Annotated in this window: 54 protein-coding genes and 1 pseudogene (2 of these 55 cut by a window edge); 20 read left to right on the top strand and 35 right to left on the bottom strand. The window is 66.5% G+C overall.

Features of this window, described 5'->3' with window-relative positions; genetic code table 11:
• Nucleotides 1–548, bottom strand: the beginning of a protein-coding gene (locus tag VKV57_01890) for a DegT/DnrJ/EryC1/StrS family aminotransferase (protein HLW58656.1). The gene continues 598 nt to the left of window position 1, outside the view; the window shows 548 of its 1146 coding nt (coding positions 1–548); it begins with the start codon at nt 546–548; the stop codon falls past the left edge of the window.
• A gap of 81 nt (nt 549–629) precedes the next feature.
• The gene (locus VKV57_01885; protein ID HLW58655.1) at nt 630–1799 is read right to left on the bottom strand and encodes a DegT/DnrJ/EryC1/StrS family aminotransferase; all 1170 of its coding nucleotides are present in this window, start codon (nt 1797–1799) and stop codon (nt 630–632) included.
• Between the two features lie 310 nt (nt 1800–2109).
• On the opposite strand from VKV57_01885, the gene VKV57_01880 reads away from it, so the two are divergent.
• Together VKV57_01880 and VKV57_01875 are read left to right on the top strand one after the other, a co-directional pair.
• The gene (locus VKV57_01880) at nt 2110–2877 is read left to right on the top strand and encodes an IclR family transcriptional regulator (GenBank protein HLW58654.1); all 768 of its coding nucleotides are present in this window, start codon (nt 2110–2112) and stop codon (nt 2875–2877) included.
• A gap of 3 nt (nt 2878–2880) precedes the next feature.
• Entirely contained in the window at nt 2881–3861 is a 981-nt protein-coding gene (locus VKV57_01875; GenBank protein HLW58653.1) for an asparaginase, read from the top strand.
• Nucleotides 3862–3885: 24 nt separating this feature from the next.
• On the opposite strand, the gene VKV57_01870 is transcribed toward VKV57_01875, so the two are convergent.
• From VKV57_01870 to VKV57_01860, 3 genes are read right to left on the bottom strand one after another with little or no spacing between them, the layout of a single operon-like run.
• On the bottom strand, nt 3886–4851 hold the full coding sequence (locus VKV57_01870; GenBank protein ID HLW58652.1) for an NAD(P)-dependent oxidoreductase: 966 nt from the start codon (nt 4849–4851) through the stop codon (nt 3886–3888).
• On the bottom strand, nt 4848–5828 hold the full coding sequence (locus tag VKV57_01865) for an NAD(P)-dependent oxidoreductase (protein ID HLW58651.1): 981 nt from the start codon (nt 5826–5828) through the stop codon (nt 4848–4850). Before VKV57_01865 ends, VKV57_01870 begins: the two co-directional genes overlap by 4 nt.
• Nucleotides 5829–5836: 8 nt before the next feature.
• A complete protein-coding gene (locus tag VKV57_01860) occupies nt 5837–7018 on the bottom strand; it encodes a DegT/DnrJ/EryC1/StrS family aminotransferase (GenBank protein ID HLW58650.1) in 1182 nt (393 codons plus the stop codon).
• Nucleotides 7019–7218: 200 nt separating this feature from the next.
• On the opposite strand from VKV57_01860, the gene VKV57_01855 reads away from it, so the two are divergent.
• The 6 genes from VKV57_01855 to VKV57_01830 all read left to right on the top strand — a co-directional run bounded on the left by VKV57_01855 (nt 7219) and on the right by VKV57_01830 (nt 15088).
• Complete coding sequence (locus VKV57_01855) at nt 7219–8226, top strand: C-terminal binding protein (protein ID HLW58649.1); 1008 nt, start codon at nt 7219–7221, stop codon at nt 8224–8226.
• A gap of 58 nt (nt 8227–8284) precedes the next feature.
• The gene (locus tag VKV57_01850) at nt 8285–10318 is read left to right on the top strand and encodes a hydantoinase/oxoprolinase family protein (protein HLW58648.1); all 2034 of its coding nucleotides are present in this window, start codon (nt 8285–8287) and stop codon (nt 10316–10318) included.
• Nucleotides 10315–12066 (top strand): hydantoinase B/oxoprolinase family protein, encoded by a 1752-nt coding sequence (locus VKV57_01845; GenBank protein HLW58647.1) that lies wholly within the window; start codon nt 10315–10317, stop codon nt 12064–12066. Before VKV57_01850 ends, VKV57_01845 begins: the two co-directional genes overlap by 4 nt.
• Nucleotides 12053–12787: a PIG-L deacetylase family protein gene (locus VKV57_01840; GenBank protein HLW58646.1), complete on the top strand. Its 735-nt coding sequence runs from the start codon at nt 12053–12055 to the stop codon at nt 12785–12787. Before VKV57_01845 ends, VKV57_01840 begins: the two co-directional genes overlap by 14 nt.
• A gap of 77 nt (nt 12788–12864) precedes the next feature.
• Nucleotides 12865–14073 (top strand): pyridoxal phosphate-dependent aminotransferase, encoded by a 1209-nt coding sequence (locus VKV57_01835; protein HLW58645.1) that lies wholly within the window; start codon nt 12865–12867, stop codon nt 14071–14073.
• Nucleotides 14074–14086: 13 nt separating this feature from the next.
• Nucleotides 14087–15088, top strand: a complete 1002-nt coding sequence (locus VKV57_01830) for an NAD(P)-dependent oxidoreductase (GenBank protein HLW58644.1) — start codon at nt 14087–14089, stop codon at nt 15086–15088.
• 27 nt (nt 15089–15115) lie between these two features.
• On the opposite strand, the gene VKV57_01825 is transcribed toward VKV57_01830, so the two are convergent.
• Complete coding sequence (locus tag VKV57_01825; GenBank protein ID HLW58643.1) at nt 15116–16297, bottom strand: pyridoxal phosphate-dependent aminotransferase; 1182 nt, start codon at nt 16295–16297, stop codon at nt 15116–15118.
• 555 nt (nt 16298–16852) lie between these two features.
• Here VKV57_01825 and VKV57_01820 point away from each other — a divergent pair.
• Together VKV57_01820 and VKV57_01815 are read left to right on the top strand one after the other, a co-directional pair.
• Complete coding sequence (locus VKV57_01820) at nt 16853–17176, top strand: hypothetical protein (GenBank protein HLW58642.1); 324 nt, start codon at nt 16853–16855, stop codon at nt 17174–17176.
• Between the two features lie 38 nt (nt 17177–17214).
• Nucleotides 17215–17739, top strand: a complete 525-nt coding sequence (locus tag VKV57_01815) for a hypothetical protein (protein HLW58641.1) — start codon at nt 17215–17217, stop codon at nt 17737–17739.
• A gap of 288 nt (nt 17740–18027) precedes the next feature.
• Here the strand turns inward: VKV57_01815 and tcuB are convergent, their stop codons facing one another.
• The 6 genes from tcuB to VKV57_01785 form a co-directional block, all read right to left on the bottom strand.
• The gene (tcuB, locus tag VKV57_01810; protein HLW58640.1) at nt 18028–19125 is read right to left on the bottom strand and encodes a tricarballylate utilization 4Fe-4S protein TcuB; all 1098 of its coding nucleotides are present in this window, start codon (nt 19123–19125) and stop codon (nt 18028–18030) included.
• A complete protein-coding gene (gene tcuA, locus VKV57_01805; GenBank protein HLW58639.1) occupies nt 19112–20500 on the bottom strand; it encodes an FAD-dependent tricarballylate dehydrogenase TcuA in 1389 nt (462 codons plus the stop codon). The genes tcuB and tcuA overlap by 14 nt, the downstream gene beginning before the upstream one ends.
• A gap of 5 nt (nt 20501–20505) precedes the next feature.
• Complete coding sequence (locus tag VKV57_01800) at nt 20506–21390, bottom strand: ABC transporter permease (protein HLW58638.1); 885 nt, start codon at nt 21388–21390, stop codon at nt 20506–20508.
• The gene (locus tag VKV57_01795) at nt 21383–22327 is read right to left on the bottom strand and encodes an ABC transporter permease (GenBank protein HLW58637.1); all 945 of its coding nucleotides are present in this window, start codon (nt 22325–22327) and stop codon (nt 21383–21385) included. Before VKV57_01795 ends, VKV57_01800 begins: the two co-directional genes overlap by 8 nt.
• A 6-nt stretch (nt 22328–22333) precedes the next feature.
• Entirely contained in the window at nt 22334–23860 is a 1527-nt protein-coding gene (locus VKV57_01790) for an ABC transporter substrate-binding protein (protein ID HLW58636.1), read from the bottom strand.
• A 207-nt stretch (nt 23861–24067) separates the two neighbouring features.
• On the bottom strand, nt 24068–24487 hold the full coding sequence (locus VKV57_01785; protein HLW58635.1) for a DUF3830 family protein: 420 nt from the start codon (nt 24485–24487) through the stop codon (nt 24068–24070).
• Between the two features lie 649 nt (nt 24488–25136).
• Here VKV57_01785 and VKV57_01780 point away from each other — a divergent pair.
• The 4 genes from VKV57_01780 (at nt 25137) to VKV57_01765 (ending at nt 29435) form a co-directional block, all read left to right on the top strand.
• The gene (locus VKV57_01780) at nt 25137–25796 is read left to right on the top strand and encodes an isochorismatase family protein (protein ID HLW58634.1); all 660 of its coding nucleotides are present in this window, start codon (nt 25137–25139) and stop codon (nt 25794–25796) included.
• A gap of 103 nt (nt 25797–25899) precedes the next feature.
• Nucleotides 25900–27450 carry an ABC transporter substrate-binding protein gene (locus VKV57_01775; protein HLW58633.1) on the top strand — a complete coding sequence of 517 codons (1551 nt, stop codon included), beginning with the start codon at nt 25900–25902 and terminating at the stop codon, nt 27448–27450.
• Nucleotides 27451–27604: 154 nt separating this feature from the next.
• Entirely contained in the window at nt 27605–28552 is a 948-nt protein-coding gene (locus VKV57_01770; GenBank protein HLW58632.1) for an ABC transporter permease, read from the top strand.
• A 127-nt stretch (nt 28553–28679) separates the two neighbouring features.
• Nucleotides 28680–29435 carry an ABC transporter permease gene (locus VKV57_01765; GenBank protein HLW58631.1) on the top strand — a complete coding sequence of 252 codons (756 nt, stop codon included), beginning with the start codon at nt 28680–28682 and terminating at the stop codon, nt 29433–29435.
• 561 nt (nt 29436–29996) lie between these two features.
• Here VKV57_01765 and VKV57_01760 read toward each other — a convergent pair.
• The 8 genes from VKV57_01760 to VKV57_01725 form a co-directional block, all read right to left on the bottom strand.
• Entirely contained in the window at nt 29997–30407 is a 411-nt protein-coding gene (locus VKV57_01760) for a DUF3830 family protein (GenBank protein ID HLW58630.1), read from the bottom strand.
• A 3-nt stretch (nt 30408–30410) separates the two neighbouring features.
• Entirely contained in the window at nt 30411–31298 is an 888-nt protein-coding gene (locus VKV57_01755) for a DUF3830 family protein (protein ID HLW58629.1), read from the bottom strand.
• A gap of 476 nt (nt 31299–31774) precedes the next feature.
• On the bottom strand, nt 31775–32707 hold the full coding sequence (locus VKV57_01750) for an ABC transporter permease (GenBank protein HLW58628.1): 933 nt from the start codon (nt 32705–32707) through the stop codon (nt 31775–31777).
• Between the two features lie 10 nt (nt 32708–32717).
• Complete coding sequence (locus VKV57_01745; protein ID HLW58627.1) at nt 32718–33665, bottom strand: ABC transporter permease; 948 nt, start codon at nt 33663–33665, stop codon at nt 32718–32720.
• Nucleotides 33666–33707: 42 nt separating this feature from the next.
• Nucleotides 33708–35261 (bottom strand): ABC transporter substrate-binding protein, encoded by a 1554-nt coding sequence (locus VKV57_01740; protein HLW58626.1) that lies wholly within the window; start codon nt 35259–35261, stop codon nt 33708–33710.
• Entirely contained in the window at nt 35254–36303 is a 1050-nt protein-coding gene (locus VKV57_01735) for an NAD(P)-binding domain-containing protein (GenBank protein ID HLW58625.1), read from the bottom strand. Before VKV57_01735 ends, VKV57_01740 begins: the two co-directional genes overlap by 8 nt.
• Before the next feature lie 25 nt (nt 36304–36328).
• Complete coding sequence (locus tag VKV57_01730) at nt 36329–36730, bottom strand: DUF3830 family protein (GenBank protein HLW58624.1); 402 nt, start codon at nt 36728–36730, stop codon at nt 36329–36331.
• A gap of 34 nt (nt 36731–36764) precedes the next feature.
• Nucleotides 36765–37187 (bottom strand): DUF3830 family protein, encoded by a 423-nt coding sequence (locus tag VKV57_01725; protein ID HLW58623.1) that lies wholly within the window; start codon nt 37185–37187, stop codon nt 36765–36767.
• A 531-nt stretch (nt 37188–37718) separates the two neighbouring features.
• Between VKV57_01725 and VKV57_01720 the strand changes: the two genes are divergently transcribed.
• Nucleotides 37719–38732 (top strand): TIGR03619 family F420-dependent LLM class oxidoreductase, encoded by a 1014-nt coding sequence (locus tag VKV57_01720; protein ID HLW58622.1) that lies wholly within the window; start codon nt 37719–37721, stop codon nt 38730–38732.
• A 198-nt stretch (nt 38733–38930) separates the two neighbouring features.
• On the opposite strand, the gene VKV57_01715 is transcribed toward VKV57_01720, so the two are convergent.
• The 10 genes from VKV57_01715 to VKV57_01670 all read right to left on the bottom strand — a co-directional run bounded on the left by VKV57_01715 (nt 38931) and on the right by VKV57_01670 (nt 48111).
• Entirely contained in the window at nt 38931–39890 is a 960-nt protein-coding gene (locus VKV57_01715; GenBank protein ID HLW58621.1) for an MBL fold metallo-hydrolase, read from the bottom strand.
• 138 nt (nt 39891–40028) lie between these two features.
• Nucleotides 40029–40784 carry a glucose 1-dehydrogenase gene (locus VKV57_01710; protein HLW58620.1) on the bottom strand — a complete coding sequence of 252 codons (756 nt, stop codon included), beginning with the start codon at nt 40782–40784 and terminating at the stop codon, nt 40029–40031.
• Between the two features lie 13 nt (nt 40785–40797).
• A complete protein-coding gene (locus VKV57_01705) occupies nt 40798–41781 on the bottom strand; it encodes an enoyl-CoA hydratase/isomerase family protein (protein HLW58619.1) in 984 nt (327 codons plus the stop codon).
• Between the two features lie 38 nt (nt 41782–41819).
• Complete coding sequence (locus VKV57_01700; GenBank protein HLW58618.1) at nt 41820–42629, bottom strand: acyl-CoA dehydratase activase; 810 nt, start codon at nt 42627–42629, stop codon at nt 41820–41822.
• Nucleotides 42626–43435, bottom strand: a complete 810-nt coding sequence (locus VKV57_01695; protein ID HLW58617.1) for an acyl-CoA dehydratase activase — start codon at nt 43433–43435, stop codon at nt 42626–42628. The genes VKV57_01700 and VKV57_01695 overlap by 4 nt, the downstream gene beginning before the upstream one ends.
• A gap of 5 nt (nt 43436–43440) precedes the next feature.
• Nucleotides 43441–44778: a 2-hydroxyacyl-CoA dehydratase family protein gene (locus tag VKV57_01690; GenBank protein ID HLW58616.1), complete on the bottom strand. Its 1338-nt coding sequence runs from the start codon at nt 44776–44778 to the stop codon at nt 43441–43443.
• Nucleotides 44779–44790: 12 nt separating this feature from the next.
• Nucleotides 44791–45960 carry a 2-hydroxyacyl-CoA dehydratase family protein gene (locus VKV57_01685; GenBank protein HLW58615.1) on the bottom strand — a complete coding sequence of 390 codons (1170 nt, stop codon included), beginning with the start codon at nt 45958–45960 and terminating at the stop codon, nt 44791–44793.
• 11 nt (nt 45961–45971) lie between these two features.
• Nucleotides 45972–46748 carry an enoyl-CoA hydratase/isomerase family protein gene (locus VKV57_01680; protein HLW58614.1) on the bottom strand — a complete coding sequence of 259 codons (777 nt, stop codon included), beginning with the start codon at nt 46746–46748 and terminating at the stop codon, nt 45972–45974.
• Nucleotides 46718–47326 carry a TetR/AcrR family transcriptional regulator gene (locus VKV57_01675; GenBank protein HLW58613.1) on the bottom strand — a complete coding sequence of 203 codons (609 nt, stop codon included), beginning with the start codon at nt 47324–47326 and terminating at the stop codon, nt 46718–46720. Before VKV57_01675 ends, VKV57_01680 begins: the two co-directional genes overlap by 31 nt.
• Nucleotides 47327–47481: 155 nt before the next feature.
• Nucleotides 47482–48111: a LuxR C-terminal-related transcriptional regulator gene (locus tag VKV57_01670; protein ID HLW58612.1), complete on the bottom strand. Its 630-nt coding sequence runs from the start codon at nt 48109–48111 to the stop codon at nt 47482–47484.
• 204 nt (nt 48112–48315) lie between these two features.
• Here VKV57_01670 and VKV57_01665 point away from each other — a divergent pair, with 204 nt between their 5' ends.
• Nucleotides 48316–48816 carry a hemerythrin domain-containing protein gene (locus tag VKV57_01665; GenBank protein HLW58611.1) on the top strand — a complete coding sequence of 167 codons (501 nt, stop codon included), beginning with the start codon at nt 48316–48318 and terminating at the stop codon, nt 48814–48816.
• A 405-nt stretch (nt 48817–49221) separates the two neighbouring features.
• Here the strand turns inward: VKV57_01665 and VKV57_01660 are convergent, their stop codons facing one another.
• Both VKV57_01660 and VKV57_01655 read right to left on the bottom strand, forming a co-directional pair.
• Nucleotides 49222–49467: a cupredoxin domain-containing protein gene (locus tag VKV57_01660; protein ID HLW58610.1), complete on the bottom strand. Its 246-nt coding sequence runs from the start codon at nt 49465–49467 to the stop codon at nt 49222–49224.
• Between the two features lie 157 nt (nt 49468–49624).
• Nucleotides 49625–50353: a HAMP domain-containing protein gene (locus tag VKV57_01655; protein ID HLW58609.1), complete on the bottom strand. Its 729-nt coding sequence runs from the start codon at nt 50351–50353 to the stop codon at nt 49625–49627.
• A 747-nt stretch (nt 50354–51100) separates the two neighbouring features.
• Between VKV57_01655 and VKV57_01650 the strand changes: the two genes are divergently transcribed.
• From VKV57_01650 to VKV57_01635, 4 genes and pseudogenes are all read left to right on the top strand, one after another.
• Nucleotides 51101–52288, top strand: a complete 1188-nt coding sequence (locus tag VKV57_01650) for an FAD-binding oxidoreductase (protein ID HLW58608.1) — start codon at nt 51101–51103, stop codon at nt 52286–52288.
• 217 nt (nt 52289–52505) lie between these two features.
• The gene (locus tag VKV57_01645) at nt 52506–52733 is read left to right on the top strand and encodes a hypothetical protein (GenBank protein HLW58607.1); all 228 of its coding nucleotides are present in this window, start codon (nt 52506–52508) and stop codon (nt 52731–52733) included.
• Nucleotides 52734–52813: 80 nt separating this feature from the next.
• A complete protein-coding gene (locus VKV57_01640; protein HLW58606.1) occupies nt 52814–54190 on the top strand; it encodes a cytochrome D1 domain-containing protein in 1377 nt (458 codons plus the stop codon).
• A gap of 107 nt (nt 54191–54297) precedes the next feature.
• Nucleotides 54298–54461 (top strand): annotated as a pseudogene (locus tag VKV57_01635) (CocE/NonD family hydrolase C-terminal non-catalytic domain-containing protein).
• A 214-nt stretch (nt 54462–54675) separates the two neighbouring features.
• On the opposite strand, the gene VKV57_01630 reads toward VKV57_01635, so the two are convergent.
• From VKV57_01630 to VKV57_01620, 3 genes are all read right to left on the bottom strand, one after another.
• A complete protein-coding gene (locus tag VKV57_01630; protein ID HLW58605.1) occupies nt 54676–55458 on the bottom strand; it encodes an ABC transporter permease in 783 nt (260 codons plus the stop codon).
• Nucleotides 55459–55580: 122 nt separating this feature from the next.
• Nucleotides 55581–56510, bottom strand: coding sequence for an ABC transporter permease (locus VKV57_01625; protein HLW58604.1), 930 nt, complete (start codon nt 56508–56510; stop codon nt 55581–55583).
• Between the two features lie 38 nt (nt 56511–56548).
• Nucleotides 56549–57671, bottom strand: partial view of an ABC transporter substrate-binding protein gene (locus VKV57_01620; GenBank protein ID HLW58603.1) — the 3' portion only. 476 nt of this gene lie beyond the right edge of the window; 1123 of the gene's 1599 nt are visible here — the last part of the coding sequence; its start codon lies beyond the right edge, outside the window — the gene reads right to left on this strand; the stop codon is at nt 56549–56551.

Genomic DNA, 57671 nt, shown 5'->3' with positions numbered 1-57671 from the left:
ATCCCCTTGTTGCTGAACGCAAAGACGGACACGTCTCCGAGCGCCCCCACCCGCCGGCCGCGATACACGGCGCCCAGCGCGTGCGCGCCGTCCTCGATCACCCGGATCCCACGGGCCGAGGCCAGGGCCAGCAGGGGATCCATATCCACGGGCTGCCCGTACGTGTGCTGCACGACCAGCGCCCGGGTCCGCGGGGTCATCGCCTGCGCGGCCTGCTCCGCGCTGAGGTTCCACGTCGCCGCATCGATGTCGGCGAGCACGGGCGTCGCGCCGACGAGCAGGACGGCCTCGGGCACCGCCGCGTAGACGTTGGCCGGCATGATCACCTCATCGCCGGGGCCGACGCCGCAGCCGTGGAGCGCCAACAGCAGCGCGCCGCTCCCCGATCCCACCGACAGCGCGTGGGGCGTCCCACAGACCTCGGCAAGTTTCGCCTCGAGCCGGCGCGTGTGCGGGCCGAAGTAGTGGATCCGGCCCTCCAGAACCTCCTCGACAGCCTGGCGCATCTGGGGAGTAATCGGATACGCAAATCGGTACGGAATCTGCACCGCCCCTACACCGCGTCCACGGGGGCGACGATGGGGACGATCGGCGCACCCGCCGTCATGGCGCGCGCCCGCTGGAGGGTGCTACGCGTTGTAGAAATCCCGAATGGCATCCACCACGTAATCGATGTCGCCCGCGTCCAGGGTCTGGTAGCAGGGCAGCGTCAGGATCGTCTGGGCGAGCCGCTCGGTCACGGGGAACGTGCCCTCGGGGGCCCCGCAGTACGCCTGATAGGCGTGATCGAGATGGATCGGGGTCCCGTATTCCACCATGACGTGGACGCCCCGGGCCTCCAAATGGGCCTTGAGCGCGTCCCGCTGCGGGGTCTGGGCGACGAACCGGAGCATGCTGTGGATGGCAAAGGGCTTTGGCTGCGGCACGACGAGGTCGTTCGGAAACTCGGCCAGCCGCCGGCGATAGCGATCGGCGTTCTGGCGGCGCCGCTCGTTCCACTCGTCGAGATAGCGGAGCTGGATCCGCCCGATCGCGGAGAGCAGTTCGTTTTGCCGGTAGTTGAACCCCACCATCTCGATCTGCTGGGCACGATACACCGTGCGGGCCTTGTGCCCTTCGAACCACCGCCGCCCCCGGCCGTGGTTCGCGAGCATCATCGCCGTTTCCGAGATCTGTGGGTCGTTCGTCGCCAGCAGTCCGCCTTCTCCCCCCACCGAGATGCACTTGTTTTGGACGAAGGAGAAGGCGCCCGCATCCCCGATCGTGCCGAGGAACGTGTCCCTGTACTTCCCTCCGGCGGCGTGGCACACGTCCTCGACCACCCTGAGCCCGTGCCGTTTCGCGATCCGCATCAACGGGTCCATATCGACCGCCTGACCGTTCATGTGCACGGGCATGATGGCCTTCGTCCGGTTGGTGATCGCCGCCTCGACGAGGTTGACGTTCATGTTGTAGGTATCCGCCTCCACATCGACGAGCACGGGGCGGGCGCCGCAGAGGATGATCACATCTGCAACCGACGAGAACGTGTTGGGGACGGTGATGACCTCATCGCCGGGCCCCACCCCCACGGCCAGCAGGCCGAGGTGGAGCGCCGCCGTGCCGCTTGCGACGTTGATCCCGTGCCGCGCCCCGACGTAGGCGCAGAACTCGTCCTCGAAGCGCTTCCCTTCCGAGTCCTCGAGCGGGAAGCTGCGGATGTACTTCCCCCCCTTGAGGACGCGCACGGCGGCGGCGATCATCTCATCCGTCATCACCGGCTTATAGGTGATCTGGCGCACAGGACTCTTCGTCGACATCGTGAGCCTCCTCGTTGGGAATACGGCGACGTCATCTCAACACTCCGGCCTTTATGGGCCCGAGCGCTACGGCGGGTTACTCCCGAACTCTTCCATCTTCTCCACCGAAACGGCACACCCTTCCCAGGAAAGTCGCCTTCTGCTATCGTATCAGAAGTCTATTGCAGTTTCTTTTGAGGATTTGCACGATCTTTCATCAGGCCGAGATCCCTTCTTTCTGAGCGAGGCCGATGGGGCCGAGGCGGCCACCGCCCCGTCTCCCCGCCGGAACCGACGACCGGCAGGCGAGCGCAACGTCATGGAGGCGGCGATGCCGAAGTCCGACGCGGTCAAAACGGTCAAACGCGCAATCGACATCCTCAACATCCTCGCCGAAGCCCACGGTGAGGTGGGCGTCATCGAACTGAGCAAGCGGCTGAAAACGAGCCAGAGCACGATCTACCGAATCCTTTCCACGCTCGTCGGCGAAGGCTACGCCGTCCAGAACCCTCGCACCGAGAAGTACGGCGTTGGGCTTCAAGGCATTATCTTGGCCGGCGCCGCGCTGAACCAACTCGAAATCCGCAAACAGGCCATCTCTCTACTCGAACGGCTCGCCAACGCCACGGGGTGCAACGCGAACCTCGCCATTCTCGACGCCGGGGAGGCCATGTACGTCGGACGGGTCGACGGGCCGAAGAGCGCCCGCATGTACACACCGGTGGGTCGGCGCGCGCCCGCGCACGCGACGGCGCTCGGCAAAGCGATGTTGGCCTTCCTGCCCGACGCCGCGGTGGAGGAGATCGTGCAACGGCGCGGGCTCGCCGGGTGCACGCCGCGGACGATCACGGACCCGGCCGTGCTGGTGCGGGAACTGGAACGGACCCGCGCCCGAGGCTACGCCGTGGACGAGGAAGAGTTCATTCAAGGTACTCGGTGCGTCGCCGTGCCGGTGCGCGGCGAGTCCGGCGCGGTCGAGGGCGCGCTCAGCGTGTCGGGCTCGATCTTCCAAGTCCAGGCCGAAGCGGTCGAGCGTCTGGCGGGGCTTCTCCAGGACGCGGCCTACGAACTCTCGGGACGCCTCGGCTGCATCGCGTGACGCATGCCGCTGCCGCATGTTCACCTGATCACGACCGGCGGCACGATCGCGGGCAGGCCGGACGCCTCGGGAACGGTTGCCCCCGGATTGACCCCGGGTGATCTGCTGGCCCGGATCCCGGACGCCGCCGCCGCGGCCTATCTCACCGTAGAACCGCTTCTCGAGATCCCAAGCAGCCTGATGCAGTTCAACGACATGCTGGCCCTCGCCCAGCGCGCCAAACAGGCGTTGGGCGCCGCCGACGTCGCGGGGGTCGTGGTGACGCACGGGACGGGAACCTTGGAACAGACGGCGTATTTCCTGGACGTCGCGCTGGGGGAGGATCGGCCCGTGGTCGTCACGGGGGCGATGCGCAACCCGACGCTGCCGAGCGACGACGGCCCGATGAACCTTCTGAACGCCATTCAGGTGGCGGCGTGCCCGCGGTCACAGGGACTGGGCGTGCTCGTCGTGATGAACGGCGTGGTGCACGCCGCCAGCGATGCCACGAAGTGCCACTCGGCCAGCACCGCCGCTTTCCGGTCCCCCGAATTTGGCCCGCTCGGCACGGTGGACGAGGACTACGTCTTCTACGCCCGCCGCCCCTACCGGCGCCTGCCCTCCGTCATGCCCGCGGAGATGTCGGCGCGCGTCGAGCGGATCCCTTTCGTCGCCGATTCCAGCGATCTGTTCCTCCGCGCGGCGGTGGAGGCCGGGGTCGAGGGGCTCGTCGTCGAATCGGGCCGGCTGACCCCGAGTCAGGTGGACGTACTCATGGACGCCCGGCGCCGCGGGACGGTGGTCGTGATCGCCAACCCCTACCACACGGGACGGCTGCATCGGAATACCTACCGGCACGAGGGTGCGGAAGCGCATCTCCTCAGCCTCGGGATGGTGTTCGCCGGGACGTCCGGATTGAAAGCCAGGGTAAAGCTCGCGATTCTGTTGAGCGCCGGCTTGGACGTGGGGCAGATCCGCGAGCGATTCCACGCGGAGTGGCAGTAACCCCGCGCCCGAGTAAACTCTTCCTTACCCGGCCGCCGCACGCCGAAGATCGGCGAGGCAGTCGCGGAGACCCTCCTCCAGCGAAAAGCGGGGCGCGTATCCGAGTTCCGCTCTCGCCCGGCTGATATCGAGGCGGCAGTAGTGCTTTATCCCGAGGAGGCCGGGACCGACCGCGAGATCGCACCCCGGCACCAACCGCCGCAGCACGGACGCCGCCTCGTCCAGAGTCGTGACCTCCCCGGTCCCGATATTGTACACCCGGGACGGCGTCTCCCGGGCAAGGACGGCGCGAACGCACCCATGCGCACAGTCCTTGACGTGGACCGCGTCGAAGCCCTGATCCCCGCCGGCCTCGAGCCGGAACGCCCGACCCGCCGCGGCCGCGGCCACCATGTCGCTCAACGCCCCCCCGCCGCGCGGTTCGATCTGGAACCGCCGCTCGGCGGCGTAGTATCCGCCGAACCGGAGGGCTGCGAACTCAAGGTCGTAGAGTTGTCCGTACCATGCCGCGAGCCGCTCGCAGGCGTACTTGACGATTTCATACGGCCTGACCGGCATCGGAGACGTCGACTCCGGCACCGGCTCGTAGCGGGGGTGGCCGTGCGGCGTGCCGCGAAAGTCGGGGTACATCGACCAGGTGGACGCAAATACGATGCGCGGCACCGCGGAGAGACGGCAGGCCTCGAACATGTTGAGCGTTCCACCGAGGTTCACCTCGTGGTTCGCCCGCGGGTAGCGATTGTACCAGTCCCCGACCACGGCCGCGAGGTGCACGACCCGCTCCGGCCGCACGTTCGTGAACGTCTCGAGGACTTGAGCGAGATCCGTGACATCGAGTCGACGATACTCGTACCCCTCGACCGCCGCGAGCATAGGCCCGGGCGTCGGCAGCAGGTCGGCCGCGACGACCCCCACACCGCGTTCCGACAACAACTGGCGGACGACGTGAGAACCGACCACGCCCGCCGCACCGGTCACGAGCACTTTCATGGCAGATCTTCGGGGCGCTCCGCCGGCTCGGCCAAGAGCGCCCGCGCCCTTCGGACGCAGTCGGCGACGGCGGTTTCGAGCGGCCATTCCGGATCGTAGCCGAAATCCCGCCGGGCGCGGCCGATGTCGAGTACGCAGTAGTGACCGGGGGCGAAATCGACCCCCGGCCCCACCTCGATCCGTGCCCCGGGAACGGCGGCGGCGACCGCCGCCGCGAACTGCGCGGGGGTTACCGCCTCGCCCCGGCCGATGTTGTAGGCGGCGTGGGGCAGCGCCGGTGCCGTGCCCGCCAGCACGAAGGCATGAGCAAGATCGCGCACGTAGATGCAGTCCATCGCGCGATCCGCGCCCGCCGGAAACACGGTGGGGACGCCGCGCACCGCGTTGCCGATCATCGCGTGCAGCATGCCCATCGCCCGCGTCGCCGGGGTCAGCGTGCGCTCCGCCGCGAAGTAGATCGCGAACCGGAAGGCCGCGAACTCGACCCCGAATTGCTCGCGGTAAAATTCTCCCATCCGCTCCGCGGCATGCTTCCACACTTCATAGGGACGGGTGGGGGCCAACCAGTGGTCCTCGGGGACCGGGTCATAGCGGGGGTGGCCGTACGGCGTGCCGTCAAAGTCGGGGTAGACCGTGCGGGTACTCGCCATCACGACCCGGCGCACCCCGCACAGCCGGGCGGCTTCCAAGACCTGCATCGTCCCCAGCATGTTTGTCCGGAACATGACCATCGGCTCGTCGTTGGACGCGGCCCCGGTGAGGGCGGCGAGGTGCAGGATCGTCCTCACTCGGTGGCGCGCGCAGAGGGCCCTCAGGGTATCGAGGTCTGTGATGTCGGCCTGCTGAAAATCCACGTGCTCGCCGCATTCGCGGAGCAGCCGGTGCCCCGGTGCGGCATCGACGACGACGGGTCGCTCGCCCCGGCCGATCAACTCCCGGACGACGTACGAGCCCACCACGCCTGCGCCGCCAGTCACGAGCGTCTTCATGCTCGGGCAGAGATGCGCTGCCGGTAGAAGGCCCTCAGGTGGTCCACCACGTACGCGACGTCGTCCTCGGTCATCTGCGGATACAGCGGCAGGGTCAGCACCTCGCGTGCCAGCCGTTCCGTGACCGGAAGCGCACCCGCCGCGATCCGCAGCTGCTCGCGGTAGGGGTCGTCCAGATGGATCGGCGTCGGGTAGTGCACCGAGGTCTTGATCCCCTGCTCCCCCAGGTACTGTCGGAGCGCGCTCCGCTCGGGGACGCAGACTTCGAATCGCACATACGAGTGTTCCGCGTAGGATCGCTCCGCCGGCAGCGCCACCGGGAGACCGGTCGCCCCGAGCAGCGCGCGGTACAGCGCCGCCCACCGGCGCCGGAGCGCGATCCAGCCCGGCAGCAGCCGCAGTTGGACGCGCGCGATGGCCGACAGGACCTCCGACTGCCGGTAGTTGAACCCGATTCCGTCGTGGACGGTCGTCTCGGCCTCGCCGTGCCCCCGATGGTAGGCGTCGCCGCGCGCGTGGTTGGCGAGGTTGAAGATCCGCCGGACGCGCGGCCCGTCGAAGGAGCCGACCGCGCCGCCCTCGCCGCCGCACGTCATCGCCTTGTTTTGCACGAAGCTGTAACACCCCAGATCCCCCACCGTGCCCACGCTCCGCCCCTTGTAACGCGCGCCGATGGCTTGGCACGCGTCTTCGACGAGCAGCAGGCCGTGCGTGCGCGCAAGCGCGAGGAGCGGATCAAGGTCGGCCGGGTGGCCCGCCGTGTGCACGGGCATGATCGCCCGCGTCCTTGGCGTGATCGCCGCGGCGGCCGCACGCGGATCGATGTTGTACGTATCGGGCTCCACATCGACGGGGACCGGCGTCGCCCCCACGAGCGAGACGCAGTGGGCGACGCTGACGAACGTGTTGCCGGGAATGAGCACCTCGTCTCCGCGCTGGAGGTCATGCGCGACCCAGGCGAGGTGCATCGCCGCGGAGCCGTTGGCGAGGTTGGCGACGTGCGGTCGGCGTCCGTCCCCCGCGGCCAGGTACGCGCTGAATTCTTCCTCGAGCGCCTTGCCCTCCGACGCCTCCGTCGGCGACGTCCGGATGTAGTGGCCCGAATCGATGACCCGTGAGGCCGCGTCCTTCATCTCCTGCGTCACGAACGGCGTGAACGCCACGATCCGTTTGCTCATACGCTCCCTCCTATCGGGGCTGCTGACAAGAACTTTGGGGTGCCCCGCCCCGCTTCCTCCAAATTCGGAGGAGGGTTCCTTCGCGCGCCGTCGAAATGCCGGAAATCTGAAATATGATTCCAGAATAGGTGCGCCGTGACAATCTCCCGTTGCTTCGAGGCCGTTCTCGAACGATCCCCTGCACACGCCCCCTCCCGGAGATGAGTCGACCGGGTCGGTACTGTGTTCGCACCGAATCCGCGGGGCTTCCAGCCTACGATATCGCGGTGGAGCGCGCGGTCCTGGAGCCCCGCAGGATTCACGTCGAGGCGGTGGATATCGATGACGAGAACGCCTTCGCGCAGGCGGCCGTCCGCGCGGACGCCGTCCTGCATATGCGGGGCCGGCTGGACGCACCCCGCATCGCCCGGCTCGGACGGTGCCGGATCATCGCCCATTACGGCACGGGCGTCGATCGCGTGGATGTGTCTGCCGCGACCATCCATGGAATCTGGGTGACGAACGGGCCCCGCTACGCCGTCGATGAAGTCTCATCTCATGCGATCGCCCTCCTCTTGGCGGCCGCGCGGAAGATCACGGCCGCGGACCGGGCGGTCCGAAGCGGCGCGTGGCACATTAAGCCCATCGTTCCGCTGCACCGCATCGCGGGGAAGACCCTGGGCCTCCTCGGCTTCGGAAACATCGCCAGGGCGACGGGGCGAAAAGGCCACGGCATCGGACTCGAGGTGATCGCGTACGATCCGTATGTGGATGGGGAGGTCTTCCGGGCGGAAGGCGTGCGCCGAGTCGACTTTGACACGTGCCTCAGCACGGCGGATTTCCTGTCGGTACACCTCCCCCTGACGTCGGAGACCCGGGGCGTGGTGGGGCGGGAGGCGTTCGCCCGCCTCAAGCCTGGCGCGATCCTGGTCAACACGTCCCGTGGCGCGGTGCTCGACGAAACGGCCCTCCTGGAGACGCTGCAGTCCGGACGGCTGCGCGCAGCCGGTCTCGATGTGTTCGCCCAGGAACCGCTGCCGCCGAATCATCCCCTGCTCACGCTCCCGAACGTGACGGTGACCGGTCATATCGGGTTCTACTCGGAAGAATCGATTGAGCAGATGCAGCGGGACGCCGCCGAACAGGTCGCGCAGGCGCTCGACGGCTCGGTCCCCGAATTCCTCGTGAACAGGGAAGTGCTCAAGCGGCGTCAGGAAGAAAGTACGTAGCGCCCGACGCGGCGGTGCGCCCGCTCGGCTGGCGCCGCCTGGTCCCGGAGGACTAACGATGGCTGAGGTACGGGTGGGCGTGGAGGTTGGAGGGACCTTCACGGACTGGGTCGTGGCGGAGGGCGACCGGGTCGTTCGGATTGGCAAAGTGCTCTCCACACCGCCCCGTCCCGAGAGTGGGGTTCTGCGGGCCCTTCAGGAAACCGGGATCCCAACGTCCGACGTCACCGTGCTCGTGCATGGGTCCACGATCGCCACGAACGTCGTGTTGGAACGGAAGGGCGCGCCCACGATCCTCGTCACGACTCAGGGGTTTCGCGACGTGCTCGGCATCCAGCGCCAGGCGAAACAGCGGCTGTTCGATCTCTTCTACCGCCAACCCGAGCCGCTGGTGTCTCGGGACCGCATCCTGGAGGTCGAAGAGAAGGTCGGGCCCGACGGCTCGGTGCGCCGGCCCCTGCGGATGGACGGGCTCCTCGACGCCCTCGACGCGCTGATCCGCCGCCACGGCGTCACGTCGCTCGCGGTCTGCCTCCTCCACGCCTACGCCAACCCGGCGCACGAACGCAGTGTCGAGGCGGCGATCGCCGCGCGCTTTCCGGACGTCCACATCTCGCTGTCCTCGGACGTCCTGCCGCAGTTGCGCGAATACGAGCGAACCTCCACCGTCGTCATGTCCGCCTATACGCGCCCCGCGGTAGACCGCTACTTAGGAGAGCTTGAACGTCAGCTCGAAGCCTCGGGGTTCAGCGGGCACTTCAACGTCATCCAGGCCAACGGGGGGACGGTCCCGGCGCACGGCATCCGTCGCCATGCGGTGAAGATGATCCTGTCCGGGCCGGCCGCGGGGGTGATCGGGGCGACAGCGGTAGCATCGGATGCCGGAATCGGGAACATCATCACCTACGACATGGGCGGAACGAGTTCGGATGTCTGCCTCGTGAACGACGGAGAGCCCAAGATCACCACGGACTACAAGATCGGCGGACTGCCGCTGGCCCTGCCCATGATCGACATTGCGACCGTCGGCGCGGGCGGAGGCTCGATCGCCTCGGTCGACGCGGGCGGGATCATGAAGGTCGGGCCCGCCTCGGCCGGGGCGGACCCGGGACCCGCCTGCTACGGGCGCGGCGGCACCGAGTTCACGGTGACGGACGCGAACGCCCTCCTCGGCCTCATCCGGCCGCACATGTTTTTCGGCGGGAAGCTGCGGCTCGACCTCGACGCCGCGCGGACGGCGGCCGAGCGCGTAGGCGCCCGGCTGGGCATGTCCGCGCTCCAAACCGCGGAGGGCGTGCGCCAACTCGTGAATTTCACGATGGCGCAGGCGATGCGCCTCGTCTCCGTGGAACGGGGGCACGATCCGCGCGACTACACCATCATCACCTACGGAGGCGGCGGTCCGCTGCACGGCGCGCAACTAGCGGAGGAACTGGGCTGCGATCAGGTGTTGGTCCCCCGCAACCCCGGCGTGATGTCGGCGCTGGGGCTGCTCATCGCCGGCACGCAACAGGACTTCGCGACCACGCGGATCCTGCCCGCCGCCGAGGCGACCCGGCCGCTCCTGCTCGAGATGTTCGCCGCGCTGGAGGGGCGCGCGCGCACCGAGTTCGAGGGCTACGGCATCGCCTGGCCGGCGGTGGCGTGCGACCACTTCCTGGACATCCGGTATGTTGGACAGGCCTACGAGCTGACGATGCCGGTAGGGGAATTCGTCAGCGGGCGGAGCCCGGCCGATCGCCTCGTGCCCAAGTTCCATGAGTTCCACCGGCGCCGGTACGGCCACGCGTCGAGCCGCGAGGGCGTGGAGATCGTCAATTTCCGGCTGACGGCCGTGCACCGTTCGTCGCTGCAACGATTGGCCCATGCCCCCGCGCCGGAGGCAGGAGGACGCGTGGAGACGGCCGACGTGTATCTCGCCGGGGGGTCGCGCCGCTGCAGTTTCCACGACCGCGGCGTCCTGATGACAGGATCATCCGTGGAAGGCCCGGCGGTGATCGAAGAAGCGACCGCCACCACCTTCATCCCGGATGGGTGGGCCGGAACGGTCGACGGCGCCGGCAACCTCATTCTCCGGAGGCGGCAGGCATGAACCCCGTTTCCCTCTCCATCATTGGGCACGCGTTCGTCGCGATTGCCGAGGAGATGGGCGTCAATCTCTACCGCTCGGCCCACTCCACCATCGTCCGCGAAGTGCGGGACATGGCCACCGCGCTCCTCGACGCGGACGGCAATACGGTCGCGATGGCCAACTGGATCCCGATGCTGCTCAACGCGATGGAGCCCGCGGCCAAAGCGATCGGACGCTACTACGACTTCCGCGCCCTGCGCGCCGATGAGGCCGTGCTGACGAACGATCCGTTCGACGGCGGGCAGCATGTGAACGACATCCTGTTGTTCACGCCGATTATCATCGACGGGGACGTCATCGGGCTGAGCTGCGCCAACGTCCATCACCTGGACCTCGGCGGCGGAGCGGCGGCGAACAACGCTCAGGCGACCGAGGTCTTCCAGGAAGGTATCGTGTTCCAACCGATGAAGATCACGCTGGACGAGAACTGGGAAGACTCGCCGTTCGGTAAGTTCCTCCGCGGCAACATCCGCGTCCCCCAGAAGACCATCCCAGACTTCAACGCGCAAATCGCCGCCTGCCGAACCGGCGAGGTTCGTGTGGCCGAGCTCTGTCAAAAGTACGGGAAAAGCGCGATCCTCGAGTTCCAGCGAGAAATCCAGGATTACTCGGAACGGGTCATTCGCGCCGCCATCGCCGAGCTGCCCGACGGCGAGTACAGCGGCAGCGCCTACATGGAGGACGACGGGTCGGGTGCGCAGGGACCGTTCACCATCCGCGTCACCGTGAGAATTCACGGCTCGGACATGGTGCTGGACTTCACGGGCACGGACCGCCAGGCCCGCGGGTTCATCAATAGCCCCCTCGCGTCCACCTACGCCACCTGCCGGACGACGATGATGTCGATTCTGCAGGCCGGGCACCTTCTGGTCAACGCGGGGGCGTTCCGGCCGATCCAGATCGTCGCGCCGCCCGGCACGCTCGTCAATCCGGCGCGACCCGCCGCGACGCGGGCGCGAACCAGCACGTGCTACAAGATCTTCGACGCGGTCAACTACGCGCTCGCCCCGGTGCTCCCCCGAAAGGTCGCCGCTCCCGGATTCGACTGCCAGACCGGCATCTCAATGGCCGTCCGCCAGGAGGGCCGGTTCACGGTGCTCTCGGAAGTCCTCGGGGCCGGCATCGGCGCGGTGTACGACCACGACGGGGTCGACGGCATGATCATGCACCTCACAAACGGCATGAACACGCCGGTGGAGTCCGTCGAGATCGAGTTCCCGTTCTTGGAGATCCTCCGGTATGGGCTCGTGCAGGACTCCGGAGGGCCGGGCCAGTTCCGCGGGGGACTGGGAATGGAGCGCCGGTACCGGATCCTGCGCGACGGCGTGAACTTCGGCCTCCACTCCGACCGCCACCGCCACGCCGCGCCCGGACTCTTCCGCGGGGAGGCCGGGACGCCGGGCGGGTGCTTTGTGGAACGAGCCGGAGCGGTCATGCACTTGGGCTCGAAGGTGCAGACGACGCTGCAAGCCGGCGACATCCTCACCGTCCGCTCGGGCGGCGGCGCCGCGTACGGGCCTGTGGACAAGCGCGACCCGGCGCTGGTCGAGCAAGACCTACGGGAGGAGCGGATCACACCCGAGCATGCCGCTCGCTCGTACAACTGGAGCCGACCCGGAGGTGCCGGGCGGACGCCACGGCCGGCGACAACTGCTCGCCGCCGGCGTCCGGGCGGCTCGAACAGGAGGAGCAAGCATGCCAGAGGCTGATCGAATCCTGTGCGTCAGTGCGCACGCCGCAGATTTTTGCGTGCGGGCGGGGGGAACGCTCGCGAGGTACGCCGCGATTGGGGCCGCGGTCCGTGTGGTCATCCTCAGCCCCGGCGCTCGCGGGGAGTCGAACGAATTCTGGAAGGCGCGCCAGGGGCGAACGACCGAGGAAGAGGTCGCGGAGGTGCGGCGGCAGGAGGCCAGACGCGCCGCGGAAATCCTCGGGATCGAGATCACGTTCTACGACTACCGCGACCAGCCCATGATGTTCGACCACGACCGTTTGATGCGGCTCGTCAGAGAGATCCGGACGTTCAGGCCGCGGGTGATCATCACCCATCCGGCCGTCGAGCCCTATAATCCCGATCACACTCGCGCCTATGCCGCGACGCTGGAAGCTGCGTATTATACGGGCCTCGCCGGCGTCGAGCCCGACCTCCCGATTCTCCCCCCCACCCAGATCTTCGCCTGCGAGCCGACCCAGCCGCTCACCGAGGCCACCGGGTTCGTCCCCGACCACTTCATCGACATCACCGACGTCATGGACCAAAAGATGCGGGCGACCGCAGAGTTCAAGGCCCAACCCTATCACGTGGAGCGCTATCGAACCCGCTCCGTCCAACGCGGGACGCAGGCGGCGTATGTCGCCGGCAACCCCGCGATCCGGTTCGCGGAAGCGTTCCAGCGGCTTTCGCCCTGGGCCGGCCGGATCTTTCCGTAAGCGGACCTCCGGTCCGGGTTGGCACCGCAGCTCACGAGGCGGTGGCACATGTTTCTCACCACGCAAGGGAGGATGCGATGGATTTCACGCAGAGGTTCGTCCCCACGTTTCGGCAAGACTTCAAGGCCCGAGACTCGGGCGGCTTTGACCGGCCCCGCTATTTGAAGCTCGCCTCCGAGCTCAAAGACCTGATCAGCCTCAACTCGGGCGACCCAGACCTCACCGCGGCCCCGGCCGCGGTCGAGGCGGCGGTCGAAGCGCTGCGGACGGGAAAGACCCACTACGTCTATCGAGGGCTCCCCGAACTGCTCGAGGCCCTCGGCCGCAAGCTCGCGACCGAAAACCGCGTCACGGTGGATCCGCGGACTCAGCTCATCGTGACAAACGGCAGTGCGGAAGCGGCGACGGCCGTGTTTCAAACGCTGCTCGAGCCGGGAGATGAGGTCCTGACGACGGACCCGTACTACAGCGGCCACGTCGGGTCCATCCTTGCGGCGCGGGGGGTGCCGGTGCTCGTCCCCACATCCGGTGACGCGTTGTGGGAGCCGGATCCCGCCGAGGTGGAGGCGCGGATCACTCCTCGGACAAAAGGCTTCATCTTCGCCAACCCCGGCAACCCCTCGGCGGCGGTCTACCGTCGCGAGACGCTTCAGGCGCTCCTGGACCTTGCGCACCGAAGGAACATCCTCATGATTCCCGATGAGTTGTTCGAGCGGTACGTGTACGACGGGCATCGGCATATCAGTATGGCATCGCTGCCCGGTGCCGCCGATCGAGTGATTACGCTAGGCGGCTTCTCCAAATCCTACTGCATGACCGGCTGGCGGCTCGGCTGGATCGCAGCGCCTGGCTGGTTGGCGGGCATCCTAGAACAGGTCCGCTATGCGATGTCCATGGCCGCCGGCACCCCGAACCAGTGGGGGGCCGTGGCCGCGCTCTCGGACGCCGCGCGGCCGTACTACGCCCAAGTGTATCGCACCTATGGTGAGCGCCGCGGGTACTTCATCCAGGCCCTGACGGCCGCGGGGCTCCCGCAGCAGCCGACGCCCGGGGCGTTCGTGGGGATGGTCGATATCCGCCGCACCGGGCGGACGTCCAGCGAGGTGGCCGAGATCTTCCTCCGGGAAGGCCGCGTCGCGATGTGGCCGGCGACGGCGTTCGGGCCGCACGGCGAGGGCTGGCTGCGGTACGGCCTGGTCGTGCCCCTCGACAAGTTGAAGGAGGGCATGGCCCGGCTGGCACCGGTGATCCGCACGTTGCTGCCGAGCAGCGCCCCCCGCGTGTGAACCGGGCCCGCGCATCGCGCCCAGGGAGAAGCCGCCGCTGAAAATCCTCATCACCGGCGCCTGTGGCCGCATCGGCGCTCACGTCGTGCGCGGACTCCTGGACCGCCATATCGCCGTCGTGGGCATCGATGCCGTCGTGCACTCGGGCAACTTGCGGGAGCTCGCGGCGCGAGTTTCCGTCTTCCCAGTCGATGTCCAGGACCTCGGGGCGATGCTGGCCCTGGCGGGGCGAGAAAAGATCACGCGGGTCATCCACCTCGCGGCCGCGATCGGGGACCAGTTCGACTCGCATCCGTGGGGATCGTATCAGGTCAATCTGGGCGGGACGTTGAACGTGCTCGAGGTCGCCCGCCACGCGGGCATCGATCGCGTCGTCATGGCCAGCACCCACAACATTTACCCACGGGCGTATGGGGTCTACGGTCCCCCGGAATGGCGACCGATCGCCGAAGATCATCCTCCCGATCCGCACCGTCCGTACGCCGTGATGAAGCTCGCCGGCGAGTACATGGGACGGATCTACGCGGAGCACCTCGGGGTGGACTATGCCGCAACGCGGTTCGCCAGCTACTATGGCGCGGAGCGGGCCATTCGGCGGGGGACCAAACCCCCCGACACCTTGAATCGGCTCATCCTCGACGCCGTGGAGGGTGTGCCGAGCATCGTGGAACGCGGAGGCGACCAGGTCTTCGACCCCGTCTACATCAAGGACTGCGCCCACGGGGTCATCTGCGCCGCGCTTGCCCCGGAGCCCCAGCGCGGCCGCGTTTATAACATCGGCGGTGGGCATCCGATCTCGCTCAACGCCGCCGCCGAGGTTGTTCGACGCGTCCTCCCCACCGCCCGCATCGAGATCGGGCCCGGAGACTCGTTTTCCCAGGATGGCCGACCCCATCACCCGCCCCTGGACATTAGCCGAGCGCGGCGGGAGATCGGCTACGAGCCGCAATATTCCCTGGAGCAAGGGATCGCCGAGTGCGCCCGGGAGTTGGCCCGGATGCTCAACCGGAACTAGCGCAGGACGCCCGCCCTCGCCCGCCGCTTACTGTAAACGTTTCACCACCGGGCTGATCCGGTCAACCGCGGCACGGATCTTCTCGATCGGCTGCAGAAACGAAGCACGGACGTACCCTTCTCCGTTCCCGAACGAGCTCCCGGGAAAGACCAGCACGTTTGCCTCTTCCAGGATCCGCTCGCAAAAGTCAAGCGAGCTCAGCCCCGTGGAGGTGATGTTGGGGAACAGGAAATGACCGCCCTGCGACCAGGCACCGCCAAGTCCGAGCTTTTCGAACCCTGCGAGGAGTACCTGCCGGCGCTCGGCGAAGGTGTCCCGCATCTCTCGAACGCAGTCCTGCGATCCGGTGAGCGCGGCGACGCCGGCCGCCTGCGAGACGGCGGGCGCGCAGATCGTCATCGTGTGCTTGATCACCTGCATCGCGTCGACGAGCGCGCGAGGTGGAACCAGGTAGCCGAGCCGCCACCCCGTCATCGCATACGTCTTGCTGAACCCATTGATGATGATCGTCCGACCCGCAAGTTCCGTCGCCGACGCGATACTCACGTGTGGAGTCGTGCCAAAGACGTAATGTTCATAGATATCGTCGGCCACGACAATGAGATTGTGCCGCAGCGCAAGGTCGACGAGAATGCGGATGGTCTCAGCCGGGATCACCGCGCCCGTGGGATTGTTCGGGCTGATCACCGTAAGGATCTTCGTTCTCGGCGTGATGCGTGCTTCGACGGCCGACGGGTCGAGCGCAAAGACGTGCGCCTCATCGCATGGCACCATGACCGGCACACCACCGGCCAAGCGCACCGCGCGCGAGTAAGAGTTGTAGTGCGGATCCGCGAGCAGGACCTCATCCCCGTCGTTGAGCAGGGCCTGGAAAGTGACGTAGACAGCTTCCTGGCCCCCGGCGGTCACGATCACCTGCTCTGCGGAAACATCGGCGGAGTAGTCACGCCGGCACTTCGCAGCGATGGCTTCCCGAAGATCATCCCGCCCCTGCCAAGAAGTGTAGTGGGTCGCGCCTTCGTCGAGCGCCCGCTTCGCCGCTTCGATGATGTGGCTCGGGGTCGGCAGGTCGGGGTCGCCTCGTCCCAGCGAGATCAATCCCCGTCGGCCCTGCGCTTTGCCGAGCAAACGCTCACGACCGCCAGACTGACTGGCCGTCGCCCGTTTTGAGATGAGCGAAATGACGCTGCCCGCTCCGGTTATCGTCAACTGAACCTCCGACTCAAGGCCACAACTAGGATAGTATCAAATGTACCATAGGTCAGAAGAAGATTCCTCCGGCAATCTCAGTGGACGTTGCGCCCCAACTCTCATTCTCATTCTTGTCGCTTCGCCTGACTGTGGCGAGCGTGCCCATCATGGTGCCCCAAAGAAAGGTCCACCGCGTATGTTGCGGCGAACGCCCGGGGATTCCGCCAGGTCCCTCGTGAGCGGATTTCGCTGGCCACAAGCGGCCGCCGCGCCGGGTAGACCGGAGGCATGATATCCAGTTGATCGGCACGGCGCCACCCCGACCGCGAGCCCCACAACCAGCACTGCGCCGATCTGCCAACGTCATCTGCGCACCGCCAAAGACGGCCACCTTCCGAGCGAGAATGTACGGCGTATCCACGAGAAACATTCCAAAGTTCGGCCCGGGATTTGCCGGTGGGAGCCATCGCACGGGCCATGAAGTGTTGCGGCATTGCTACAATTCTGTATCAGATGTCTCGATCTAGTACAAACCTGTAGTAAGATTAGTACATTTATGTTATAGTGTGAACTATGAAGGATAAGCTTTTTGGTTCGGCAAACCGGACAGATTGCCTGGTCACGATAGGCCGCCTCCAACGCACCTATGCCTCTGAGATCGCCCGCGTCCTTGACCGAAGAGTAATCGAAATCCAACGTGCAGTGGCGTCGCTTGAGAAGGCCGGGGTCGTCGTCAGCACTCGCATGGGCAACACACGGATTGTGGAATTGAACCCTACCTTTCCTGCCAAAGATGAATTGTACGCGCTACTGTTGCGCTTGAGCGAGATGCCCATCTACGCGAATCGTTGGTCAAAGATCCGCCGCCGGCCGCGCGCGATGGGCAAACCTCTATGAGGTTTTCCGGGATGCCGCTAGTCGAGGTGGTTGCTGCCGTGGCGACGCACCTGCGAGCATATGGCATAGAGGTTGTCGTCGTCGGCGGTAGCGCAATCACGTTGCACGTTCCCAACGTATATACATCTATGGATGTTGATTTTGCAGTCACATCAGGTATGGACCGTCACAGGATCAGGGTTGCCCTGGGCAAACTTGGCTTTCAAGGGCATGGGCGCATTTTTGTTCACCCGGATGCGAACTATTCGTTGGACTTCGTCGCGGATAGGCCGTATATCGACCAAGAACCTGTGTATGATTTTGCCGAGATTCCCACGTCTGTCGGCAATGTCCGCGTCCTGCATCTCGAAGACGCCATAGCCGACCGCATCGCGGCAATCTTGCACTGGAGTGATTCCGAATCGTTGGACGTGGCGGAACGCGCAGCCGCTGCCGCACGAGATCGTCTGACGTGGGCGCGCGTAGACGCCGCATTGCAAAAGCTGAATACAAAGTCGCCGGAGACCTTGCAACGAATGGCCCTGGCACGCAAACGGCTATGCCGCGCCCTCACGGAAAGCTAAGGAACGAACGCGGAGCTGACGAAGAGGTTCGCGCTCCTACCCTGCGCCTCCCGAGTGCGCCGCTTGATTGTCTGCCCAATGTCCCCCCGTGTCGCCAGCGCTGTCATCGTCGCCCGAACGGGGGGAAGGTCTACGTCTCGAACGGGGATGTGCCCAAGAGCGATCGACATGGCGAAATGGCGATCAAGACACTCCGATCTCGGAAGGTCGCCGCAGGAATAACCCTGTCGCGCGATACGAAGTGAGGGGCAGTAGGAGTTCTGTGGCCCGCCAAGTGGCCCACGCCCATCATGGCTCTGACTCGCGCTCGAGCCGGTAGCGCACTAGCGCGAGAAACCGATAGACGAGATGCACGAACTTCCCGTACGGCGCGGTGACGAACAACGCGGCGACGATCCCGAGGTGGATCATGAGTATCAAGCCCATCACGGGGGTGGCCCGGAGCGCCAGCGTGAGCATGCCCGTCAGTGACGCGAGGCCCAGCGTGATCACGAACACGTAGTCCATGCCGAGTGCCGCGCCCGCGGCCGGAGCACGGTCGCTCCGCACCTTCACCAAGAGCATCCCGCCGGCGCCGACGATGATCGCGACACCCCCAAGCGTACCGAACACGACCGGAGCGCTCGTCAGCGGATATGGGGGCATCAAATCGAACACATCCTGGTAGATCGCAGCGAGGGTCGTCGAAGCGATCGCGGCGAGGAATCCGTAGAAGACAAACGCGTGCAGAACCCCACGCCCACGCGACGCACGCTCTCCGGGGTACGGACAACCGGGTCCGCCGCCACGGAGCCAGCGCAGGGTGAGCGCGTCCCACACCGCTCCGCCCACCGCGGCGACCGTCAGCCTCTCGGGGGCTCCCCCTCTGATCTCACGCCAAAACCACACGCCCCCGGCCGTCCAAACGCCGAGCCAGTAGCAGAGCGCGGCGATGCCCGGCACCAGAATCGCCCAATACGCGACGACCTGATAGAATGCCCCCGGCCCCAGGTGCACGCCCAGCAACCGGCCCGGGCCGGCGAGCAGGACCGCGGCCCCCAGCACCACGATCACCGCCGCGGCGATCACCAGCACGGTTGCGGGAACGCTCTGAACGAGGCGCGCGAACGCCGGCGGCCAGCCGTACCGACGGTAGCTGGCCTGCCGCACCTCCGAGAGCACCTTCGGGATATTCACGCCAAACTCGTGGGGCGGCGAGTACATGCACGCGTAGTAGCACGCGCGGCAATCGTGGCACAGGTTGGCCAAATAGGTGATGTCGCCGTCCTTGAAGGCCTGCCGGAGTTCCATCGCCGGAAAAACCGCACAGTACCCCTCACAATACCGGCACGCGTTGCAGACGACCAGCTGGCGCTCCGCCTCTTGAAACAGATCAGTGAGCGGCATGCGTCGCCGCCTCCCGGCCGGCGAGGCGCCCGAAGACGCCGCCAATCGTCATTCCGAACCCGGCCAGGTACCCGCTTGCCAAAATGTTCCCCGACATGATTTCCCCCGCCGCGTAGAGGTTGGCAAATGGTCGGCCGTGGCGGTCGACCAGGCGCGCCGTCTCGTCGACGCCCACGCCCATGTACGTAAAGGTCACCCCCGGACGCAGGGGCGATGCGCAAAACGGCGGCCGATCGATCGGGCGCGCCCAGTTGCTCTTCGGGAGCCCCAGGCCGCGCGTGCACAACCCATCCAGCGCGTCCGCGCGAAACGCCGTGTTCCCGGCGGTCGCACGGTTGTACGCGTCGACCGTGCTCACGAGCGCGCCCGGATCGATCTGCAGCAGCGCGGCGAGCGCCGCGATGGAATCGGCCTGAAACGGTTTGTACAGCGGCGGGAGGAAGCAGCCGATCGCCTTCGCGTCGAAGATGCTGTAGGCAATTTGGCCGGGCTGGGCGGCGACCCGCGCCCCCCAGCTCGCATAGCGCTTGGGCCATAGGTCCTCGCCCTCGTCGGAAAACCGCGCCCCGGCTTGGTTGACGACGATGCCAAACGGGATCGAATCCAGACGCGTGGCGATGCCCCCATCGTACTTGGGTGCTCGAGCGTCGACAGCGATCGCGTGAAACCCCTTGGGATCCCCCACCTGCGCGGCGCCCTTCTCCAGCAGCGCCGCGAGCACCGTGCCGTCGTTGTAGGGGGTGCCGCGGACGACGAAATTGTCCGCCGCCGCCCCCCAATACCGCTTGAGCCAGCCGAGGTTGGCCTCAAACCCGCCGGCGGCGACCACCACGGCCTTCCCTCGCACGAGCTCGCGCGACCCGCCGCGCCGGAGGACGACCGCCTCGGCCCGGCGCCCCTCCACCACGATGTCCTCGACACCCGCTTCGTACCGCACCTCTACGCCGAGGCGCCGGCAAGTGTCATAGTACGCGTTCAGGAGCGCCTTCCCGCCCCCGAGAAAGAACCGGTTCGTCCGTCCCAGCGACAGCGTCCCGCTCAGCGCCCGCTGCCACGTCGCTCCGTGCTCCGTCATCCAGGGGGGAAGGGTTCTGGACTCGGAAATGGCAAAACGCGCCAGGTCCACGTTCACCTGACCCCCGCCAACCTTGCGCAGGTCTTCGAGAAATTCATCCTCTCCGTACTCCCCGGTGAGGTACGGATCGGCCCGGTCGTGGGCGCAGCGGACGTTGCGGGTGTGCCGACTGTTGCCGCCGCGCATGTGTTGAGGAGCCCGCTCCAGCACCAGGACGCGCCGCCCGGCACGGCGCGCCGACAGCGCTGCGCTGAGCGCCGCGTGCCCCCCACCGACCACGATGACGTGATACTCCTCCAACGCACTCAGGCGCGATCACGCTGCACGATGCGCCGCGCCCCCTCCCCAACCAGATAGAAGCCCAGCACGGCCAGAAATATCGCGACCCCCGCGGTGAGGGACGGCCACGGGGTAATCGCGAGGTACGAATACCCCTCTTGCAGGATCCGGCCCCAACCCGGCGCCGGCGGGGGCGTGCCGAAGCCCAGGAAGGACAGGCTCGCCTCGGTGAGGATCGCCCCGCCCGTGTAGATCGCTCCGAGTACGACGATCAGGTCGAGCACGTTCGGAATAATGTGCCGGGCCAGAATGCGCGAGTTTCGGGCGCCCACCGAGACGGCAGCGGTGACGAAATCACGCTCGCGGAGTGCCAGCACTTCCCCGCGAACCACGCGGGCCAGCGCCGGCATGATCGTCACGCCGAGGGCGATGATCACATTGGTGAGACCGGCCCCAAGCAGCGCCCGAATCACCAACGCCAGCACCAGCGAGGGAAAGACAAGGACCAGATCCGCCAACCGCATCAACACATATCCGACACGGCCACCGAGAAACCCGCCCGCCAACCCCCACGGAACCCCCCCGATGGTCCCCAGGGCGACGGATCCCAAGCCGACGATCAGGGAGAGCCGCGCACCATAGATGTCCTGGCTCAGGTTGTCGCGGCCGAGGTCATCGGTGCCAAGGAGGAACATCCGCGTCGGCCCCTCCAGGGTGTGGTTAGCGTGAATCGTCAGCGGATCGTACGGCGCGAGAACCGGCGCCGCGAGCGCCACCGCGATGACCACGGCGCTCAGACCGCCGCCCACGGCCAGGGCGCGGTTGCGAACGAAGCGCCGCCACCTCCCCGACGGTGCCCCAGCAACTTTCGAACGCCCGACACCACCTCGGGCGATGTGGGGGCTAATCATACGACACGCGGGGGTCGAGCCACGCGTACGACAGATCGACGAGCAGATTGACGAACAACACGCCACATGTCATGGATGCCACCACGGCCTGCACGACTGGGAAATCGCGCCCGAGGATCGAGTCCACCAGAAGCCGGCCCACCCCGGGCAGCGCGAAGACCGTTTCGGTCACGACCGCCCCGCCGAACAACCGACCAAATTCAATGCCCAACACGCTGAGCAGCGGGATCAGCGAATTTCGCACCGCGTGCCGAACGAGCACACGGCGCTCTGCGATGCCCTTGGCCCGGGCCGTTTGCACGTAGGGCGCCCCGAGGGTGGCGCGCAGGCTTGACTTGAGCACCAAGGCCAGGATGCCAACATACGCCACGCTGAGGGTCAGAACCGGCAGAATCATCACCCGCAGGTTGGCACCCAGGTTATTGAGCGGGGAGACGAATCCGCCGCTGGGGAGCCACCGCAGCGTGAGGGCAAACACCAAGATGAGCGTAATCCCCAGCAGGAAGTTCGGTAAGGTCACCCCAACGACGCAGAAGCTTGAAACTCCGAAGTCCGCCAGCGACCCGTACCACACCGCGGCCACGCTGCCGAGGACCAAGGCGCCCGCCGCCGCCAACCCCATTGACAGGATCGTCAATTCCGCGGTCGGCAGGGCCCGTTCCCGCATCGCCTGCGCGACCGGTTCGTGGGTGCGCAACGACCGGCCCAGGTCGCCCCGAAACGCGTGGCTCACCCAGTCCAGGTACTGCACATCCAGGGGACGGTCCAATCCTAGCTCATGCCTGAGCCTCTGCGCGGTTTGGGGATCCGCGTCGCGCCCGAGGATCAGCAGCGTCGGATCCCCGAGCAGCCCGTGAAGGAGCCAGAAGACCGCCATCGTCACCAGCACGATCATCGGGACGACCGCGGCGACCCGGGCGACGATGTAGCGCCACACGCACGGTCACTTTGCCAGCCAAAGGCTGCGGTACCGCGGCACCGAATCCGGGATCCACGCGTATTCTTGAACCGTTGTCCGCATCGGCGCATCCTCGGACGGATAAAAGACCCACACGTACGGCGCGTCGTCGATCACCTGTTGTTCGATCTGCGCGTAGATACTCTTCCGCGCGTTGCGGTCGTATGTGGAGTTGCCTTGGTCGAGCAGCTTATCGACGGTTGGATTCGAGTACCCCGTCGAATTCGCGTAGTTGCCGGTGTAGAACAAAATCCGCAGCAGCCCGTCTGGATCCGCCCGGAGCGTCCAGTCCGTCCGTGTCCAGTTGACCTTCTGCTGCAGGACCTCCTGGTACAGATTTGACGGGTCGACCGGGTTGATCGTCAGGGTCACGTTGATCCGCTTGAGCTGGGCCTGCAGCAACTGGGCGAACTGGAGTCCCACCGGCGTATTGTCGGTTGAGAATTGGGCCGAGAAACCATTCTGATACCCCGCTTCCGCCAGCAACTGCTTGGCACGATCGGGATCGTAGGAGAACCCCTTCGCGGTCCGGCTGTACCACCACACAATCGACGGGGTGGGCCCGTTGGCGATGCTGCCCCGCCCCCCGAGCATCACTTTCACGAATTCACCGCGGTCGATCCCGTACGCAATCGCCTGCCGGAGTGCCTTGTTATTGAAGGGGGGACGGTCGACCCGCCACTGGACCCCCCACCAATGACCCGACGGATTCTCGCTCACAACCTTCACCCCAGGGCTCTTCTGAAGCACCGCGATGTCCTTGGGATCCGGCTCGCTGGTGATGTCGAGCTCGCCTGTGCGGACCATCGTGTCGCGAACCGCGGGATCGGGGACGACCCTGTAGGTGATGCCATCGAGGGACGCCTTGGACCTACCCCAATACCCGTCAAACCGCTTGACCGACACGTGGTCATCCGGGAGCCACTCCACGAATTGAAACATCCCCGTCCCGACCGGATTGCGGCCAAAATCCTTACCGTACTTTTGATACGCCGCGGGGGAGACGATGAAGCCGGGGCGTTCGGTAAAGGCGGCGAGGAATCCCGCGTAGGGTTTCTTCAGGCGAAACACCACCGTCGTCGGCCCGCTGGCCTCGACGCCGGAGAGAAACGGGTCGAGTTGTTTGAATTGGGGGGAGTTGTTCGCCTTGTCCAGGATGAAGTCGATGTTCCACTTCACGGCTTCGGCGTCGCAGACGGTCCCGTCGTGAAATTTGACATTCGGCTGCAATGAGACCGTGATCGTCAGCCCATCCGCGGAGATCTTCCAGGATCGACCTAATTCGGGGGCGATTTCGAACGTCGGCGTCGCGGAGACGAGCGTGTTGTAGATCGCGTACATCACGGGCCGCTCCGACCAATCCACGGAAAAGTGTGGGTCCAGGGTGTGCGTATCGGCCACCGCTCCCACACGCAAGATCCCTCCTGGCTGTGGGGGGGGTGCCGCGAAGGCCGTAGCGCGCGTCGCCGCATCGCGCGCCAGCGCCAGGCCAAGCCCGGCCCCAGCGCTCATCCGCAGAAGGTCCCGGCGAGTGATGCGACGCCGGCGTGGGAAGGATGCCGTTCGATTCAAGGAATCCACCTGCCGATTCCTGTCGCGCATGGCTCCCCCTCCCTATGCTCATCGTTCCGCGGGCCGACGGGACTGGCCACATCCACGCCCCCCATTCCCTGCCTATGGACTAACCATCAGCAGCGACTCACACCCCCCGAGGGATGATCACGGCGCAAGACGGATCGTCACCGCCTTCGGCCCCCAAAACAACACCTCGTCGCTCGCCTTGACGAAGGCGTCGAGGCTATCGATCACCTTGCCGATCCGTGCAACGTGGAGCTCGCCCTTGTCGTCCCGCCACTGGCTCTTGCCGTAGGCGAACGCCAGCTTGTAAAGCTGGTATCGTGGATCGTCATAGTAAATGATGTCTCCGGGATCCAACCAGGTAGCGGGGTTCTCGACCTTCCCGATCTCGAGTGGATAATTCTTTTCAGTCCGCCACGCGGCCCCGGACCACCGCACGTGAATGGTCCGGTCGGCCATGGGAAAATGCCGCAGCAACGCCGCGATCGTCTTCGGGGCCTTTTCGTCCCAGAGTTCCGCGCCCGCCTTTGTGCCACCTAGGTCGATCATGATCTTATACATCCGCTCCCGCCTCGACGATCGTCAGCGGATATCCCACTCGGCGCAACCTCCAACGAAGTGGCTGCCGATCGCCATGCCGTACCGGTGCACTCCCGCTACCGGTACCTTGCCGCCCCGTCATGTGTCCTCATATAAGGAAGATGCGTACGTGTTATTTGGTGCATACGTTCTCGATGGCAGTCGTTCGTCCTGCTCTGGCAAGCGACTGGTCTCGGCAGTCGCAGGCACGTCCGAAAAACGTCCCATGTTGAGGTTCCGCAGGTGATTTGACCATGCGCGAAAAAGCTATGGTATGCCAAAGGTGCTACCGGTGTACGACCTTTGGACGGGTGCCCGAATACGATCGGCGCGACTCACGTCCTGCTTCAGGTTGCGGCTAATGAAATCACGCGGAGGGCACCATGGCAAAAACCCACGCGCTGGCGAATCTCGACTCAATCCGACGCACAATCGCAGACAAAAACCCCTCAGCGAACTCGCCCATCGTACGATCCGCGAAGTGGGCGGGTGATTCGGCGCGGGACCGCCGGGCCCTCGTCCGCCGCCGCAGCCCCGACGAGGTAGAGCGGTCGGCCGGCGAGGACATGATGCAGGCGACACTAGCGCCAAGGCAGCGCCATCAAATGCCCCGCATGGATCGCGCCACACGATGAACGCCTGGAATGGACTCATCGGTGCAGATGAACTCGAAGTGTACCGCCGCGCCGGTTACGGCCGCTTGCCGAAGGAAGGCCGGCGGCCGGCGGTGCTCGTGGTCGACATGGAATACAACTTCACGGGAGACAAACCGGAGCCGATCCTGTCGTCTATCGCCAAGTTCCGGAACAGCTGTGGCGAGATCGCATGGCGAAGCATCCCGAAGATCGCCCGGTTGCTGCGGATCGCCAGGGCGCGCGGCGTGCCGATCGTGTACACACACGGGTTCCCTCGAACCGCGGGTGCGACCCGCCACGAAGCCCGCCGGGGAACCGATATCGTCCGGGAGCTTGCCCCACGACGCCACGACGCGGTCTATCGAAAAGCGGCGGCCAGCGCGTTCTTTGGAACGCCTCTCGCCGCCTATCTCATGGGGCTCCGCGTCGACACCCTCCTGGTGACAGGATGTACGACGAGCGGCTGTGTCCGGGCATCCGTCGTCGATGCCCATGACTACCACTTTCGCACCATCGTCGTGGAAGAGTGCGTCTTCGATCGCGCCCCAACGCCGCACCGCATCAACCTATTCGATATGGCCCAGAAGTACTCGCTGGTCCGCCCACTCGGACACGTCGAGAAGTGGCTGCAGCGCGTCCGCGTACCGCATGACTAACCGAACGACGCAGGAGCATTCCCGCACAACCGTATCGAATCAGGGTGGCGAATGGTGGAGGGGGTGACACGTGTCCAACCGGCCGTGGTCGCGATTGTGCACAATGGCGGTCCGTCTGATCACCGGAATGCTGGTGGCGGCGGTGGCCGCGGGGGGGATGTTGTTCCCCGACTGGGGTATCCGACGAGCCTCCGCGCAGTCACCGACACGCGGCGGTACCTTGCGCGTGGGGATTAGCGGCGACTGGGGCACGCTGGATCCGGCACATTACACAAACGTCAACGAACGGCAGATCTTCTACTCGATCTTTAACCCCCTCTTTGCGCTTGACTCCTCCTTCACCATCAAGCCCGAACTCGTCAAGAGTTGGAGCATCTCGCCGGACGGGCTGCGTGTGACGTTCCACCTCCAAACCGGCGTCCGATTCCAGGACGGAACGAGTTTTGATGCGAGTGCGGTGAAGTTCAACATCGACCGGATGTTGAACCCCGAGACCGGGTCGGCCTTTCGCACGATTCTCGCGCCAATCAAGGAGACCCGTGTCGTCGACCCGGCGACCTTAGAGCTTGACCTCAGTGCGCCGTTCACCCCCCTGCTTTCCTGGTTCACCGAGGGGCCCGGGTTCATGTCCTCACCGACCGCGGTCCGAAAGTGGGGAGACCAATACGGCCTGCACCCGGTCGGCACCGGGCCGTTTGGGTTCGTGGAGTGGGTGAAGAACGATCACATCACGCTGAAGCGGTTCGACAACTACTGGGAACGCGGCCTCCCGTACCTGGATGAGATCATCTACCACCCGACCCCCGACGAAACTGTCAAGATGGCCAACCTGCGCGCCGGCAGCCTCGATGTCATCGACACCGTGCCGGCCCGCGAGCAGCGGGCCGTGCGCAATGATCCGCGGTTCCATACGATCCTGCTGTCCGGAGCGCGCTGGCCGATGATTCGGCTGAACAACGCGATGCCGCCGTTCAGCAGCAAAGCGCTTCGACAGGCAGTCTCGTACGCCGTGAACCGCGACCAGATCGTCACCGCGATCTATTTTGGTCAGGCCCGACCGGCGTACGGCCCGATCTCGCCTGTGTACCGCCAGTATTTCGATCCGGCGGTCAGCGCGTATGGCTATCTGACCGATATCAACAAGGCCAAGGCGAAACTCGTTGAGGGTGGGCAGCCAAAAGGCTTCTCCTTCACGCTTGAGATCTCCACGTCGCCGGAACAAGCCCGACTCGCCCAGTTGATCCGGGCACAGCTCGCGGAGGCCGGGATCACGGCCAACATCCAGGCATACGATCCGACGACCCTGCAGGACCGCATTACCGGAAAACGCTACCAGGCCGTGATCGGATCATGGACCCCCCGACCGGACATCGACGGCACGATGTACAATCACTTCAGCACGAAGGGGAACGTGAATTCCGTGTCCTACAGCAACCCGATGGTGGACGCCCTCTTCGAGAAGACGCGGGTGATCCCAAACGGTCCTGAGCGAATCCGGTTCTACCGGCAGATTCAGCGCCAGGTTGTCGAAGACGCCCCCTGGGTGTTCCAGGTCTTTGAGAACCTCATGATTGGAATGCAGAAGCAGGTCCAAGGTCTCCCGGCGATCCCGGATACCATGATGCGGTTCAAAGCCGTGTGGTTGCAGCAATAGGGCTCCGCCAAAGAAAGATTAGGACTTCCTCTGCGGCGCCTATCATGGCGACCCTCGCCGAAGTCTGTGCCAACCGGCGAGTACGCGCCCTGCCGATTACCGGCCTGTTCCATGACGGCACCGCACTTTCCGGCCATCCCATGAGGCCGCGGCGATGATGCGGTTCCTGTTCCACCGGATGCTCGCGACCCTGCCGGTGCTCCTGTTCCTCAGTATCGGCGTCTTCTCAATGCTGCATCTCGCGCCCGGCGACCCGGTCACGACGATGCTCAGCGACGACCTCGCGAGCCCGCAGGTCGCGGCCGCGCTCCGCCACCAACTCGGGCTTGACCGACCGCTGTATGTGCAGTACGGATGGTGGCTGCGCCGGGCGCTTCACGGCGACCTGGGGTACTCCTACCGGTCGAAATCTCGCGTGGCCTCTGAGATCACGGCGCGGCTGCCGGTGACGATCGAGCTCACGGTGTTTGCGATCGCCGGCGCCCTGAGCATCGCAGTCCCGCTGGGCGTCATCGCCGCGCTTCGCCGGAACACCGGGCTGGATGCCTTGATCTCCGGCATCGGCGCCCTGGGGCTCGCCATGCCGGCGTTTTGGCTCGGCGTGTTGCTCATCCTCCTGTTCGCCGTGCGGCTGCATTGGTTGCCGCCGTCGGGGTACGCGCCGCCCTGGCGGGGGCTGGGCCCCAACCTCCGCCTGATGATCCTCCCCGTCATCACCCTCGGGATGTCGTACGTTTCGGTGGTCATGCGTATCGCGCGCATGAGCGTGCTGGACGTGATCAAGGCGGATTACATCAAGACCGCACGGGCGAAGGGCATCCAGGAATCACGGGTGGTGGCTCGTCACGTCCTGCGGAGCGCGCTCATCCCGATCATCACCGTGGTGGCGCTCGAAACCGGCCGCCTCCTCGGCGGGGCCGTCGTGACCGAAACGATCTTCGCCCTGCCGGGCATCGGGCGTCTCGCGGTGGACTCGGTCCTGGACCGGGACTTCCCTGTGCTCCAGGCGGTCACGCTCTTCATGGCGCTCGCGCTGATCGCCGCGAACCTATTGGCCGACGTGCTCTATGCGTGGGCCGACCCTCGTATCCGGTACGGGTAACGCCGTGGTCGCTACATACGTCGCTCAGGGCACTCGAATACCCACCTCGGGCGGGATCTTCGTCACCGGCGCCCGCTTTGTGACCCGGCACCGGCTTGCTTGTGTGGGCGGATTACTCTCCCTCGGCATGCTGCTCGTCGCAGTGGTCGGTCCGACCGTTGACCCAACGCCGCCCAACGCCGTGCACGTGTCGGCGCTGCTGATCCCCCCATCGCGCACCTGGTGGCTCGGCACCGACGACCTCGGCCGCGACATCCTGAGCCGGGTGTTTGCGGGGGGGCGGATTTCCATTGGGATCGGCGTCGTTGCCACGCTGACCGCGGCGGTCGTGGGCGTGCCCGCGGGTATGGCGAGTGGTTTCTGGGGCGGGTGGCTCGACGGCGCGCTGATGCGTCTGATGGACCTACTGTTCTCCATTCCGACGATGGTCCTGGCGATCGCGATCGTCGGGGTGCTCGGCCCCAGCGTGACGAACGCCACACTCGCAATCGCGTTGGTCGCGATGCCACGGTTCGCGCGGCTGGTGCGCGGCCAAGTCCTCGCACTCCGCGAAATGGAGTTCATCCATGCGGCACGGGCCGTCGGCGCGCCGCCGGCGCGCATTCTGCGACGCCATCTATTGCCGAATCTGCTTGGGCTTGTCGTCGTCCAGGGCACGCTGACCGTCAGTTTTGCCATTCTCACCGAAGCATCATTGTCGTTTCTTGGGCTCGGCGTCCAACCGCCGACTGCATCGTGGGGGTCGATGCTGCGTTACGGCTATCCGTTCCTAGATCAGGCTCCGTGGACGGCCATCACGCCGGGCATGGCGATCATGCTCACGGTGTTGGGCCTCAACCTGCTCGGGGACGGGATTCGGGACCTCCTCGATCCTTCGCTGTGAGCGTGACGCGCGGCTGCGGGGGCGAACTATATCATGAACCTCCACACCCCCTGAGTGTAGACGCCCCCCAACAGAGCTTGACGGGGCGGCAACGATGAAGCGGATCCGCAGCGGTGACACGCCTCGTCGCGGTGTCGACGCCCCGGAGGACAGCCAGTTCGTCCCCCGCTGGAGTCCGTCCGTGGTGGAAGCCCGAATTGCGGGAGCCTTTGGGCGCGCTTCCCCTACCGGTTTGTAGGGAAGCCTTTCGGCCGCCCGAGGCAAACCGGATGCGGATGGCCACGAGCCAAAGTGGTGGCGACCGGTTGGGTCCACTCGGACAGCCCTTGGCCGTTCGGTTGCGGCTCAGAACCGTACTCCCGCGGTCCGAGGGGTCGAGCATGCCCCCTCCGCGCCAGAGACGGAAGAGCCGCCGCCTGGGCTTGCAGCCCTGTGCGGCCTTCGCCGCCGACCCGCTGTAGTTGTCGTCAACGCCGTACTCCCGTGTGTACGGTCCGGACCGCGGCGCCTGACCGACGTTGTCATCGCTGGCCCCCCTCAGCGGCGCCGACGTCAAAGAGCCTACTCCGCCCGGCTCAGCCGCAGCGGCTGAGCCCCCTCCATCCAAACCCGTTGGCCCGCTGCGGAAAGTTCGTCCAGGTTCGCCGTCACCTTGCCGATCACAGAGACATGGAGCGCAATCGACAAATCCGGGTGGCGCCATTCCGCCCGGCCGTACGCCAGCCCGATCTTTTTCATTCGCGGGTAGTAGATCACGTCGCCGGCTGCCAGCACGTGCCCCTCGTTCTCGACGTCGTGAACACCGATGTCGTAATCACCCTCGGTCCGCCACGCGTCGCCCGACCATTTCACCTGAACCGCCCGATCGATAATCGGCAGCGCCGCCCACAGCGCCTTCACGGTGCGCGGTGCCTTGGCGTCGAGCAGTTCGACACGTCCGGTCACGCCGGCCAACACGATTTGCAGCTCCACGGCCTAGGTCTCCTTGCGGCGAATCGTCATGGTCTTCGCTCCCTCGAACATGATCGCTTTGGCTTTGTCCAAGAACGCCGACCAGTCGCCGGTGATCTTGGCGACCGGGGTGAGGGTGGACACACTGGTCGGCCCGCTCTGTTGCGCCTGTCCGTAGCACACGCGGATCCCCCGATATTGCGGGTGATAGTACACATACCCCGGCCAGTGCAGCACCTGACCGTTCTCCGGCGCCGTCAACCGGATCGGTGTCTCGCCGAGGGCTCCCTCTTTTCCCCAGAAGCGCAGCATCTGGCCGCTCCATTTGGTGTTCGTGACCGAGCCGGTGAGCGTGAGCGCATCCCAGAGCGCGCGCGTCGTTTGGGGTGCGGTCTCATCGAGGAGGTGCGCCACCGCGCTCACCCCGTCCAGGTCCAGCTCGATCTGACGCTTGATTCCCCCACCCGGCTGTGCGCGGGAGGCGCCGGCGGATGCCTCCTTGCCTTCCGCCCGGCGAAACTGAATCCGCTTCGCGCCGTCCCACTGCAGCCGATCGGCCACCTTCGCGAGTTGGGGGATCTCCTCCGCGTCGATCATCCCGAGCGGGGTCAAGTACAGGAACCCCGCCGTGCCCCGGAACCGTGCTCCGCCGTACGCGATCGCGATTTCCTTGATCGGCGGGTAGTAGACAATCTCACCTGGATGCTGAAACGACTCGCGATTCTCCGTTTCGTCGACGGCGATGGGAGCATGCTCGAACATCCGGAACATCTCCCCGCTGAGCTGGGCGTGCACGGCCCGGCCCTCGAAGGGCATGGCTCGCAGCACCGCCGCAGTGGTTTTTGGCGCGGTGTCCGCAAAGAGCGTAGCGTGAAACACTTGGTCGCCGAGCACGATCTCGATCCGCGTCACTGTTCCGCCTCCTCAATTGTTCTAGAAGTGCTCCTGATTGGTGCTCTGCTACGGCGGTTCCCGCTCTCCCGGGAGGGGCCCGCGGGGCCCGGCTTGGCGCCTTGAGCAGCTCCCGCGTTTTCCCGGCGTGCAAAGTGCCGGCGCGGCGGCCTGGAGCCGGAGTCCTCTGATCGAGGTCAGGGCACGCGGGTCGCCCGCGAAAGGGATCTGCCCGGGCCGCGGTGTGCGCTTGCTGCATCGCCAGTGGCCCGAACATCCGCCCGCAGGGAGCGGGTGCGACGCCTTCATGCGGAGCATCCCGAACACGCTCCGGCGCGTGCGGTCCGCGCGGGCCGGCGGCACGACGGAGGGGCAGGTCCGACGAGCGGACGCGGCGGCCGGCAACCCGCCGAAAGGGTGTCGCGGCGATCCCGACGCACCGCCGGAGGCCCAAGGTTCCACCCGTGCCCGCGATGGTCACGACAGACAAGGATTGCTCACTCCTTCGACGTGGGAACCGGCGTGGCGTCCCCCATCGGTCGTGTGGGATTCGGGGGTCTCCGCGCGGCGGCGGAGGGCGTCCGAGCCATCAACGCGTGCGGATCCAACACATCCCGGATCATCTCTCCGACATGATTGAAGAGGAACACCGTCAGAAAGATCGCGAATCCTGGGGAGAAGGCGACCCACGGCGCCGTGGCGAGGTATTGGAAACCATCGCGCAGCATCCGACCCCAGCTCGGCGTCGGGGGCTGCACACCCAGACCGAGGAAGCTGAGTGCCGCCTCCCCGAGGACGACCGACGAGAGCGCGATCACCGACCGCACCACGAGCACGTCGGTGGTTTGAGGCAAAATGTGCCGGACGAGAATCCGGTTGGCCGAGGCACCGAGGCTGCGGGCCGCGGCCACGAATTCGGCTCCCCGCAGCGCGAGCACTCGGCTCCTGACGAGCCGCGCATAGGCCGCGACGTGCCCGATCGCGAGCGCAATGATCACGCTCTCGATCCGCCCGGGGCCGAGGATCGCCACGATCGTCAGTGCAAGAATGAGATCGGGGAAGATGTACAGCGCGTCGATCAGCCGCATCAGGGTCTCATCGAGCATGCTCCCGCCCCAGAATCCCGAGACGAGCCCGATCAAGGTCCCGGCAACGAGGCTCAGCAAGACAGCGCTCGCGCCGATCAGCAGGGTCGTCCGCGTGCCGTAGATGATCTGGCTCAGCACATCTTTGCCGAGCAGATCGGTGCCCAGGGTGTGACCCCAGGTGGGCGCCCGCATGCTGAGGGTTCCCTGGATCTGGATCGGATCGTACGGGCTCAGCAGCCGTGGGAAGGCCGCCGCAGCGACCAGGAGGAAGACCGCTACCCCCAAAATCTCGCCGCTCGGAGTGGTGAGTTGTCGCGCAAGCCGCTGCAGCACCATCGCCATCCGGAAGCGGTCAGTCGTACTTGATGCGGGGATCGAGCACGCCGTACGCGAGGTCGACGACCAGGCTGCTCAACACGACGGCGATCGTCACGAGCAGCACGGTCCCCTGGACCACCGGGTAATCGCGCGACTGGATTCCATCGCTGAACAGCCGCCCAATCCCGGGGAGGCTGAACACCACCTCCACGATGACCGCACCCGCCAGCATATACGGGACGCTCTGACCAACGACCGTCACCAGCGGGATGATCGCGTTGCGCAGCGCGTGCTTGTACAGGATGGTCCGGTCCATCAGTCCCTTGGCGCGGGCCACTCGGATGTAATCGCTGTGCAGGACATCGAGAAGCGCCGAGCTGAGATAGCGGGTCCACGACGCCGAGTAGTACGCGGCCAGGCTGACCGCCGGGAGCAGCATCGACGCGATATTTTGTCTCCAGTTCTCGGTGAACGGAACGTAGGCGCTGTTCGCCAGCCAACCCAGTTCTACGCCGAAGAGGTAGATGAGCAGCATCCCGAGCCAGAAGTTCGGGACGCAGATGCCGGCCATAGTGGCCGCCGTCGCCACACGCCCGAGCGGGCTGGACCCGGCGACCGCGGTGAAGACCCCGGCTGGGATCGCGGTCAGCAGAGCCAGGAGCGTCGCCAGCAGCGTGAGTTCCAGCGTCGCCGGCAGCCGGCCCGCCAGCGCCGATCGTACGTCCATCGGGTACTCGAACGACCGGCCGAGATCAAGCGAGCCCAAGCGGCGCAGCCAATCCAGGTACTGGACGATGATCGGTCGATCGAGACCCAATCGCGCCCGCGCTTGCGCGGCCTGCTGAAGCGTCGCCTCGTGCCCCATCAGATAGAGCGTCGGATCCCCCCCCACCGCGGTCCGCATCAGGACGAAGATGCCGAGCGTCACCACCAGCGCGGTCGGGATCAAGATGATGACTCTCCGCAGCACGTAGCGCCACATCGGGGCGTCTCCGACGACCGGCGTGGCCGGTCGGCCGACCGCTTACACCCAGGCCCCGGCGACGCGCGGGATCAGGTCGAAGCCGTAGCGGAACCCCTGGACGTCCCGCCTTGTGATCGCGTAGTCCGGGCTGGCATAGTAGAAGACGTACGAGGCATCGTCGACGATCAGCCGCTCGGCCTGCCGGTACAGCTTCGTCCGCACCTTCCTGTCGTACGTGGCCGACGCATCCTCCAGCAGCTTATCGACCTGTGGGTTCGAATAGTGGGAACTGTCCGCGTAGCCCTTGGAGTCCCACAAGATGTACGCGAGGCCGTGGGGATCGGGGCGTGGGGTCCAGGTTGATGGGACGGAGAAGGGGATTTCCCCCCGGAGGACCATCGGATACTGGTCGCGCTCGCTGACGAGGCGGATATTGATCTCCAGGCCGATCGCCTGCATCTGCGCCTGGATCATCTCCCCGAGCGGCACGGTGGAATTCAGGACATACAGCAGGAGCGGGGTCGGCTTGTCCAGATAGCCCGAGGCCTTCAGCTTTTGTCGGGCCATCTCCGGTCTGTACTTCGGCCCGTTGTAACTCGGGTCCGCCCACCACCCCTCGTGAAAGAACTTGCCGGTCGCCTTCCCCAGTCCGTGGTAGATCACTTTGACGATCTGCTCCCGATCGATCGCGTACATGATCGCCTGCCGCAGGTCCCGGTTGTCGAACGGGGGCACGTCCACCTTCATCTCAATCGCCGCCCACGCATACGCCGGGCTCGGGATCACCCGGTAGGCGGTGTCCTTCTGGAACGCCAAGATATCCTCCGCCGGCAACCCCTCGAGCGTCACGACATCGACCTGCCCCCCGCGCAGCTGCGCGTCCGCCACCGCGGGTTCCGGAAACTCCAGGAAGATCATACTCTCCGACCGGATCGCCTGCGCGTTCCAATATTGGGGGTACCGCTGCACCACCACCCGATTCCCCTGGATCCACTCCACGAACTTGAAGGGCCCCGTCCCGACCGGGTTCCGGGCAAAGTCCTTCCCGTACTTCTTCACCGCCGCCGGCGAGACCATCAGTCCCGGCCGGTCCATCAGCTCCGAAAACAGCGGTGGGTACGGTCGCGTCAGGTAGAGCTGGGCGGTGGTGGAATCCACCGCCCGAACGCCTTGGATGATTCCTTCGAATCGCACGCGGTGCTCCGAGCCGGTTGCCGGGTCCAGAATCCGCTCGATGTTGTACTTCACCACCTCCGCCGTAAACGGCGTCCCGTCGTGGAAGACCACCCCGGGCCGCAGGTGGAACGTCACGACGCGTCCCGTCGATCCGATCTCCCACGACCGGGCCAGTACCGGGAAGAAATTCCCCTGACTGTCCGCGTCGATCAGCGGTTCGTACAACGTGTACAGCACGACGCGGTCGTACAGTCGGGCGTTGATGTGCGGGTCCAGGCTCCTGGCGTTGGCGCCCCGGGCGATGCGGAGCGTCCCCTTCGCCTGCGCCGAGGCCCCCCGGGGCGCCAACAGCCTCGCCGCACTCACGATCCCCGCGGCGGCGGCCAGGAAGCCGCGGCGAGTCAAGGTGTGCCGCGCTCGGCCCGGTCCCTCACGCATTCCCCACCCCTCCTCGGTCGACAGCGGCTCGTGTCTCCGATGCGTGCCGCGCACAGATCCACGCCCCCAGCAGAACGTCCAATCCGACACTTCCGGGGGCCCGCAGGCACACGGTGTCATCCGCCCGCAGCCGGGCGGGCACCCTCCCCCCGACGATCTCCCACAGCTCCGCGTCGACATCCGCTTTGCTGACCCGGCCGTCTGCGATCAGACCGCGGAAGTCGGAGCGCTCGGCGCACTCCGCCCAGTTCGACACGACGAGCCGCACGCTCCCGCGCTCCGCGCGCATGAACAGAGCGGGCGGCAGCTCCTCCCCCGCGCCCAATCCATAGACCGTCGCCCCGGGCTTGATCCACTCCGGCGACAGCACGGGAGCCATGGCGTTTGTCGCGGTCACGAGAAAGTCGGCTCGGCCGGCCACCTCACGCACGCTATCCACGGCGTGCGCGCGCGCGAATCCGGCGGTGGCGAGCGCTCGCACGAGCTGCTCACGAGATGCGGGATGCCTCGACGTCACGACGACCTCCCCGGCCCGCCCGGCTTCGATCAACGCCTCAACCACGGCCCGCGCCAGTCGCCCCGCGCCGACGACGCCGACCGTCGGCCTCGGGGCGGCCACGGTGTGCGCCGCGGCCACGACCGCCAGCGCCGCGATGCGGAGAAGGTATGTCAGGTGCTCATCGATCGTGGCCAAGAGCGTGCGGCGCGACAGGCTGGCGATATGCAAATAGCGCACCGGGTCGTCGCCGAGGATCGAACCAAGGAAGCGATAGCCGACGACGTCCAACTCCGAAATGACGCAGCACTTCGAGATCGACGTCACCCCAGCCTCGCCGTCCGGCAGCGGCACCCGCAAGACAGCGCGGCGGGCCGGCGGAATCACGATTCTCCCCGACGCCTCCCAGAGCAGACCGTCCCGGACGATCTCCACGGCCTCGCCCAACGCGATGCGGCGCCGGGCGTCGCCCGGGCCGATCAGCTGGCCGCCGCGGCTCTGGACCTGCGCGAGCCCCTCCTTGACGGTGGCCGCCCACGAGGCCATATCCGGCTCGCGCCCGGTTCGCCCCTCAGGCCCGCCGAACCCGGATCCGCGCGGCGCCTTCCCACTCAACGCGGCTGCCCAGAGCGGCCAGCTCCTCGACCCCGCCGAGCATGCGGCCCACCAGCGGAGTCGGATGCGCCCCGTTTGGCCCCTGCATCCGTGCCTGACCGTACACGAAGCGGAGCCCGTTCCACTTGTGCAGGAAGATGATGTCCCCTGGGTTTTGCAACTGCGACATATTCTCGCGCTCCGGCGGCTCCGGAATCTGCACCCAGAGGCGCAGCATATCGCCGCTCCATTTGGTATTCGTGGCCGGACCCTCCAACGGAAGGGCATTCCAGATGTTGTTGCAGATGATCGGCGCTTGATCATCGAACAACACGGCATCAAAAGCCTTTCCGTCAAACTCCACGACGACTCGCTTCATGTTCGCCTCCCACTTCTTGATCCAACGCCGTCCCCTACAGCCGTCGCAGAACGATGCGCTTCGCCCCTTCCCACTGCAATCGGTCGGCCTTCTTGGCGAATTCTGTCAGATCGCCCTCGATGCGGCCGATCGCGGAGACCATCATCGGCCCGGTCACCCACGAGAACCGCGCGCCGCCATAGGCAATGGCAATCTCTTTGGCCACCGGCAGGAAGACAATATCCCCAGGCGCCTGGTACCCGACGGGGTTCTCCATGCCAAACGCCCACTTCGAGACGTCGAGTTCGAACGCGAAGTCGGTATTGGTGTGGAACATATCTCCGGACCACTTCCCGTGTGTGACCCGGTCCTCGTACGGCAGACATTCCCAGAATTTCGCAACGGTCACGGGGGCTTTGTCTTCAAAAAGGACGGCGGTCACGGTGACGCCGTCCAACTCCACACCGATTCTCTTCATTGGTCGCCCTCCACTGTTGGCCTCCAGAAACCGGCCGGATCAGCCCTACGCCCACCAATATTCGACGTGCTGCCCGAACTCAGACCCACGAACGGGCCGGGGTGGGGGCGGTTCGAATCGACCTTGCGATTCGGCATCGCGGAGCCCACCGAGGCCTGACGCGGGACACGCCTCAGCCTGCCAGCTGCAAACAGGCAATACGTCATTCGCACCTCGCCACACTTGGTTCGCCCCGGCAACGAATCCGACGCGCCGACCGTCGAGGTGATCCTTGGGAGCGGAAGAAATATAACGCAACCTTCAGTCCACCGGCATTTTCGTGTTCGTTGAGGGTGATCCAGCTCCCTCCTCAACCCTGTGGCCGCGCAAAAGCACGCCCCCAAGTGATCCCATGCCGCCGGGCGAGACCGCTCCTTGTCGGCTCAGCCGAAAGCACGGGCTAAGCCGTGGGGACAGCAGTAGGAGGACCGTGAGCGTCCCGGTGAAGAAAACCCGGAGAGCCCGACGCGGTGATTACGTGAGAGGTGGCGGATGACGATGCGTTTCGGCGCGGGATTTCCCGGCTGCCGGGAAGGAACGGCGTATCCGGTTGGATTTGTGCGCGTCCGAGAACTCGCCGCGTTCGCACGCCGTGCGGAGCACCTCGGCTACTACTCGATTTGGTCCAATGATCACTTGACGACCCGCCAAGGCATCCGACTGACGCAGGCTAGTACACCGAACTACTACGAACCCCTCGTCACCTATGCGAGCCTCGTGAACATCACCGATAGGCTGCGGTTTATGTTAAGTACAATCGTTCTTCCCCAGCGCGAAGCCGTGCTCCTGGCCAAGCAGGTAGCGACGCTGGATACGTTGAGCGGTGGACGCGTGATGCTCGGCGTGGGCCTGGGCTCGAACCGGGAAGAATTTGAGGCTGTCCACCCCGGGCTCAAAGGCGCGCATCGGGGGACGTGGGTCGAAGAGGGCATTCAGGGTCTTCGTCTCCTTTTCAACGCCAACCCGGCAAGCTTCAAAGGACGCTACGTGCATTTCACAGGGGTCGAATTAGCCCCCCAACCGGCGCAGAGCCCATTTCCCATCTATATCGCTGCGAATACGCCCGTTGGCCTGCAGCGCGTCGGACGTCTCGGCGATGGGTTGATCGTTGCCGGGCTTTCGCCGGAACAAACACGCCGCGCATGGGCTGAAGTGAGAGAAACTGCGGAGGCCAGTGGTCGGGATGCAAGCCTGCTCAGTCTGCACGTTCAGACGTGGTTGACATTTGGCACCAGCCAACGGGACGCAGAGAAACGGGCATTGAGTTCCCAGCATCTCCGAAGAACAGCGGTAGAGAGTCGTCGCACGGACGAGGATGTATTGGCGAACTATCGAGCGAGCAATCTACTCGGCACCCCACCTGAGATTGTGGAGCAGATCAAGAGCTTCCAAGCAATCGGTGCATCGCACCTCGGCATTGTGTTTGTTGTTGACAAGATGGACGAGCTCTTGGCAGACATGGAGGTGTTCGCGACTGAGGTGATGCAGGCGTTCGAAACACAGTAGCGCACCGTCCCGGCTAAGCCTTGGGAAGCGGTAGGTGATACCGATATCTTCGTGAGCGGAGCGGGCGCGTTTGTCCGCCCCTCACTGAACCGATCGAGGCAGGGTCGAGCCCCATCTTCGCCCCGTGAGGACACGCGGGTATGATGACGGAGGAGTGACGAGTTTCCCCCCGCGGCGCCGAGGAGGAGGCGCTCGCTGTCACCGCGCACGGTAGGCCGCTCTGGCATGCCGCCATGTGATCGCCACATCGCCCCGCTGCCGCAGGTGTTCGAGGTGAGCGAGCATCTCCACCACCGCCAGGCGGGCCTGCTGGGGAGGCAGCCCGGCGCCGAAGAGCCCCTCGGCGACCTGGTATCCGGTAAGGGCGGTTCCGTCGAGAAGCGCGCGCACGGCCCTCAAGCGCTCAGCGTGATGGGCGCGCAGACCAGCGATCCGTGCCCGGATATCGAGGATCGGCGCCCCGTGCCCCGGGTAGGCCTCTCGAACGGGCAAGTGCTCGATCGCGTCCAGCGCACTGAGAAAATCGCGAAGCGGATCGGGGCCGGAGTACGGGTACCAGCCGATGTTCGGGGTGATCCGCGGCAGGAGGTGGTCACCGACGAACAGGGTGGCCGAGGGGGGATGGAAGAGGCAGAGGTGGGCGGGCGAGTGTCCCGGGGTGAGCACGGGAACGAACTCGGCCCCGGCCAGCGCCAGCAGGCAGTTGGTGGGAATCCAGTCGACAAGCGGCAGCGGCGCCAGGGCCGCGAGCAGATCGTCGAGTTCCCGCGTGATACTGCGGAGGGCGGCCGCGGGCATCCCGTGCGCCTTATAGAATTCCGTACCACCCCCATCCGCATCCGGGCCCCAGACCCGCCCGACCAGCTCGGCCTCCCCGGGAGACGCCAGCACAGGGACCCCGTAATGCTCCTGCAAGCGGCCGGCCATCCCGATGTGGTCCGGATGATGGTGGGTCAGCACGATCGCGCCGAGCTGGCCATGGACAGCGGTAAAGACGGCCACCTCCCCCCGCAACGCCGCCCAGGCGTCGGGGCTGTAGAAGGCGGTGTCGATGAGAATCGTCCCCGCTCCGGTACCGACAAGGTACACGTTGGCCGTCTTGAGGGGAAACGGCACCGGCAACGTGACTTGATGAATGATCAGATCGGATGCAGACATACCCAGGCACTACCGGGTGAGGGCCCGGTCGCGCCATCCACGCGCCCGGGGTTACCGGTCGTGGAGGAGGCCATCGTGCCGCTGCCCCTCGCGGGCGGTCCGGCCGGGCTCCTCGACAACCAGCGGCCTCTCGCGCCCTCAGACCATGGTGAGCCCTCCACCGACGCTCAACGTCTGGCCCGTGATGAAGGACGCCCGTTCGGACGCAAGGAAGAGCACAGCGTCAGCCACCTCCTCAGCTCTGGCCAGGCGTGCCAAGGGGGTCGCTTTGATGATCGCCGAGACGAGCTTCTCGTTGCCATCCGCGATCAGCCCCTGAAGGAGCGGGGTGTCCGTCAGGCCGGGCGCAACGACGTTCACCCGGATGCCGTGGCGCGCCACCTCCCGGGCGAGCGCCTTGCTGAACGCGATCACAGCGCCTTTTGCGCCGGAGTACACCGCCTCGCCGGATGACCCCGCCCGGCCGGCCTCGGAGCTCACGTTCACGATGAGCCCGCGGCGCTGCTCAACCATGTGGGGGAGAACCGCGTGCGACGTGGCCAGGACGCCCCGAAAGTTGATCGCGATCACCCGGTCCCAGAACTCCTCCGTCGTATCGGCGAACGGGACGATGCGGTCCCATCCCGCGACGTTCGCCAGGACATCGATCCGCTCCCAGTGGGCCAGCACCTGTCGCAGCCCCTCGTCGACACTTGCCCGGCTGGTCACGTCCATCCGCACCGGGAGGCCATCTCCTCCCGCGGCGGTCACAGCGCCCGCCACGGCCTCCGCACCCTCCCCGTCCCGATCCGCAACCGCCACCCGGGCACCCTCCCCCGCGAGGGCGAGGCACACCGCCTTCCCGATCCCGCTCGCGCCGCCGGTGACGACGGCTACCTGGTCATGACGCGTCACGTTCGCACCCCCCTTACGGCGACAGCCGCTGCCCGCAGCGGCCGCAGTAGGCCATGTTGGCCGGAAGCCCCCGGGCGCCACACGAAGGGCACGTCCGGGCCGGCGGCCCCCAGATGAACTCGGCTGGCCCGCCGTCGCGCGCGTCCTCGCGCACGTCCCGATAGCTGGGCGGTCGCTTGTCGACGAACGCCGACATCCCCTCCCACGGCTCGCGGGTGGCAAAGTGCAGGCTCAGCCAGTCGCGGGCGTGGCCGACGGTCATCGACCAGGCGAAATCCTTCCAGAAGTTCGCCTGCTGGAGCGTATACCGCGTGCACTCTGGGAACTTGTCGATCAGCTTCTGGCAGAGCTCGTCGACGGCCGTGTCGAGTTGCTCGCGGGGGACCACGCGATTGACGAGTCCCCACTCCAGCGCCTGCCGGGCATCGATCGGATCGCACGTCAGCAGCATCTCGCGCGCCCGCCGATCGCCGATCATGATCGGCAACCACTGGGTCGCCCCGCCCGCGGCCACGCTGCCCACCCGCGTGCCCACCTGGCGGATCGTGATCCCTTCGACCGCCACCGCGAGATCGCAGGCCATGTTGAACTCGTTGCCGCCGCCGGCGACGATCCCATTGAGCCGGGCGATCGTCGGCTTGCCGAGGTTCCGCAGCAGGTCGTGGCATTCCACGAACACGCTCATGTACTTCCAGTAGTCGCGGGGCCGCTGGGTGTACTGCGTCGCGTACTCGGTCACGTCGCCGCCCGTGCAGAATGCCTTCTCGCCGGCGCCGGTGAGCACGAGCACCGCCACGCCGTCGTCGTACGATGCGTCGCGAAACGCCTCCCGTAGCTCGACCAGGGTCTGGGTGCGATAGGCGTTGTAGACGTGCGGTCGATTGACCGTCACGCGGGCCACCCAGCCCTGCTTCTCGTAGAGGATGTCCTGGAATTGAAAGCTCTCCGGCGCCCGCGGCTGAACCGGGGTGCCGACCGTCTCCTGGATCACGCTCATGACGCTCCCTCCCTCATGGGGCAGTTGTCCTTCCCGCTTCAGGCCGTTTGTTGTCGGGCCAGTTTGCAAAGTCGCTCGTGGGCCAGCAGCGCCGCGCCCAGGGCGCCCGCGTAAACTCCCAGGTCATCCGGCGCCACATGAAACTCGCACTTCAGAGAAGTCTCCAGGGCCCAGCGCATCAGCGGTACCCGGGTGAGGCCGCCGCTCAGCCCGTACTCGGGTTCCGGCTTCACGCGCTTGAACACCTGGCCCGCCCGCTCCGCCAACGCGACCACGGCGCCCGCGCACACGTCCTCGGCGCTGCGGCCGGCGGTCAGGTGGTTGATCACCTCCGACTCGGCGAACACCGCGCAGACGCTCGAGATCGTCGCGGGGTCGGTCGCGGCTGCGGACAAGGTGGGGATGTCGGCCGCCGCGTAGCCCAGGTAGCGCATCGTCTTTTCCAGGAACGCGCCGCTGCCCGCGGCACATTTGTCGTTGAGCCGGAACGCCTTGACGCGGCCGCGGGCGTCCAGGCGGATCGCCTTCACGGTCTGCCCGCCGATGTCCAGCAGTGTGCGGACCCCGGGGAACAGCCAGGACAGCGCGCGCGCGTGACACGTCAGCTCGGTGATCGACAGATCGCGGAACGGGGCCATGTACCGGCCGTACCCGGTCGCGGCGATGTAGCCGATCTCCGCCTGCGGGATCCGGGCCGTCTCCAGGACGTCGTGCAGCGCCCGCGCCGCCGCCTTCGCGAAGTTATACCCGCTGTGGAAGGTGACCCGCCCGAGGATCCGTCCCGCGGAATCGGCGATCACGGCCTTCGTGTGGGTGGAGCCAAGGTCGAGGCCGAGGGTCAGGCTCACAGCCCCCCCCCTGCGGCGACGCCGGCCTGTGCGGCGACGCGGTCGAGCGCGTGCAGCGCGGCGCCGACCGCGCCGCAGTAATGGGATTCCTCGCTGACGTTGACCGGGGCGCCGGTCAGCTCCTCGATGAGCTTGACCATCGCGGTGTTGCGGGCCACGCCCCCGGTGAACGTGATCTCGGGCTCCACGCCGACCCGGCGCAGCAGCGACAGGCTGCGGGAGGCGATCGCCACGTGCACGCCCATCAGCACGTCCTCGGTCTTTCGGCCCCGGGCCAGCCAGCCCAGGATCTCCGACTCGGCAAAGACCGTGCAGGTCGTCGTCATCGTGACGGGGTGCTTGGCGGTGAGCGCGAGCGGCCCAAGGTCCCCCAGCGGGATCTCGAGCGCCTGCGACGCGGCGCCCAAGAACCGCCCCGTCCCCGCCGAGCACTTATCGTTCATGCAGAAGTCCAGCACCTGCCCCGTGCCGGCCACGCTGATCGCCTTGGTGTCTTGGCCGCCGATGTCGAGCACGCTGCGCGTTTGCGGAAAGAGGTACACCGCCCCACGGGCGTGGCAGGAGATCTCGGTGACCTGCGCGTGTCCGAACTCGACCCGGAACCGGCCGTAGCCCGTCCCGATGACGCAGCCCACGTCCGCCTCTAGGACATTCGCGGCCTGGAGCGCCTGGTGGAACGCGGCGATCGCCGCGTCGGTGAGGCGGGCGCCGGTATCGACCAGCCCGCGCCCCCGCACCCGCCGCTCGCCGTCCAGGATCACGGCCTTCGTCTGAGTCGACCCGACGTCGACGCCGCCGCCGAACATCCCCCTCACCTCCCCGCCCCCGCCGCGGCCTTGCGGCCGGCGAGCGACTCAATGAACGCGTCGACGCGGTTCTTCAGCTGTGCATCCGACCAGAGCCGCGGGTCCACCAGATCGGACTGGATGAACAGACCCGGGATGTCGTTGTGCGTCCGCAGCCATTCCCGCACATCCGGGAGGCCCGTGGACGTGGTGCGGCAGGATTTCACGCCGTGGAAGCAGATGCCGTCGACCGACCACTCCTGCGCGGTTTCGGCCAGCCAGTCCTGCGCGTAGAACATCGGCGTGCTGAAGCCCCGCCAGGCGGAGAGCAGGAGCTCCTCGGCCAGGCTCTCGATCGGGTGGGCGAGGTCGTAGCCAAACCCCGGGGGGAACCCTCCGCCGGCGAAGACCATGTACGTGCTGTGCACGAAGGTCCCGCCCCACTCCTCAAACAGCTCCGCGAACCGCTTGAAGGCCGCGTAGCAGGTCGTCCCGCCGAGCATCAGCCGGAACTTCTCCGCCGGCACCGTCCCTTGCCCTCGGCGCACGCGCTCCTCGAGTTCTTCCCGGGCGGCCTCGAAGAAGCGAGGCCCCTCCGGGGAGCCGCGATAGAGGTTGGAAATCCCCTGGAACACGATGCCCTCGCGGATGGCGCTGAACGGCGCGGGGCGGGTGCGGTTGAGCGCGACCACCTCCTGGTAGCACGCGGCGAGGCGGTTCACCTCCGCCATCGCCTCGCGTAGCCTGTCGATGTCGAAGGCTTTGCCCGTCACCCGCTCGCAGAGGGCGATGAGGTCCCCCAGCTGCCGCTCGACGTAGCGGCGATCGTTCTGGAACGCCTCGCCGTCCCGGCGGAGGTCGGCGCCGGTACCCCGCCAGGCGGGCAGGTCGAGCACGAAGACCGGGCAGTGGTACAGCTGCTCCCAGATCTCGGCCCACTTGATATAGGTATTGCACATGTTCGTGGCGACGGCGAGGCCAGGCGGCGGGACTTTCCCATGGGGGTGCGTCCGCCCCTTCAGTTGCAGTCCGACGTCGGCCTTCACGTAGCCGCAGATGTCCGGCGAGTAGCCGTAGTCCTCCGCGGCCTGGATGTATGTCAGCGAGTGTCCGCGAATCGCGGTCTGCAGCGAGGTGATCTCCGGCGCGTTGAGCACCACGTCGAAAACCCGGAGGAGCTCGCAGAGCGAGCCCATCACGAAGACGTACGCCGCCGGGCGCCCGGTCTCGTCCGCGGCCGTCATCTCCTGCCACCACAGATCCATCAGCCGCCGCCCCTCGCGGCGGATGGCCCCGCCCTGGCCGGACGCGCCGGCCGGGTGATCGGTCGCCGGTCCTCGTTCCGTGGAGCCGCGAACGGCCATCGGCGTCCTCCCTCAGGCGAAGTCGAAGAGCAACGACTCGGCGAACGTCTCGACTTCCATCCGCATCTGCTCGAAGACGGTCATCTTCTCCTCGAACTCCATCACGAGGTGCGGGATCCCCGCCTCCTCCAGCGCGCGAATGTGGTTGACCTGCTCCTCGAGGCCGGGCTCGCACATCTTTGGCGCGGCGACGATCGCCGCATCGGCGCGGGCCTCCCGAATGCGGCGCACCAGCATCTGCGACTTGGGTTTCCGGGGGTCGTGCTGCACCGGGCTGTAGCTCGACCCTTCCAGGTACGCCCGGGCCAGGTCGGCGAGGGGGTCCTCGCCCGCCGGCACATCGTCGAGGTGCCAGCGCAGCCCGATCAGGAGGTCATCGTCCACGATGTAGCAGGCGTCCTGGATGACGGTGAGCATGTCCACAGGCGGCTGCTCGCAGTACCCACCTTCGAAGACCACCCGGATCTTGTCCTGGCGCTTCGCCTGGCGGTGCGGCACGAGCTCGAGGGCGCGGTGCAGCAGCGCGTTGTGGTCCTCGCGCGGCATCACGCCCCCGGCCCGGGTCAACGTGTATGCTTCCACCCCCGAGAGGAGCCAGGGAGTGTCCCGCTTCACCCGATAGACCTCGCGCAGCAGGCGTCGGTTCTCGTTGTAGAGGGCGATGCTGGCGCGCAGGCGGTCGTCCGTGATCGCCTCCCCCGTTAGCCCCTCGATGATTGTGGCGATGCGGTGGTACTCGTCCCGAGCGTACGCGGCGGCGGCGGGCGAGGTCGCGTTTTGCGGGAGGTAGAGCACCTGGGTGGTGAGGGATGGCAGGTTGCGCACCCAGACGCCGCACGCGTTCCGGGCGGCATCGCAGATCGGCGGGATCACAAACATCGAGAGGAAGTCGAGGCGGCCGGTAAGTGCGAGCTCGAGCGAACTGCGGATGATCGAGCATACGAACGCGGCGATGCGCGCGTCGGCTTTGCGAATCTGCACGCCGCTGCCGGCGCCTAGGATCTTGACCGGCAGCATGCCGGCGGCGTGGGCGATCTCCTCCGGGAAGTACACCTGGAAATGGCCCAGCACCTTGCCGCCGGGGTGAGCTTCCTGCCACCGCCGGACGGCGGGGAATTCTGGGTCCTCGACCAGCACCCGGCACTCATCGAGGAGCGCCGCCAGTTCCTGTGCCGGTGCCATCCTCTCCCTCCCTAGGCGTGCTTCCAGGCCGGCGGACGCTTTGCCATAAACGCGGCGATGCCCTCGGCCGCGTCCGTGGTCGGGAGCAGTTCGGTCCGATACAGTGCCGTGGCCTCCCGCAACGCCCGGGCCACGGCGTCCCGCCCGGGGGCCGCAACCGCGCGCTTCGCGAGCCGGACGGCCACCCCGCTGTGGGCGAGCAGGGCGGCGGCCAGCTCATCGGTGGCCCGGCCCAGGTCGACCGCGGGGACGACCCGCGCCACGAGCCCCCACCGCAGCGCCTCTTCCGCGGAGACGGGCCGGCCCGTTAGCACGAGGTCCAGCGCCCGGGCTGTGCCGACGAGCCGGGGCAGCGCGGCCGCGGCCAGCGGCGGAAGCGCGGCGAGCTTCACCTCCGGGACCCCAAACGTCGCACCCTCGGCGGCCACGACCAGGTCGCAGAGCAGCGCGAGCTCCCAGCCGCCACCGAGCGCCGGCCCCTGCACGGCAGCGATCACGACCTGATCGAGGGCCAGCATCCGCTCGGCCATCGTCTGAAACGCCGCCAGCATCGGCGCCGCGCGGTCCGGCGCGTGCGCCGCGACGTCGACTCCGACGCAGAACGCCCGCGGGCCGGCCGAGGCCAGCGTGACGACGGTGACCTCCGGGTCGCCCGCAAGCACCTCGCACGCGGCGGCGAGCTCGTGAAGCATTCCCAGCGTGAGGATGTTGAGCGGCGGCCGGTCGAGGACGAGCCGGGCCGCGCGCCCGTGCCGGGTCAGCGTGACGCGGCCGTCGTTCCCGTCCATTGGCGCTCCCCCGCCTGTGACGTCCCGTAGCCGTGGAGGAAGATCCGAGTCATGCCATCGGCCAGGCGGTCGACCCCGCCGTCGACCTCGGGGCGGTACCACATCTGCACCCAGTTGACCATGCCGAACAGGCTCATCGCCGCGAGTCGCGCCGGCACGCCGCTCGCCCCGAACCCCGCCAGGACGTCGCGGCAGACCGCGTAGTATCGGCGGCGCAGCGCGGCGATCTTGACCGCGTGGGGCCCCCGCAGGGATCCCAGTTCACGGGTGATCACCTTGATCTCGTTCATGTCTCGGAGGAAGTGGTCGAGGTGGTTGCGGATCAGCACGTGGATGCGCTCTCCGGGATCGAGGGTGTGCGCAAGCTCCTGGTCCAGTGAGTCGAGCAGCATGGAGAACCGGCGGTCGCAGATGCGGTAGAGCAGCTCTTCCTTGCTCCGCACGTAATAGTACAGTCCTGCCACGCTCATCCCGGCAGCCCGGGCGACGTCCCGGATCGACGTCCGTTCGAACCCCCGCGACGCGAACAACGCCGCCGCCGTCTTCAGGATCGCCTCGCGCCGCGCGTCATATTCCATAGGGGGCTCCCGGTCGAGCGCTCGCTTGAAAACCTTGCCCATACCGTACCCCGGCAAAGCGGCGAAGGAAATGATGCGGCTGGCTTATTTACTTAGCGCAGATGGACTACCCGCAACTGCCCGGGCGCAGAGGTTCCGGCCCAGCCGGGGGGAGGCTAGATGAGGTGACGGCGAAAGGCCAGAGCGACGGCCTCGAGGCGGCTGTGCACGCCGAGCTTCGTGAGGATATTCTGCGTATGATTGCGCACGGTCGCGGTGCTGATGAACAGCCGGCGGGCGATGGTCTGGGTCCCCTCGCCACGGGCCATCAGCCGCAGGACCTCCTGCTCGCGCCCTGTGAGGTGCCCGGCCGTAGGGTCGGGAGTCGAGGCGGCAGGCGGCGGGGGCTCCGCCCCGGCCGGCACGGCGCGAAACGCCCTCCGCGCCCCCGTCACGTCCCGGAACAGGTGGACCACGATGTTGCCGCCCCGCGTCGGGACCAGTACCGTGCTCACATTTAACCACCGCTCCGCGCCGTCCTTGCCCCGCGTGGCGATGTCGTAGGCCTGCGCGGCCTCGTCGTGACGCGCCATCGTCAACACGGAGCAGTGGGGGTGACAGAACAGGTTCCCGGGTTCATCGCGCCCCTGCATCACCTCGTGACAGGCTCGACCCAGCACCTCGGTCGCCGTATACCCGAGAATCGATTCGGCGGCGCGATTCCAGAGAATCACCCGGCAAGCCGGATCCACGGCCATGACGCCGTCGGCAGTGCGGGTGAACAGGTCGAGGAGGTCGGGGACCATCGCTGTCGCGGCGACCCGGTGCTGCCCGCTGCCCTCTCTCTCTCCCGGAGACGATCGCCCCACGATGGGCGGGCGTTCGGGATGCCGGGTGTGGAATCCTCCCCCGGTGCGTTTGTCGGAGAAAAACGATGCGAACGGCCGATTGCCTGATTCGTTCTCGGATCGTATCATGATTGTATCTGCCCTGGACCCGGAGGGACTGCCGTGACGGAGCGGCTGACGCAGCGACTCGTGGCGGAGCATCCCGGCCTGCTGGCCCGGATTCACGCGATCGCTGCCGCGCTCGCCAGTAAGACGCCGGCGTCGGCTGAAGGGGCGGCCGTGATTCGCCGCGGTCTCGCCACCCTCAAGCAGGAGTTGGACCTTCATGCCTCGCTCGAGGACGACGCCGTGTTCAGCGTGCTCGAACCTGAGCTGCTCGAACGAGGCGGGATCGCCCTCACCCCGTTCAAAGAAGAGCACGACGAAGTCCGCCGCCACCTACACGACCTCGAGCACGCCCTGGGAGCCGCGTCGACGGGCGCCGCAGCGAATCTGCCAAAAGCCGCCCAGGCGGCGCGGGACCTAGAGGGCACGTGCGAAGACCACTTTCGCAAGGAAGAGGAAGTCGTCTTCCCGATGGCCGAGGAGATCCTGACCGAGGAGGCTTGGGGGAAGGTGGACCGACTCGCCGAGGCGATCACAGCCAGCGGGTTCACCCGCTGAGCCTGGAAACATCAACTTACGCTTGCTGCCCGGATTCGCCCCACCGCCAGCTTCCACCGCAAACCTCTTGCCAGATCCCGTATCATCCCGTGCTCCTGTGCCACGTGATCACCTCCGCGTCTGTCGACCAACTTCCCCACAGCAATCTCGAGTCAGGGCAAAATCCGGGGCAATCCTACCTCGCCGCCGCGCTTTCCTCCATCTCTCTATCCGCCGGACGCTCGTTCGCGCCCACCTCTCCCCAGTAGCACGTATCGCAAAACCGCAGCACGATCCCACGTCGCTCGAGTTCGTAATGGACCGACTTCAGGCCGCACTTGTCACACGCGGAGCATCCGTCCATGGCTTTGCGCCTCCTCCTGGATGTGATGCGGGCGCCTTTTCCAACGGACCCGCGCCACTCCCCTACCGCCGAGCGGTCACGATGATCTGCCCAAACATCATCGCGTGGGACAGACCACAGTATGTGGTGCAGTGGTAGTAATAGGTCCCCGGTGTCGCCGGCGTAAATGTGACGTACTCGGTCTTCCCCGGAATGAGCTCGGTAATCTTCACGGGGAGACCGTCGATGGCGAACCCGTGCACGACGTCCTCGGAGGTGATCTTGAGCCGAACCGGGACACCCGCCTTGGCATAGATGGTCTTGGGCACGGCGCGTCGGGGTGGCCGCTCGGACAATCGGAGCAGGTCAGGAACTCGGTACACATGACCCCCCGCGCTTCCTCGCTGGTCCACCCGAGCAGACGCTCGGCCGCGGGGTTCAGGGACAGAACATGCCGATCCAGACTGAGGGTGAGCAGCCCGTCGCTCAGCAGATCGACCGTGGACGCCAGATTGCGCTCCGCCCGCCTGGCCAGGGCAAACAGGCCGGCATTCTCCGCGGCCATCGCCGAGATCTCTCGGGTCCGGTCGGCGACGCGGTCCTCCAGCTGACGGTTCCACGTCGCGATTTCCTCCCGCGACGCCTTGAGGGCGGTCCGCATCGTCTCAAAGGTCCGGGCGAGTGTGCCGACTTCATCTTTGCGGTCACGCGCACTGGGTGGTCGAGGTTGCCGTCGGCGATCCGCTCCGCCGCATCGCGGAGGCGCGTGAGTGGCTGGATGACGCTCCGCACGTCCAAGAAGGCCAGCAGCGACATCCCGGTGACGATCACGAACCCGAACAACAGCATCCGGCGCTGGAGCTCATGCGGCAGCGTGAGTACAACATCTCTCGGCTGTTCGACGTTCACGCCCCATCCCGGGTAGCCCGGCAGCGGCGTGTACGCCACGTAGTGGGGATGCGAGACGACATTGTGCGGCACGATGCCGGCGTGACTCTGCACGATGAGGGAGGCAACGACCGGCATATGCTCGGTGAGCCGGCCGAGTGCGGTCGGATCCGAGGAAATCAGCACCATACCCCGGTCATCGACCACCTCGAAGTCCAGCGGCACGCCGCCGCTCCCGCGTAGAGTGTTGAGGAACTCCCCCTGCGCGAAGTTCACCGCCCCCACAAGCCAGTGGTCCATCCCCGGGACGAACAGCACGAATGCCATCAGATGTGCGCCGGGGAGAGCAGCGAGAGGAGGCAAAAGACGCGGTTGGTCCTCGGACCCGCATGCAGAGGAAGAGGAAATGCGAAAACGCTGCTCGCGAACGACGATGGCCTCGACCAGGCGACCGCCCCGCTAGGGGTGAGGAGCGCGAGTCCTGAAAATCGCCGTGCCTCGCCGGCCTCCCCGAGAACCATCATCCGTCGGGCGGGCGGCGTCCTGGAGAGCTCCCAGCTTAGGTCCTCGAGATCCCGCCGATCTCCCGAGAGCCCCTCCGCAATTCTCACGGCCACGATCTCGGCAACCTGCTGGCGATGCGAAGCACGGTGGCGGTGCTTTCGCGAATCGCCCAGCTCACCATGTACCCGAACGCGGCGAGCATGATCGTGGTCGCGAGGGCCACGCCGAGCGTGATCCTGGCCTGGAGGCTGGGGAGACGTTGCGGACGCCGGGGGCCCGACCCTGCCGGTTGTCCCCTCCGGCGAGACCACCATGCCCGCAGATCCGCACCCACGCCATCTTAAGCTTAAGTCTAACCCTGGGACCTCAAGATGGATCGGGCGCGGATAGGATCCTCGAATCAGGCGGATAGAGGAGAGGCGGTCCCCCGCCGGCAGTTGCAGGCCGCTGCCCTGCCGCGGATCCCCACAGCCCGGGCCGTTGCCGCGCTCCGCGAATACTCTTCGCGCCGGATGGTTTCGCCCGGCGCCATCGCGTAGACTTGCCCCCAAACGACAGCGGAGGGCACCCATGAACAACGAAGCGGAGGTCGTGGTCATCGGCGGAGGCGTCCACGGCGCAAGCGTCGCCTACCACCTCGCCAGGGCCGGCAGGCAGGTCGTCCTGGTCGAGAAGGGGGCGATCGGGTCAGGATCCTCGGGCGCCTCGGGAGGCATCATTCGCTCCCATTACTCGACTGAGCCGATGGTCCGGCTGGCGCACCGGGCGGCGCAGCTCTGGCCCCGCCTGGAGGACGAACTCGGCCATCCCGTGGATTACGTTCGCAATGGCTTGATCGTCGCGGTATCGAAGGCCGATGCCGAGGGGATGACTCGGTTCGTACGGATGCAGCAGCGCATCGGGGTCGAGACGGAGATCATCCAGCCGGAGGCGATCTCTCGCTTCATCCCGGAATTCGAGCCGGACGGGCTCGCCCTCGCTGCCTACGAGGCTCAGGCCGGCTACGCCGATCCCTACTCCACCGCCGTCGCCTTCGCCAGGAAGGCCCAGGAGGTCGGCGCGCAGGTCTGCACGCAGACGACGGTGACCGCCATCGCCGCCAACGGTCCGGGGGGCCGACGGGTGGTCACGGACCAGGGCTCGATCCGCACGCCCTTGATCGTCAACTGCGCGGGGGCGTGGGCCCCTCGGATCGCCGCGATGCTGGGGGTGGAACTGCCGGTGAGCCCTGGGTACCTGCAGATGGTGGCCTTTCATCCGCACTACCCGCACTGGGGCCAGAACAGCCCCACCTGGCTTGACCTGTGTACTATGACCTACTGTCGCCCCGACGCCGCAGGCTTGATGCTGGCCGGGGGCGGCCTATCCGAGAACACGGTGCTGGAGGGGGACGCCATCGATCCGGACGATTATCCGTCTCGCCCGACGATGATGTTCGAAGCGGAGATCCACGATAACTTGATCCGCCGATGCCCGTGGGGGGAGCGGATGTCCAGGGTCCGCTCCTGGTCGGGCCCGGATGGCAACAGCCCAGACTTTCATCTCCTTTTCGGCCCCGTCCCCGGCGTGGATGGGTACCTCCAGATCGTGGGGGGCAGTGGAAACTCGTTCAAGCTCGCCCCGGCCACCGGCGAAGCGATCGCCGAGTACGTGACCACGGGAGGGTGTACGCACCTCGATCTCCAGGCCTTCAGCATCACGCGCTTTGAGGAGAACCGACCCTTCCGCGGCGGATACCAGATGCACATCATCGGTTAGCAGGGAGGGCAGCCCGGGCCTTCACCTTTTGCCGGGAGTCCGGCCGATCACCGCCTCGCGCCTTCCCCCTGTTGGGATGATCAGATCCTTTCCGAGCTCGCTTTACGAACTTGTGACGGCAATTTTCCCTCCGGTGCAATCCGCGCTGTCTCACCAGGTGTATTAGCCAGTGAACGATCGCACGGAGCGATCAAATCGAGCAAAGGGAGTGAGAGCGATGAAGAAGATGCTCGTCATGCTCGTCCTGGGGGCGTCCGCCGCACTGCCCGGCAGCGCGTTTGCCGCCACAGCTGACGATAACCACTCCGATTCGAACGCCTGGCAGGCCCCACAGATGGCCGCGCAGTTCGAGCCCGCCGGCCTCGGCACCGTGGCGGGCCCGGGGCAGACCTCGCCCACCTTCGGGCCGTACGATCAACAGCGGCTTGACAATTTCGGTCAGTAAGAGCCCATGAGGCGCGCCGGCCGACTGCGGATGCTGGAGGGCGGCGCGCCTCGGGCTCGGATGCGGGAGGAGGATGGTATATGAGAAACGGGGTAAGCCCATTCCGTACGGGGCTTCTACGTGTACGCGCGGGCGGCGCGTCGGCCCTGATGGCCGCGCTGGTGGTCGGGGGCCTCATCTGGGGGGGCATGTCCGGCCCGTCCCCCTCGGCGGTGGCCGCCACCGCACCAAAGGCATACATCGGGCTGTACGGCAGCAGCTCAGTCGCCGTGCTCGATACGGCCACGGGACGCGTCCTTCGGACGATCAAAGTCCCAGCCGGACCCGAGGCGGTCATCGTCACCCCCAACGGGCGGCGGGTCTACGTCTCGGGCGAGGATGCGACCGAGCTCAGCGTGATCGACACCGCAACGGACACGGTGATCAGGACGCTCGATCTCGGGAGGTCGCCGCAGGGCATGGCCCTGTCGCGCGATACGAAGACGCTGCTGGTATCGATGTTCGACATTGGCCAGCTGGACGTGATCGATACCGCGACCCTGAAGGTTGTCGCCCAGGTCCCCGTGGGCAAGCCGCACGGCGTCGCGCTCTCCCCCGATGGGCGTACTGCCTACGTCGGCTCCCAAGACCGCCCGAACCACAACGCGATCGTCGTCGTTGACATCCCGGGACGGCGTGTCTCCGCGCGATTGCCCCTGGACCAGACGCCGCGCGGGCTGACCCTCAGCCCCAACGGCAAGTCCATGTACTTCACCGAGGCCAACAGCGCCGAGGTCAAGGTCTTGGACACCGCGACCAACAAGGTGACAGCAACGATCACCGTCGGCCCAATCCCACATCAGATCGCATTCACGCCGGACCATAAGTACGCCTTGGCCGTCGTGCAGGCCACCGGCCAGCTGGCGATTATCGATGCCGCCTCGCATCAGATCGTCAAAGACGTCGCGGTCGGCAAGTTCCCGCACTGGGTGGCGCTGACGTCGGACGGTGCGTTAGCGTACGTCACCAACGAGGGCGACAACACCGCCTCAGTCGTGGACATGGCAAAACAGCAGGTCGTGGCGACGATCCTCGTCGGCGACGGACCACGGAAGATCGCGCTGCAGCGGGGCGCGGGGGCGATGAGCGAGTATCTGCCGCCCTCGACGCCCCAGGCTCGCCAGGGGTTCGCGGCTCGGCCGCCACAGCCCGTCGCAGCCGGGGCAGGCGGCGTCCAGATCCGCATGGCGACGTTCGCCTTCGGCCCGGCCACGGTCACCGTCCGGGCAGGTCAGCGGGTGACGTGGATCGACGGTGATCCGGTGCCGCACACCGCGACGGCGAAAGACGGGCGGTGGGACTCCGGCCAGGTGGTGCCGGGAGGAAGTTTCACCGTGACGATGACCAAGCCGGGGACCTACGAGTACTTCTGCGGCGACCACCCGTTCATGCAGGCGAAGGTGATCGTGACAAAGTAGGAGTTCGCGGGAGCGGGGAACGGTGGCCTCAGAGGAAACCGCCCCACCATGGTGGCGTCGCTTCCTCCTAGCCGTCACCCCGCTCCTGTAGTTCACCCTCGAGCCGATTATCAAACCAGCGGTTCGCGGCGACGCGGCCGGATGTGCTCGTGTACGTGGCGGAGCCGGTCGACGAGGATCTCACGCTGGCCGGTCCTGTTTCGCGGAAGCTATTCGTTTCGACGACCGGGACCGACTCGGATGGGTGGTGAAATTGATCGATGTCTATCCGCCGGGCCGAAGTACTCCGGCGGCAACAAGTGGCGCGGAGGCCCTGACGGACATACTCACACCCTCGCGGGACAACAAGAAGCGGCCGCGATAGCCTTCGAACACCATCTGCTGAGGAAGTGCGCCCGGAGATTAGAATGCAGGTCACCAACGTGCGGCTGTAAGGTACTCACCCCGAGCCTCCGGGGATCGTCGGGGCGCGATCCGGCGAGCGATCACAGCACATGAGGGTCGAGGCGGTCCCGGACCGCGTCGCCGAGCAGGTTCGCGCCGAGCACCGTGACCATGATCGCAAGGCCTGGAAACGTCGCCAGCCACCACCCGGTCGCCAGGTAGGCACGCCCGTCGGCGAGCATGTTACCCCAGCTGGGCGTGGGCGGCTGAACGCCGAGACCCAGGAACGACAGCGCTGCCTCGTAGACGATCATCAGGCCGATCTCCAGCGTGCCGACGACGACGACGGACGGGAGAACCTCAGGCAGCACGTGCCGCAGCATCACGCGAAGGTCCGTCCCGCCGAGGGCACGGGCCGCTTCAACGAATTCCCGCGACCGGCCGGCGAGGGTCTGCGCGAACGCGACCCGCGCGTACCGCGGCCACCGGGTGAGCCCCAGGACGAGCACCGTGTGCTCGAGGCCGGGGCCGAGGGCGGCCACGACCGCGATGGCGAGCAATAAGAAGGGGATGGACAGGACGAGATCCACAAACCGCATCAACACCGCGCCTATCCAGCCGCGATAATATCCGGCCGTGAGCCCCATGAACACGCCGAGCGCGCCGGAGCACGCCACGGCGAGGCTTGCCACCGCAAGCGAGGCGCGGGCCCCATAGATCAGCCGGCTGAGGGCGTCGCGGCCCAATCCGTCCGTCCCGAGCCAGAACACCTCACCGTGGGGCCCGCGCGTCCCGGGCGGGAGCAGGCGATCGGCAAGGTTCTGGGTCAAGGGGTTTCGGGGCGCCATGCTCGGCGCCGCCAGCGCCGCCAGGGCGACAATCATGAGGATCCCGATCCCGGCATTGCCGGTGAGCGGCAGCCTTCTGCGCCGACGTCGGACAGTCTCGCCGCCGGTGTCGAACGCGGGTCTTGCCGCGGATGCGGCAGGCACGGTCGGTGACCCGGCTACGGTGGCGTCCCGGCGAGCGCGATCCGCGGGTCCAAGAGACCGTAGAGCACGTCGGTGACCAGGTTGGTGAGGACGAAGATCGCCGTGCCCACGATCACGACGGTCTGCACGATGGTGTAGTCGCGGGCCTGGATCGCCTCGACCGCCAGCCTGCCGATTCCCGGCCAGGCGAAGATGGTCTCTGTGATCACGGCCCCGCCGAGCAGATTGGCGATGTCGAGGGCCGCGATCGTCAGGATGGGGATCGCCGCATTGCGCAGCACGTGCGCGATGACCACGCGGCGGGGCGATACTCCCTTCGCATGCGCGGTCCGCACGTAGTCACGGCCCGCTTCCTCCAGCACGGCCGACCGGCTCATGCGCGCTATCGTGGCGAGGGACAACCACGCGAGGGTGATGGACGGGAGGACTAATGTCTGCGGAGTTCCGGACCCTGAAGAGGGCAAGAGGTGCCACCGCACGCTGACGATCAGGATGAGGAGCAGGCCGGTCCAAAACGACGGCATCGCCTGGCCGATGAGGATGAACGGCAGAGCGAGGCGGTCGAACGGTCCGCCGCGGCGAGTGCCCGCAGCCACGCCGAGGGGGAGGCCGACGGCAAGGGCGAGCCCAAAGGCCGCCGCGGTGAGCTCGATGGTGTATGGAAGACGCTGGAGCACCAGCGGCAGCGCCGGCGCATCCTGCACGTAGGAGGTCCCAAGGTCTCCACGCGCCAGATCGGCAAGAAACCGGAGGTACTGCACATAGAGGGGCAGGTCGAGTCCAAGGGTGTGCCGCATCTGGGCGATGACGTCTGCCGGCGTGCCCTGAGGGACCATCAGCGCCACCGGATCGCCCGAGAACCGGACGAGGACGAAGACGATCGTGGAAGCCCCCCACAGGACGGCAACCGCCTGCACCAATCGACCGGCCAGGAACCGTCCCAATGGTCTCGCTCGCCCGACTTCCCGCGCTACCCTTCAGTCTAACGCCCGAGTGACATATCGGCGACAAAGAGCTGCTCGTCCACCGTCGGATGCCAGTGAAGGCTCCGGTCCGCCCCGTAGAGCGCCACAACCTCCCACAGCGGCACAGCGGGGACATCCCGCTGGAGAACGTTCAGCGCGGTCGAATAGTCGGCTTTTCTCGCCGCCGCATCGAGCGTCGAACGCCCGTCATCGACCGCCTTGTCGAAGGCGGGATCGCTGTAGCTCGACCAGATGCTCCCGGTGTGAAACAGCGGATAGATGACCCCGTCAGCGTCCAGGCAAGAACACGACCACTGACCGTAGCGCAGATCCCCCCAATCGTGTTGCGGAGACTGGATTTTCTGCAGATAGGTCCCGAAGTCATACGACTGTGTCTTCACGGTCACGCCGGCCTGCTCGAGTTGCCCCTGGATCGCTTGGATGATGCGCTGGTCGTAGGTCGGGGAGGTGGTAAACACGAGCGTCAGCCCGCTCGAATGACCGCTCTCGGCGAGCATTTGCTTCACCTTCGCGAGATCGTGAGGGTAGCCCGGGATCTTCGGATCGTAGCCAAAGTGGCGGGACGTCAGGAGCGCGGTAACCGATCGGGCATAACCCGCGAGCAGGATCCGGATCAGCGAGGGGGTATCCACCGCGTCCGCGATCGCTTCCCGCACGCGCACGTCCCGCAGCGGGCTCGGCCCGAGCGTGTTGAACGCCAGATACGCGACGCGCTCGGTCGCCCCCCCAAGCAGCTGGAGCTTGGGGTCGCTCTTGATCGTCTTCACGTCATCAGAGGTGAGGCCGAGGGCGAGCTGAACACGTCCGGACTGCAGGTCGGCGACCCGGGTCGCTGTCTCAGGCACCGTTCGAAACGTGACCTCGTCGATCCGCGGCCGGCCTTTCCAGTAGCCCGGGACCGCTTGCAACGTCACGTGGTCGCCGCGGAGCCAGGCGCCGAACCGGTATGGACCGCTCCCCATCGGATGCGCGTTGATGTACGGTTGATCATGGGCCGCCGCGTACGCCTTGGAGACGATGCTGAGGTTCACAAGTTGGGCGAGCAGGACAGGGTAGGGCCGCGACGTGGTAATGGTGAGCGTATCGGGTCCCGTAGCCTTGACGCTGGTGATCGCATTA

Source organism: bacterium, from assembly GCA_035307765.1.
In the GTDB taxonomy this organism is placed as follows: Bacteria; Sysuimicrobiota; Sysuimicrobiia; order Sysuimicrobiales; family Segetimicrobiaceae; genus Segetimicrobium.
Note: the sequence above shows the minus strand (reverse complement) of the source record. Positions and strands in the feature narration are given on the sequence as shown.

Excerpts from the sequence above, each read along its gene's own strand:
- VKV57_01885 (HLW58655.1), bottom strand. The coding sequence starts at position 1,799 with ATGTCGACGAAGAGTCCTGTGCGCCAGATCACCTATAAGCCGGTGATG.
- VKV57_01880 (HLW58654.1), top strand. The coding sequence starts at position 2,110 with ATGCCGAAGTCCGACGCGGTCAAAACGGTCAAACGCGCAATCGACATC.
- VKV57_01875 (HLW58653.1), top strand. The coding sequence starts at position 2,881 with ATGCCGCTGCCGCATGTTCACCTGATCACGACCGGCGGCACGATCGCG.
- VKV57_01870 (HLW58652.1), bottom strand. The coding sequence starts at position 4,851 with ATGAAAGTGCTCGTGACCGGTGCGGCGGGCGTGGTCGGTTCTCACGTC.
- VKV57_01860 (HLW58650.1), bottom strand. The coding sequence starts at position 7,018 with ATGAGCAAACGGATCGTGGCGTTCACGCCGTTCGTGACGCAGGAGATG.
- VKV57_01855 (HLW58649.1), top strand. The coding sequence starts at position 7,219 with ATGAGTCGACCGGGTCGGTACTGTGTTCGCACCGAATCCGCGGGGCTT.
- VKV57_01850 (HLW58648.1), top strand. The coding sequence starts at position 8,285 with ATGGCTGAGGTACGGGTGGGCGTGGAGGTTGGAGGGACCTTCACGGAC.
- VKV57_01845 (HLW58647.1), top strand. The coding sequence starts at position 10,315 with ATGAACCCCGTTTCCCTCTCCATCATTGGGCACGCGTTCGTCGCGATT.
- VKV57_01840 (HLW58646.1), top strand. The coding sequence starts at position 12,053 with ATGCCAGAGGCTGATCGAATCCTGTGCGTCAGTGCGCACGCCGCAGAT.
- VKV57_01835 (HLW58645.1), top strand. The coding sequence starts at position 12,865 with ATGGATTTCACGCAGAGGTTCGTCCCCACGTTTCGGCAAGACTTCAAG.
- VKV57_01820 (HLW58642.1), top strand. The coding sequence starts at position 16,853 with ATGAAGGATAAGCTTTTTGGTTCGGCAAACCGGACAGATTGCCTGGTC.
- tcuB (HLW58640.1), bottom strand. The coding sequence starts at position 19,125 with ATGCCGCTCACTGATCTGTTTCAAGAGGCGGAGCGCCAGCTGGTCGTC.
- VKV57_01800 (HLW58638.1), bottom strand. The coding sequence starts at position 21,390 with ATGATTAGCCCCCACATCGCCCGAGGTGGTGTCGGGCGTTCGAAAGTT.
- VKV57_01790 (HLW58636.1), bottom strand. The coding sequence starts at position 23,860 with ATGAGCGCTGGGGCCGGGCTTGGCCTGGCGCTGGCGCGCGATGCGGCG.
- VKV57_01785 (HLW58635.1), bottom strand. The coding sequence starts at position 24,487 with ATGTATAAGATCATGATCGACCTAGGTGGCACAAAGGCGGGCGCGGAA.
- VKV57_01780 (HLW58634.1), top strand. The coding sequence starts at position 25,137 with ATGAACGCCTGGAATGGACTCATCGGTGCAGATGAACTCGAAGTGTAC.
- VKV57_01775 (HLW58633.1), top strand. The coding sequence starts at position 25,900 with ATGGCGGTCCGTCTGATCACCGGAATGCTGGTGGCGGCGGTGGCCGCG.
- VKV57_01770 (HLW58632.1), top strand. The coding sequence starts at position 27,605 with ATGATGCGGTTCCTGTTCCACCGGATGCTCGCGACCCTGCCGGTGCTC.
- VKV57_01765 (HLW58631.1), top strand. The coding sequence starts at position 28,680 with ATGCTGCTCGTCGCAGTGGTCGGTCCGACCGTTGACCCAACGCCGCCC.
- VKV57_01750 (HLW58628.1), bottom strand. The coding sequence starts at position 32,707 with ATGGCGATGGTGCTGCAGCGGCTTGCGCGACAACTCACCACTCCGAGC.
- VKV57_01745 (HLW58627.1), bottom strand. The coding sequence starts at position 33,665 with ATGTGGCGCTACGTGCTGCGGAGAGTCATCATCTTGATCCCGACCGCG.
- VKV57_01740 (HLW58626.1), bottom strand. The coding sequence starts at position 35,261 with ATGCGTGAGGGACCGGGCCGAGCGCGGCACACCTTGACTCGCCGCGGC.
- VKV57_01735 (HLW58625.1), bottom strand. The coding sequence starts at position 36,303 with ATGGCCTCGTGGGCGGCCACCGTCAAGGAGGGGCTCGCGCAGGTCCAG.
- VKV57_01730 (HLW58624.1), bottom strand. The coding sequence starts at position 36,730 with ATGAAGCGAGTCGTCGTGGAGTTTGACGGAAAGGCTTTTGATGCCGTG.
- VKV57_01725 (HLW58623.1), bottom strand. The coding sequence starts at position 37,187 with ATGAAGAGAATCGGTGTGGAGTTGGACGGCGTCACCGTGACCGCCGTC.
- VKV57_01720 (HLW58622.1), top strand. The coding sequence starts at position 37,719 with ATGACGATGCGTTTCGGCGCGGGATTTCCCGGCTGCCGGGAAGGAACG.
- VKV57_01715 (HLW58621.1), bottom strand. The coding sequence starts at position 39,890 with ATGTCTGCATCCGATCTGATCATTCATCAAGTCACGTTGCCGGTGCCG.
- VKV57_01705 (HLW58619.1), bottom strand. The coding sequence starts at position 41,781 with ATGAGCGTGATCCAGGAGACGGTCGGCACCCCGGTTCAGCCGCGGGCG.
- VKV57_01695 (HLW58617.1), bottom strand. The coding sequence starts at position 43,435 with ATGTTCGGCGGCGGCGTCGACGTCGGGTCGACTCAGACGAAGGCCGTG.
- VKV57_01690 (HLW58616.1), bottom strand. The coding sequence starts at position 44,778 with ATGGCCGTTCGCGGCTCCACGGAACGAGGACCGGCGACCGATCACCCG.
- VKV57_01685 (HLW58615.1), bottom strand. The coding sequence starts at position 45,960 with ATGGCACCGGCACAGGAACTGGCGGCGCTCCTCGATGAGTGCCGGGTG.
- VKV57_01680 (HLW58614.1), bottom strand. The coding sequence starts at position 46,748 with ATGGACGGGAACGACGGCCGCGTCACGCTGACCCGGCACGGGCGCGCG.
- VKV57_01675 (HLW58613.1), bottom strand. The coding sequence starts at position 47,326 with ATGGAATATGACGCGCGGCGCGAGGCGATCCTGAAGACGGCGGCGGCG.
- VKV57_01670 (HLW58612.1), bottom strand. The coding sequence starts at position 48,111 with ATGGTCCCCGACCTCCTCGACCTGTTCACCCGCACTGCCGACGGCGTC.
- VKV57_01655 (HLW58609.1), bottom strand. The coding sequence starts at position 50,353 with ATGGCATTCGTGCTGTTCGTCCCGGGGATGGACCACTGGCTTGTGGGG.
- VKV57_01650 (HLW58608.1), top strand. The coding sequence starts at position 51,101 with ATGAACAACGAAGCGGAGGTCGTGGTCATCGGCGGAGGCGTCCACGGC.
- VKV57_01645 (HLW58607.1), top strand. The coding sequence starts at position 52,506 with ATGAAGAAGATGCTCGTCATGCTCGTCCTGGGGGCGTCCGCCGCACTG.
- VKV57_01640 (HLW58606.1), top strand. The coding sequence starts at position 52,814 with ATGAGAAACGGGGTAAGCCCATTCCGTACGGGGCTTCTACGTGTACGC.
- VKV57_01630 (HLW58605.1), bottom strand. The coding sequence starts at position 55,458 with ATGATTGTCGCCCTGGCGGCGCTGGCGGCGCCGAGCATGGCGCCCCGA.